At 55.9% G+C, this 57,671-nt stretch carries 37 protein-coding genes, 1 tRNA gene, 2 pseudogenes and 1 CRISPR repeat array; of the genes and pseudogenes, 18 read left to right on the top strand and 22 right to left on the bottom strand.

All coding sequences use genetic code 11. The annotated features are described in order from the left end of the window. The first annotated feature begins 499 nt into the window (after window positions 1–499). Both IQ273_RS00585 and IQ273_RS00580 read left to right on the top strand, forming a co-directional pair. Complete coding sequence (locus IQ273_RS00585; RefSeq protein WP_194021053.1) at window positions 500–769, top strand: GlsB/YeaQ/YmgE family stress response membrane protein; 270 nt, start codon at window positions 500–502, stop codon at window positions 767–769. Between the two features lie 267 nt (window positions 770–1,036). Beyond that, on the top strand, window positions 1,037–2,392 hold the full coding sequence (locus tag IQ273_RS00580; protein WP_194021052.1) for a hypothetical protein: 1,356 nt from the start codon (window positions 1,037–1,039) through the stop codon (window positions 2,390–2,392). Here the strand turns inward: IQ273_RS00580 and IQ273_RS00575 are convergent. The 5 genes from IQ273_RS00575 to IQ273_RS00555 form a co-directional block, all read right to left on the bottom strand. After that, window positions 2,389–4,212 carry a M3 family oligoendopeptidase gene (locus IQ273_RS00575; protein ID WP_194021051.1) on the bottom strand — a complete coding sequence of 608 codons (1,824 nt, stop codon included), beginning with the start codon at window positions 4,210–4,212 and terminating at the stop codon, window positions 2,389–2,391. The two genes, IQ273_RS00580 and IQ273_RS00575, sit on opposite strands and share 4 nt — an antisense overlap. Window positions 4,213–4,421: 209 nt before the next feature. After that, the gene (locus IQ273_RS00570; protein WP_194021049.1) at window positions 4,422–4,814 is read right to left on the bottom strand and encodes a hypothetical protein; all 393 of its coding nucleotides are present in this window, start codon (window positions 4,812–4,814) and stop codon (window positions 4,422–4,424) included. 60 nt (window positions 4,815–4,874) lie between these two features. Continuing rightward, window positions 4,875–6,590, bottom strand: a complete 1,716-nt coding sequence (locus tag IQ273_RS00565) for a SulP family inorganic anion transporter (protein WP_194021047.1) — start codon at window positions 6,588–6,590, stop codon at window positions 4,875–4,877. Window positions 6,591–6,651: 61 nt separating this feature from the next. Next, window positions 6,652–7,515 (bottom strand): universal stress protein, encoded by an 864-nt coding sequence (locus tag IQ273_RS00560; RefSeq protein WP_194021044.1) that lies wholly within the window; start codon window positions 7,513–7,515, stop codon window positions 6,652–6,654. A 7-nt stretch (window positions 7,516–7,522) separates the two neighbouring features. Then, window positions 7,523–9,037: a SulP family inorganic anion transporter gene (locus IQ273_RS00555; protein ID WP_194021042.1), complete on the bottom strand. Its 1,515-nt coding sequence runs from the start codon at window positions 9,035–9,037 to the stop codon at window positions 7,523–7,525. Between the two features lie 485 nt (window positions 9,038–9,522). On the opposite strand from IQ273_RS00555, the gene IQ273_RS35615 reads away from it, so the two are divergent. Together IQ273_RS35615 and IQ273_RS35610 are read left to right on the top strand one after the other, a co-directional pair. Then, the gene (locus IQ273_RS35615; protein ID WP_228052188.1) at window positions 9,523–9,789 is read left to right on the top strand and encodes a hypothetical protein; all 267 of its coding nucleotides are present in this window, start codon (window positions 9,523–9,525) and stop codon (window positions 9,787–9,789) included. Window positions 9,790–9,855: 66 nt separating this feature from the next. Continuing rightward, window positions 9,856–9,963 (top strand): annotated as a pseudogene (locus IQ273_RS35610) (DUF3179 domain-containing (seleno)protein); the annotation flags it as partial. A gap of 5 nt (window positions 9,964–9,968) precedes the next feature. Here the strand turns inward: IQ273_RS35610 and IQ273_RS00540 are convergent. Beyond that, complete coding sequence (locus IQ273_RS00540; protein WP_194021040.1) at window positions 9,969–10,811, bottom strand: DUF547 domain-containing protein; 843 nt, start codon at window positions 10,809–10,811, stop codon at window positions 9,969–9,971. A 326-nt stretch (window positions 10,812–11,137) separates the two neighbouring features. On the opposite strand from IQ273_RS00540, the gene IQ273_RS00535 reads away from it, so the two are divergent. Then, entirely contained in the window at window positions 11,138–11,332 is a 195-nt protein-coding gene (locus IQ273_RS00535) for a hypothetical protein (protein ID WP_194021038.1), read from the top strand. A gap of 265 nt (window positions 11,333–11,597) precedes the next feature. Next, a complete protein-coding gene (locus tag IQ273_RS00530) occupies window positions 11,598–12,311 on the top strand; it encodes a hypothetical protein (RefSeq protein WP_194021036.1) in 714 nt (237 codons plus the stop codon). A gap of 159 nt (window positions 12,312–12,470) precedes the next feature. Here the strand turns inward: IQ273_RS00530 and IQ273_RS00525 are convergent, their stop codons facing one another. Together IQ273_RS00525 and IQ273_RS00520 are read right to left on the bottom strand one after the other, a co-directional pair. Beyond that, on the bottom strand, window positions 12,471–13,835 hold the full coding sequence (locus tag IQ273_RS00525; RefSeq protein ID WP_194021034.1) for an IS4 family transposase: 1,365 nt from the start codon (window positions 13,833–13,835) through the stop codon (window positions 12,471–12,473). Between the two features lie 67 nt (window positions 13,836–13,902). Then, the gene (locus IQ273_RS00520; RefSeq protein WP_397196747.1) at window positions 13,903–15,030 is read right to left on the bottom strand and encodes a transposase; all 1,128 of its coding nucleotides are present in this window, start codon (window positions 15,028–15,030) and stop codon (window positions 13,903–13,905) included. A 221-nt stretch (window positions 15,031–15,251) separates the two neighbouring features. On the opposite strand from IQ273_RS00520, the pseudogene IQ273_RS00515 reads away from it, so the two are divergent. Next, window positions 15,252–15,677: pseudogene (locus IQ273_RS00515) on the top strand (tyrosine-type recombinase/integrase); the annotation flags it as partial. 316 nt (window positions 15,678–15,993) lie between these two features. On the opposite strand, the gene IQ273_RS00510 reads toward IQ273_RS00515, so the two are convergent. Further along, window positions 15,994–16,632 carry a MerR family transcriptional regulator gene (locus IQ273_RS00510; protein ID WP_194021030.1) on the bottom strand — a complete coding sequence of 213 codons (639 nt, stop codon included), beginning with the start codon at window positions 16,630–16,632 and terminating at the stop codon, window positions 15,994–15,996. Window positions 16,633–16,699: 67 nt separating this feature from the next. Between IQ273_RS00510 and cas12k the strand changes: the two genes are divergently transcribed. Beyond that, complete coding sequence (gene cas12k / locus IQ273_RS00505; protein ID WP_194021027.1) at window positions 16,700–18,556, top strand: type V CRISPR-associated protein Cas12k; 1,857 nt, start codon at window positions 16,700–16,702, stop codon at window positions 18,554–18,556. Window positions 18,557–19,455: 899 nt separating this feature from the next. Further along, window positions 19,456–19,861: a CRISPR direct-repeat array (repeat unit 37 nt; unit sequence GTCGCACTGGGCTTCTACAGCCCATGAGGATTGAAAC). 246 nt (window positions 19,862–20,107) lie between these two features. Here cas12k and IQ273_RS00500 read toward each other — a convergent pair. The 12 genes from IQ273_RS00500 to IQ273_RS00445 form a co-directional block, all read right to left on the bottom strand. After that, window positions 20,108–20,230, bottom strand: a tRNA-Ser gene (locus IQ273_RS00500). A 99-nt stretch (window positions 20,231–20,329) separates the two neighbouring features. Further along, a complete protein-coding gene (locus tag IQ273_RS00495; RefSeq protein WP_194021025.1) occupies window positions 20,330–23,515 on the bottom strand; it encodes a helicase HerA domain-containing protein in 3,186 nt (1,061 codons plus the stop codon). 11 nt (window positions 23,516–23,526) lie between these two features. Beyond that, on the bottom strand, window positions 23,527–24,585 hold the full coding sequence (locus IQ273_RS00490; protein WP_228052186.1) for a hypothetical protein: 1,059 nt from the start codon (window positions 24,583–24,585) through the stop codon (window positions 23,527–23,529). Next, window positions 24,582–25,817 (bottom strand): DUF559 domain-containing protein, encoded by a 1,236-nt coding sequence (locus tag IQ273_RS00485; RefSeq protein ID WP_194021023.1) that lies wholly within the window; start codon window positions 25,815–25,817, stop codon window positions 24,582–24,584. The genes IQ273_RS00490 and IQ273_RS00485 overlap by 4 nt, the downstream gene beginning before the upstream one ends. An 840-nt stretch (window positions 25,818–26,657) precedes the next feature. Next, on the bottom strand, window positions 26,658–28,793 hold the full coding sequence (locus IQ273_RS00480) for a S8 family serine peptidase (protein ID WP_194021022.1): 2,136 nt from the start codon (window positions 28,791–28,793) through the stop codon (window positions 26,658–26,660). 171 nt (window positions 28,794–28,964) lie between these two features. Continuing rightward, window positions 28,965–33,992, bottom strand: a complete 5,028-nt coding sequence (locus IQ273_RS00475; RefSeq protein WP_194021021.1) for a tetratricopeptide repeat protein — start codon at window positions 33,990–33,992, stop codon at window positions 28,965–28,967. A 290-nt stretch (window positions 33,993–34,282) separates the two neighbouring features. Next, window positions 34,283–34,981: a hypothetical protein gene (locus tag IQ273_RS00470; protein WP_194021020.1), complete on the bottom strand. Its 699-nt coding sequence runs from the start codon at window positions 34,979–34,981 to the stop codon at window positions 34,283–34,285. Next, window positions 34,965–37,334 carry a CHASE2 domain-containing protein gene (locus IQ273_RS00465; RefSeq protein WP_194021019.1) on the bottom strand — a complete coding sequence of 790 codons (2,370 nt, stop codon included), beginning with the start codon at window positions 37,332–37,334 and terminating at the stop codon, window positions 34,965–34,967. Before IQ273_RS00465 ends, IQ273_RS00470 begins: the two co-directional genes overlap by 17 nt. Beyond that, window positions 37,331–38,524, bottom strand: coding sequence for a DUF1822 family protein (locus IQ273_RS00460; RefSeq protein WP_228052185.1), 1,194 nt, complete (start codon window positions 38,522–38,524; stop codon window positions 37,331–37,333). The genes IQ273_RS00465 and IQ273_RS00460 overlap by 4 nt, the downstream gene beginning before the upstream one ends. A 4-nt stretch (window positions 38,525–38,528) precedes the next feature. Then, window positions 38,529–39,851, bottom strand: coding sequence for a hypothetical protein (locus IQ273_RS00455; RefSeq protein WP_228052184.1), 1,323 nt, complete (start codon window positions 39,849–39,851; stop codon window positions 38,529–38,531). Window positions 39,852–39,939: 88 nt separating this feature from the next. Then, complete coding sequence (locus IQ273_RS00450; RefSeq protein ID WP_194021018.1) at window positions 39,940–40,182, bottom strand: hypothetical protein; 243 nt, start codon at window positions 40,180–40,182, stop codon at window positions 39,940–39,942. A gap of 101 nt (window positions 40,183–40,283) precedes the next feature. Then, window positions 40,284–41,156, bottom strand: coding sequence for a calcium-binding protein (locus IQ273_RS00445; RefSeq protein ID WP_194021017.1), 873 nt, complete (start codon window positions 41,154–41,156; stop codon window positions 40,284–40,286). Between the two features lie 293 nt (window positions 41,157–41,449). On the opposite strand from IQ273_RS00445, the gene IQ273_RS00440 reads away from it, so the two are divergent. Beyond that, complete coding sequence (locus tag IQ273_RS00440; RefSeq protein ID WP_194021016.1) at window positions 41,450–42,031, top strand: hypothetical protein; 582 nt, start codon at window positions 41,450–41,452, stop codon at window positions 42,029–42,031. 75 nt (window positions 42,032–42,106) lie between these two features. Here IQ273_RS00440 and IQ273_RS00435 read toward each other — a convergent pair whose 3' ends face one another. Continuing rightward, window positions 42,107–44,911 carry a tetratricopeptide repeat protein gene (locus IQ273_RS00435; RefSeq protein ID WP_194021014.1) on the bottom strand — a complete coding sequence of 935 codons (2,805 nt, stop codon included), beginning with the start codon at window positions 44,909–44,911 and terminating at the stop codon, window positions 42,107–42,109. A 185-nt stretch (window positions 44,912–45,096) separates the two neighbouring features. Here IQ273_RS00435 and IQ273_RS00430 point away from each other — a divergent pair, with 185 nt between their 5' ends. The 9 genes from IQ273_RS00430 to IQ273_RS00390 all read left to right on the top strand — a co-directional run. Continuing rightward, entirely contained in the window at window positions 45,097–46,020 is a 924-nt protein-coding gene (locus tag IQ273_RS00430) for a serine protease (protein WP_194021012.1), read from the top strand. 116 nt (window positions 46,021–46,136) lie between these two features. After that, entirely contained in the window at window positions 46,137–49,295 is a 3,159-nt protein-coding gene (locus IQ273_RS00425; RefSeq protein WP_194021010.1) for a CHAT domain-containing protein, read from the top strand. 50 nt (window positions 49,296–49,345) lie between these two features. Further along, window positions 49,346–51,625 carry a caspase family protein gene (locus IQ273_RS00420; RefSeq protein ID WP_194021008.1) on the top strand — a complete coding sequence of 760 codons (2,280 nt, stop codon included), beginning with the start codon at window positions 49,346–49,348 and terminating at the stop codon, window positions 51,623–51,625. A gap of 164 nt (window positions 51,626–51,789) precedes the next feature. After that, on the top strand, window positions 51,790–52,713 hold the full coding sequence (locus IQ273_RS00415) for a tetratricopeptide repeat protein (RefSeq protein ID WP_194021006.1): 924 nt from the start codon (window positions 51,790–51,792) through the stop codon (window positions 52,711–52,713). Between the two features lie 102 nt (window positions 52,714–52,815). Next, window positions 52,816–53,103 (top strand): hypothetical protein, encoded by a 288-nt coding sequence (locus tag IQ273_RS00410; RefSeq protein ID WP_194021004.1) that lies wholly within the window; start codon window positions 52,816–52,818, stop codon window positions 53,101–53,103. A 175-nt stretch (window positions 53,104–53,278) separates the two neighbouring features. Further along, complete coding sequence (locus IQ273_RS00405) at window positions 53,279–53,554, top strand: hypothetical protein (RefSeq protein WP_194021001.1); 276 nt, start codon at window positions 53,279–53,281, stop codon at window positions 53,552–53,554. Window positions 53,555–53,589: 35 nt separating this feature from the next. Beyond that, window positions 53,590–54,624 (top strand): cyclic nucleotide-binding domain-containing protein, encoded by a 1,035-nt coding sequence (locus IQ273_RS00400; protein ID WP_194020999.1) that lies wholly within the window; start codon window positions 53,590–53,592, stop codon window positions 54,622–54,624. A 2-nt stretch (window positions 54,625–54,626) separates the two neighbouring features. After that, the gene (locus IQ273_RS00395) at window positions 54,627–56,105 is read left to right on the top strand and encodes an NHLP bacteriocin system secretion protein (RefSeq protein WP_194020997.1); all 1,479 of its coding nucleotides are present in this window, start codon (window positions 54,627–54,629) and stop codon (window positions 56,103–56,105) included. Continuing rightward, a partial coding sequence (locus tag IQ273_RS00390; protein ID WP_228052183.1) for a cysteine peptidase family C39 domain-containing protein occupies window positions 56,102–57,671 on the top strand: 1,570 nt, incomplete at its 3' end. The genes IQ273_RS00395 and IQ273_RS00390, both read left to right, overlap by 4 nt.

Raw genomic sequence — 57,671 nt, 5'->3', positions numbered from 1 at the left:
GATTTTGCCCTGAAGCCTAGTCCAGCGCAGGCCATCCCTCGCTTAAAACTGGCTAAGAACCCGAAAAAATCGTGTTCTCTACAAGGCGAACGTTTGAACGCTTCTTTAGCTTAAAGAGAATCCTCAGCCATGCCGCTCTGTCTTTTGGTAGAACCCAAGCTACTCAGAATCCTCCTCTCCCAGCTTTTGGCCTGGCTTAAAGCCTTGCTTGAGGACAATGAATGCTATTTACAGGCTTGAGTCGCAGTGATTTGGGCCATACCCGCTCGGCGGCTGAAACCAGCGATGGCCGCTTCAAACGCGGTCTTTGGCTATTGACAACCAGTGGCCATGAGAGCTGGATATACCTTTAGACAGGCAAAACTGTACCTTTAGATGGTCTCGCCAGCTAGTCTTGTTCCGCTAAAGTAATGTTGAAAAGAAAAAGGCAGCAGCCCGGCATCATAAAGTTCTTGATTGCTTTTGTTCTAACTGCCTTTTGAATATCTGGAGTTAATTTATGAATATTCTAGCTTGGATCGTATTGGGTCTGATTGCTGGTGCAATTGCTAAAGCCATCTACCCTGGCCATCAAAGTGGCAACATCTTGGGCACACTCATCTTAGGCGTTATTGGCGCGTTTGTCGGAGGTAGCATCTATACTTTGCTGACGACAGGAACATTAGCCCTTACGGCGACTGGGTTTAGCATCGGTGGCATTATTCTTTCTGTCGTAGGTGCAATCATCGCCCTATTCATCTACTACGCAGCCACCAAGCGGACTGCCTAGTCAGGACACTTGTTGCTAGCCAAACTGGATGAGCGCAAATAATCTAAACTTCGGAGCGCATTGTGGCGATCGCCCAATGTGTCCTCCGGTGAGACGTTGACATCCTATACAGTCTAGTAACTTGCCTTGCAAGTATAGTTTAGTAACTTGCCTTGCACGGGTGAGCTTACCTGATTACAATGATTAGGGCAACTCAATAGCAGTTGTCCTAAATTTTTTTTTGGAAGCAGAGTTTCCAGTGGTTTTGTTGTATCAATAGGGTTCTCTGTGAACGATCAGCTCAAGCGATCTGAAATTTTAAAGCAAGAATTATATGATTTTGTTCTCGATGCCGATGGTGCTTTGGCGACAGCTTTAGAAAGCTACAGCGCCGATCGCCTCAAGCATTGGTCAGCGACCAACCTACAGGGAATCAGTCGCTCAGAGCTAGCTATTGATATGTTTTTAACCGAGGGTCGGGCTGGTGACCAATCGGTTCTAGATATTTTTTTGCAAGACAAGACCAGTTTGCCCCAGGCTGATCAGACGTTGGTCAAGGGCTGGAAAAACACCTTCAACGGTCTGTTCAAGGTCCTCCAGGTTCCAGAAGAGGGCGCAACCGGACGCTACGAGTTAATGAATTGGCTAACTGAAAAGCGCTATTGGGTAGAGCCCAACGGGGCGCAGTTGGCAGAAGAGTTGTCTCGGCTCAGCCCAGGAGAAATTGTTGTTACTCGCCTGTTGCCAATTGCAGCCACCGATTGGACGTTTTCAGGTCCTCTCATGCTGCTGGGCAAGCTGGGCAAGCCTAAGCTAGCGGTCGCCATTGGCAACTTCAAAAATTGGTTTCCTCGCTACCTTTATGGCGATGCCCCAGAGCTTTTAGAAGAAGCTTGGGATTCTGTAGAGCGCTTTCACCACGATTTTGTTGATTTTTTTGGCGGCGATCGCGTCACGCTTTCGGGCTACGAGTTAAACAAAAAGCTGCAAGAATACCAAGACATCATCACCCAGCGGCGCTTAGAAGAAGCCGGTGTGGATGGCTCTAAGTCTCTACAGGAGATAGCCGCTCAATCCGGCGTTTCTGAGGAAGAGCTGGCGGAATCGGTAGAGTCGCTTGGGGCAGACGGCGACCAGGTCAGTCGTCTGCTCAAGAATAAGAAGGCGGTCAAGATGGCCATGCCGTCTATTAACCTGCCGGATGATCTGCGTCGGGCGGAAGCCGTGACGGTATTTGTTCACCCTCGCTGGGGACAGACATTTCTAAAAGACTACGGTCGCCTTATCCAGTTGTTTGAGGCAACCGATGACGAATCGGCAGCCAAGCTGGATCAAATGATCCAAAAATATCTCAAAGACGATGCCGTCAATGCCTACATCTGGCACTGCCTGGCCAAAGAAAATCCAGCGCCACTGATGGCGTCTCTAGAGCGAGTTCTCGACCGCTCAGATCTGACGGCAAACGATTTGGATGATGTTTTGGTTCAGGCTGACAAGCCCCTGGAACCAGAGCTGCCAGAGATTGCCAGTGTGCCTATCCACCTGCACAATCTCTTCCAGGAAGCCCTGCAAGAGGTGAACCAAAGTTCGTCAAAGAAAAAGTCAAAAAACAAGCGCAAGCAAAAGACAGGTTTCGCCGTTTAAGTGTTCAATGGGGCCAGGCTTTCTAACCGGCTGACGGCGCGATCGACAATATCCAAACTGGTCTGCCAAAACTGGGGTTGGCGAATATCTTGCTGGAGGTGGCGCTGCACTACCTCCTCTGCCGTCATGCTGCCGGTGTCGCGCAGCAGGGTGGTGTAGAGGTCGTTAAACGCACTGCCATAGTGCTCTTTTTGAGCGTAGATGCCCAGGCTAAACAAGTAGCCAAACAGGTACGGGTAGTTGTAAAACCCGAGTTCTGCGATCGAGAAGTGTAGCTTGCTGGCCCAAAACATCTCGTCGTAGCTCATCAGGCTGTCTTCGTACCAGTACTGCCAACTGTCGCGCATCATAGTTTTAAGCGTATCGGCAATAATGAACCCCTGCTTGCGAGCTTCAACTAGTTTTTGCTCAAAGGTAAACCGAGCGGGAATATTAAGCAAAAATGTGATGGCCGCCGCCCCTTCTTCCCAAGCAATTTTGAGCTTTTGCTCGGGCGTGCTGGCCTGCTCAAACAGGGCGTCGCGCACCAGGGTTTCGCCAAAAATACTGGCGGTTTCGGCCAGGGTCATGGGGTAGAAGGTTTTGTAGCGCGGCAAGTCTTGCATCACCCAGTTGTGCCAGGCATGGCCCAGTTCATGGGCCAGGGTCAGCACGTTGTTCATGCTGCCCTCAAAGGTCATAAAAATGCGCGGCTCTTTTGGTTCGGCAAAGCTGGCGCAGTAGGCCCCAGTAGCCCGATTAAGGGTGGGCTGAGCGTCAATCCAGCCTTTTTCAGCCATCATGATCGCAAAGTCGCCCATGGCCGGGTTGAACTGGCTAAAGGCTTTGGCCACTAAATCAACGGCCTCGGCAAAGGTAAACCCTTGGCTCTGACTGTCGGTTGGGGGTGGGGCAAACAAATCCCACGGAGCGGGCTGAATGTCGAGCACATTGCCCATCGCCGTTAAGGCTCGTTGGCCAATGGCTCGCCGCTGGTAGGTGGTATCCATCATGGCATCGAGGGTGGCGCGATCGATGCGGCTCTGGTGGCAGCTTTTGTCGAGGTAGTGCAGGGTGCGGTGGTGCGATCGCTGTTTGGTTTCTTCTAGCCGCCAGCCGTTGATAGCGTTAAGAATGGCTGCCACCGTGTCAGCTCGACTTTCCCAGGCGGCATTGACACCGTGCCATGCCTCAGAGCGAGTGGTGCGATCGGGGGAACTGAGTAAATTAAAGGCCTTAGCCAGCCCTACAGAATCGCCAGCGACGGAGCAGTGCAGCGTACCCGATAGCTCGGTGTAGAGATTGCCCCAGCCCTGTAGCCCATTCACAGCCAGACCGGTAATCAGCTTTTCTTCAGCCAGGCTGAGCAGTTGGTCATTGAGCTGGCGCTGGTGCTGCAGCGAGAAGCTCAGCTCTTCGAGTACCGGATCGGCGACTAGAGCCTGAATAAAATCGTCGTTAACCCGTAGCAGAAAAATATCTAAAGCTTTGGTCGCCTGGCTCATTTCAGCGCCAAGCTGTTGAAGGGTAGGTTTCCACCGGCTGGCGCTGGCATCGCGGGAGTCAACGCTGAGAATGGAGGAAATAAAGGTGCGCAGGTTGCCCAATTGCTTGGCGGTGGCGGTGCGCTGCTGGTGGGCAGATCTAACCTGGGCCAGCCAGCCCTCGAACTGATCTGGAGCGATCGGTTCCGCCGCCTCAATCTGCTGAGCGAAGGAACTACAAAGGACTGAAAGGGTATTGATTTCAGTTTTGAGGCGATCGACAGTGATAGCGATTTGAGGATCGTCGCTACCGGTGTAGAAGCAGCTATTATCCCAGGTTTGCTGCAGATTAGGCATGGGGCAGTAGGGCTAAAGATGTGACTTTAGCTTAGCCAATCTCTGAGAGTTTACCCGGTAACCTTTGGGGCGTTGCTGATTCAGGGGATGAACCGATGCCTGAAAGCTCTGAAATCTCGTTCAGAATTTCGCAAAATCATCCCGCTATTCAGCAACGCCGGGTTTCTCCCTACGTCTAGATTGTTTAGCTTCTGGAATGCGATCGCAGCTCAGACCAAAGTGCCACTATTCCTACCGTTAACGGGGCCAGCAGCGCCAGGGTGAGGGTAGGTGCGCTGGCTCATGCCCAGACAGGCCAGGGCAAAGAGCGCCGCGATCGCCCCCACCGCCACCCGTGGCCCTTGCTGGTCGATAAAGCGCCCCACAAACGGCAAAATTAGCGAGCCGCTAAGGGTGCCCAGCAGGTACAGCAGCGACACCAGCGATCGCGACAGCCCCAGATCCGCCATGATCGGATCGAGAAACACCGACACCCCAATAGTTTGCCCAGGGGTGGTCATTAGCTGACCTAGGGTGCCAGCAGCAAGTACCACCCAGCCGTAGTAGATCGGAGAAGCCGCGATCAGACGGCTGTGCTGAATCGGTTTTGGCTGAGGACTCACAGTAGGGTCTGTCCTGATGGGTCATATTTTGATAGGTAGCGCATGCGGCGATCGCTGGGGTTAAACCTCTACCTCAAGATCGCGAGGAACCACGAGGTCGGTGGTAGGAACTAGTTTTTGCTGCGAAATCGCCAGGCCTTTATTCAAGGCCAGCAGCCGATCGTCCATCCAGTGGTCTTCAGGAATAATCCCGGCAATTCCCAGCTTTTCTAGTCGGCTCTTAACTTTTTTATTCGCCCCGATCACCATCACCTCTCGGCCCGCCTCGATGGCTTCTTCAATGGCATTTTCAATCGCCAGCGCTGAGGTTACGCCTAAAATCGGCACTTCGCTGAGGTCAACAATCAGTACATCGTAGTTGGCGATCGCATTGTGCTCCCGCGAAATCGCCTTGGCGACTCCAAAAATCATCGGCCCGCTGAGGTGAAATAGCAGCACCCGATCATTGGCCGCATCTAAGGCCGCTTTTTCTGCTGCCGTCAGCACAATCTGGTCGTCGGCATCGGTGATGGTCTTTACCGACTGCGACTGTAGCTCATCCAAACGAGCGATGGTCAGAATGTTGGCAATAAAGACGCCGACGGCCACCGCCACCATCAGGTCAACAAACACCGTTAGCAGCACCACACTGTAGACAATGCCCGCCGCCTTCCAAGAGATCTTGTGGGCTCGCCGCAAAAAGCCCCAGTCAATAATATCGACCCCCACTTTCAGCACAATGCCCGCCAGCACCGCCAGGGGAATGCCCGAGGTCAGGGGCGCGGCCCACAGCACCACCACCAGCAAAATCAGCGCCCGGCTAATGCCTGAGAGTGCCGTGCGGCCTCCAGCCTGAATATTGACCACCGTCGCTGTCGTTGCCCCCGACCCAGCAATGCCGCCAAACAGGCCGGTGATCAGGTTGGCGACCCCCTGACCAATCAGCTCCTTGTTTGACTTGTGCTCGGTGCGGGTCAAACTGTCGGCGACCAGACAGGTCAGCAGGCAGTCAATAGAGCCCACCGTCGCTAGCACTATCGCGTTGACAAAGATCAGCCGTAGATTGTCGGTGGTAAAGGTCGGTATCTGGAGCTGAGGCAGGCCTGGGGTAATCTCGCCAATGGTGGCGATAGTGCGAATATCAATATTGCTTAGAAGCGTCAGCGAAACGATGGTGCCCGCTAGCAGCGCCCCTAGCTGGGGTGGAACCAGCTTTTTGAGCGAATTGGGATACAGAAACAGAATGGCGATCGTGAGTAGACCCAGGCCTGTTTCCCAGGGGCTGGCGCTGGCGACCAGGTTGGGCAGGTTTCTAATCACCCCAATGACGCCGCCTGCTGGCGTCTCTTGCCCTAAAAAGGGTGCGAGCTGCATAAAGATGAGAATGACGCCAATGCCAGTCATAAAGCCTGAAATGACGTTGTAGGGCAGCATTGTGATGTAGCGCCCTAGCTTCAGCAGGCCAAAGCCAATCTGAAACAAGCCCGCCAGCATCACCACCGTAAAGGCCATCGCCAGCCCGGTTTTCGGGTCGCTGGCGGTGGCGGTGGTGGCTGCAATCACAGCGGTGATAATGACGGTCATCGGACCGGTAGGTTCAGAAATTAGGCTGGGGGTGCCGCCAAACAGAGCTGCAAAGAAACCCACCAAGATAGCTCCCCATAACCCTGCCGAGGCTCCGGCACCCGAGGCAATACCAAAGGCCAGCGCCATGGGCAGGGCAACTACGGCGGCGGTAAGGCCGCCCAGCACATCCCCTCTGGTATTGCGAAAGTTGATGCGATTTGCGATCGCCATGGGCTGTGATCCTTGTTGTGCGTCAAAAAACTTGAACGGGCCAGACTTGAGCAAAGCAATGCTAGCGGTAGAGCAGCACCGGAATTTGGCAGCTGCGGAGTAGCTGTACCGTGGTGCTGCCGATCACCAGGTGGCGGATGCGGCGGTGGCCGTAGGCTCCCAGCAGCAGCAGGCTGATGTCGTGGTCGTCGATGTAGCGGGCGATCGCTTTCTCCGGCTCCCCTATTTGCAAACTTGCTGTCGGTGTTAGCCCCGCCCCTTGCAGCATCGCCTCGGCCTCGGCTAGGCACCGTTTTTTCTCAGCGTCTGAGTCTGACGAGGCCACGGTAAGCAGATGAATCTCCAGATTTCGCAGACTGGGAGCATCGGCGACGAACCGCAGTAGCTTTTGGCTGGTAGGGCTACCGTCGTAGGCCACCAGCAGCCGCTCCATCGGCACCACGGTGCTGGGGGTAATTAGGCAGGGCTTGTGGCCGCTGCGAACGATGCGATCGACGTTGGCCCCCAGGTGGCCAGAGGCAAAGTCGGCGGCTTCACCTCGCTTACCCATGACGATCAGGTCTACGTCAGCTTCGAGACTTTCCAAACAGTCGACCAAAAAGCCGGTCTTGTGAATCAGCTTGACGGTGGTGGCTCCGTGGGCGGCGATCGCGGCTTCGGCATTAGCCAAAATCAGCTTGGCTTTCTGGTGGTTGAGCTTGGCCCGCTCGTGCTCCACTTCTACCAGCTTTTTCAGCAGGTTTTCGGCGGCCCCTAGGCCAATGCTGCCGCTGAGGTCGCTGGCTTCGGCCGTGGCCTGACCCCGCGAGTCGGTGACGTAGAGCACGTCAACACTGGCCCCCATGCCCTGGGCAAACCAGGCGGCGTAGGGATAGCTGCTCTGGGCAAAGGCGGAGCCGTCAGTGCAAAGTAAAATTCGTTTCATAGTGTGATTAGTCCTGCACGGTGGCTTTAGTAGGGACGGCGTCGGGACGGCTGTGAACGGCCAGCTTATTGACCAGGGTGGCGCTGGCTTCATTGAGGCCAATCACCTCTACCTCGGCCCCAGCCCGGCGAAACTTGTTGACAACTTTGTCGAGCGCCGCGACGGCCCCCTGGTCCCACAGGTGGGCATGGGTGAGGTCGATGGTGATGCGATCGACAAATTCGTTGAAGTCAAAGGCCTCGAAGAATTCATCCCTTGAAACAAAGAAAATCTGGCCCGACACGCTGTAGATGCGGTGATTGCCGTTGTCTTCCAGCACCTTGTCCACAAACACCAGCTGGGCAATTTTGCGGGAGAAAAACACCGTGCTCATGACGATGCCCGTCGCCACCCCGAGGGCAAAGTTGCGGGTGAAAATCGTCACCAGCATGGTGGTCAGCATTACCGCCGTTTCGGTGCGGGGAAGTTTGGCCATATCGCGGAACGACGCCCAGCGGAAGGTGCCGATGGAAACCATGATCATCACCGCCACCAGGGCTGCCATAGGCATCTGCTGCACCCAGCGGCTCAGCACCAGAATGGCAAACAGCAGAAACAGGCCGGAGGCCAGGGTTGAGAGTCGTCCCCGTCCGCCCGACTGCACGTTGATCACCGACTGACCAATCATGCCGCAGCCGGCCATACCGCCAAAGCAGCCGGTAACAATATTGGCAATACCCTGACCCTTGGCTTCGCGGTTCTTGTCGCTGGAGGTGTCGGTGAGTTCGTCCACCAGCGATGCCGTTAGGAATGAGGCCAGCAGCCCCACCACAGCCATGGTCAGCGAGGTCGGCAGCACAATCAGCAGGGTTTCTGTGGTCCAGGGCACCTGGGGCAGGGCGAAGATGGGTAAGGCAGTGGGCAGCTCGCCCATGTCGCCGACGGTGGGCACGTCAATGCCGAGGGCGATCGCGGCCACCGTCATCACAAATAGCGCCACCAGGGGCGAAGGCAATACCTTGGTAAAGCGCGGCAGAATGTAGATGATCGCCAGAGACAGCGCCGTCATCACGTATACGGCCAAGGGTACATTCGTCAGCTGGGGCAGCTGCGCTAAGAAAATCAGCACCGCCAGGGCGTTGATATAGCCCACCATGACGGCGCGGGGCACGTAGCGCATCTGGCGACCCAGCCGCAGCACGCCAAAGATCACCTGGAATACGCCGCACAGCAGGGTCGCCACCAGCAGGTACTCCAGCCCGTAGTCGCGCACTAGGTCGATCATTAGCAGGGCCATCGCCCCAGTGGCGGCAGAAATTGAGGCGGGTCGCCCCCCCAGAAAGGCGGTGACCACAGCAATGATGAAGGAGGCATAGAGGCCGACCTTGGGGTCAACCCCAGCGATGATAGAGAACGCGATCGCCTCTGGAATCAGCGCCAGCCCCACCACCGCACCGGCCAGCAGGTCGGCTCTGGGGTTAGACCACCAATCTCGCTTCAGGGCGCGCAAGTTTAAAGGAAGATTGAAATTGGAGTTGTTCAAAGGGTCTCCTGAAGCCTGGAAAATTAAACTTAGTCGGGCTAGACAGAAAAATATCTGCCTAACTTTTCCAGCCCTAACCCAAAGCACTGTGGATTAGCTCACAGGTCAATTGGGGGTTAGTTGCAATGGTGTCGTGGGGCGATGGCCTGCGCGATGGTCAAAGACCAGTCCTCGGGGACCATCGCAACCGACTATCTCAAGTTTTGGCTAAATCTACGCTTGGGACTGACAAGAGCGATCGCCGCCTGCGGTCATCAAAGGCTGTTGAAGTGCTTAGAGCGATAGGTTCCCCGAGTTAGGGGGGACTGCCTACCAGCTGATTGCCTTGGGACTGACCGAGAAAGAGCGACATAGTTCGTGAGTAAATTTGCTTAATACTTTTTACCTGCTCCTATGTAACGACATATTGGTAGCTATGTCTAGGGGCAGACCCAAAAAGATAGTAAGTAGCAAATTTCGGCGTTGCTGATTCAGGAGATGAACCGATGTCTGAAAGCTCTGAAATCTCGTTCGGAATTTCGCAAAATCATCCCGCTATTCAGCAACGCCCAAATTTCTTCCCGAGAGCAGATCTGATTGACCGGTACAGCTACTGTCAACTGGGTATGACGCCCCAGCGGTTTTACGCCAAGTGGCAGATGAGCCAGGAAGACATGGCCGCGATCTGCCCCGGTCGGTCTCGACGGTGCGGGGCCGGTGGCGCAAAGGTCGCAGCTATCGCCGCCCTACTCCAATTGACCTGCGCCATCTGATGGATCTTTTGCTCGATAACTTTGACCAGATTCCGGCAGACCTGCGGCAGGCCCTCTGCGCCACCGCAGCGGGGCAGCACTACTTTTGGGGTGTCGGGCAAGCTATACCAAAGCCGCTTGGTGATGTGCGATCGCGCCGACGATAGCCGATGGGTGCTGAGGTGGAGAGTGGGAAGCAATTACTGATGGTTGAGAGACCAGTCGTAGTCGAGGTAGGTGAGCTGGTAGCTACCCGCCTTTAGGTAGGCCTGGTCGTCGGGGGGGAGGTATTGGCTGATGAAGTTGAGGGTAGCCCGCTGTTTGTCGCTACCGGTAAAGCCGTCGTCGGTGGCGTACTGGGGCTTCCAGTCATCGCCAAACCAGTCAAAAATAGCGGAAATAGCCACCTGATTGGCCGCCTGGTCGATCGCTAGCCCGTAGGGGCCATCGAGCCACTGCTGTACCTGATCGTCGAGCTGCTGATCGAGGGCGGCTCCGGTGTAGGGCTCTCGGCGCAGGGGTGGGCAACTGAGGGCGGCACAGACCAGAGCGGCATGGATACGGGGTTCGCCAAAATCTTTGCGCAGGATGTCGTGCTCGATCGCATCAAGGGTGAGCGGCTGGCCCATGACGGTGTGCTTTCTAAAATTCCAGACGCCAACGATGTCGCGAATGCTGTCCTTGAGCGGGTTTTGGTCGATGATCGACTGGAGCGTCAAGATGTTGTAGGCGTTGATTAAAAAGGCGATTTGGGTGGGCTCATCCCAGGCGGCGTAAGCCTCTGGCGACACCGCTGCCAGCTCGGCTACGACGGTCTTTAACCCCTCAGGATTGGCCTGGAGCGCGGCATAATCGACCAGGCCGCTGCTATTGACGTAGGTTTGCAGCAGGGTGCTGTAGTCGTCGTAGGTAAGAGGGGCCAAGGCCCCCGTCGCAGATACTGCCGCAGCGGAGGTCTCGGCTTGGGGGAGCGATGGGGCGCTACCGCAGCCCGCCAGTAGTGCGATCGCACCGAGCGCCATCCATACCTGAGGTCTAACCATAAGAAACCACTGCGAGAGGATACTGTTTAGTTATCACTGGTTGGGCCAGATTTATCTGACTATTCTCTAAGGCTTTGCTGAGGATTTGATGAGTAAAGAGCCGCTACTAGCTCGGTGGATCGTTTCGCCTGCCCCCGCCCGATCGCTTCCCGCCATAATTTGTTTGGCTTTCGCTCGGTGATGAACTAATTCTCAGGCGCTACCCCAGAAACTCTCAGTCTGTTCTCAGGTTGCAGCCTGCCGTTGTGAGCATGATTACGGTTACCCCCAGTCCAGCCTGGATTGGGTTTATATACCGCTAAGTGAACCGTTACGGGAGAAAAATTATGCGTGTTCAATACCTGGGTGCCTTGGCGATCGCGGGCTTAATCACCGTAGGCACCGCTGCCTGTGGTGCTAACCCTTGCGCTGGCAGCACAGAACAGGTTGACCCCTGTGCCGGAGCTGATCCCTGCGCCTCTGCCAATCCTTGCGCTGGAGCTGACCCCTGCGCTGGTGCCGATCCTTGTGCTGGTAGCTAAGGTTAATTGTTAATCCCAAACCGAAAATCTGACTATTGACAAGCTCTTTCTGTCTTTGAGAGCAGGACAGAAAGAGCTTTTTTGTAGAGAATTTTAGACTTTATTCAAAGATTTCATTTTTCTCAAAATGGGTATCAATGTAAGGTGGGACAAAGGGATGTTTAGTGCGGCGTATCAATAAGCACGCTATATAGAAGAGATAAAAGGCTCTGCAGCAACGCCCAGAGCCCGGTATCGTTACCGGTACGAATTCAAATCGGTAACGATGACTTCTACTATACGAGGGCGACGACACCAGGTAGCCGACTATCTAAAAGCGCAGGGGCGAGTGGCCCTGCGCGTGATAGCTGAAGCGACGGGGCTGAGCCGCAGCAGTGTCCATCGCCATCAGCAATCAATAGACCGTGCTGAGCAACACCCGGAGTTGAAGGGGTGGGACAGTGCAGTGGGATACCTGTGGTTGGTGCGCCTAGTGATTGCGGTGGTGTATCACTTTGGGATTAAGCAGGGGGGTGGTGCCGAGAGCCTACCGGCGTTTTTCAAAGCGATTCATGTCGATACTCATCTTGGTTGTTCGCCCACAGCGCTGCGACAATTGAAGCATTGGGTGGAGGCCGCTATTGTGGCCTATGGCAGCACCCAAGCCGAGCGATGCCAACCAACTGAGGGCCAGGGGGTTTGGCTGGGGGCCGATGAGACCTTCTTTGGGTTGCCCACTCTGGTGCTGATGGAGTTAGCCAGCGGGTTTATTTTCAGCGAAGTTGAAACCGAAGATCGCACCTACAGCACCTGGAAAGCGCCGTTACCGCCGGGATGGGAATCTGCCGGGTGGAGGTGTCATGCCTTGGTCGGTGACGAGGCCCGGGCGCTGATTAAATTGGCTACGACCGGTTTAGGCACGGTCAGCGTGGCGGATGTATTCCATTCGACTTGGAGACCGGCCAATGGCAACTGGCCACAGACCTTAGGGCGCGACTGAGCGCCCTACTGCCTACCCTCAACGCCCTAGCCGCAGACTATGGAGGAGCAGCAGCGGTGGCAGCGGTGGCGGCCTTTGAACACCAGATCCCAGCGTTAGCCCAAGGCGTTCACGCCTGGTGGCATTGGGTCTCTCAAGCGATTTCTGTCTAGGTGTTATTTAGTCGCCAGATAAAAGCTTAGCCGTCGAGACATGAGGGTGTTTCGGGTCATACTTGGGCGATGACTTCTTTTTCTTTTTCTTCTTCTTTTGCGGAGGGGCTTTGAGAAAGCGTTTGAGCTTGACCTTGGCGGCTAAGACCTGGAGGAAATCGGCTAACTCAACGACCGGCATTCCGGCAAAGCCTTGCCAGAGGTGAGGTGGAATGGCGATCATCATGCCCTGATAGGTGCCTTGCAATTCATTGACCACGTAGAAATCAGACAACGCCGCTTCAATTTTGCCCACCCCGTGCACACTGGCCAACGCCGCTTTGAGGGTGGCCAAAATGTTATACGCCATCAGGGCCAACGTAAAACTGAACAACGCCGCTTGGGGATAAGCTAGGGTTTTGATTTCCCCGTCAAAGTTTCGAGTCACCGACAAAAACAGCCCTTCGACTTGCCATCGTTCTCGGTAGAGTTGCACCACAAGGGTGGCCCCGGCATCAGGGGTGGGTAAGTTGGTCAAACAGACAATCTCATCGTTCCCGTGTCGAGTCGGTCGAGCTAAGCGCAAAACCGTGCGTCGCAGGGTCAACGTTTCCTCCCCCTGCTGAATCTCGATGGGCTGTTCCCACACCTCACCGGCTTCCCGTTGGCCCACCCGTTCCAGTGTCCCAAGGGCTTGCCACGGCAAATTCTGATGTTCACGGACAATGAACGCTGCTTGCCGCCCAGCGATGCCCATGAGAAACGCCAGAGTACACATGTTGCGGTCGGCGATCCAGAGTTGACCGGCTTCGACGGTGTCGATGACCTGCGAAAAGAGTCGTCGCTCCTGGGCATGACCATCCTCACACGGGAAAATATCGACCGCCAACCGTGAGACTGGGTCGAGCACGACTAAGGATTTACCCGGTAACGGGGCGGCAGACACTGTCTGGAGGACTTTTAATCGATGCTCGGTCGCTGCTAAGGCATTGCCATCCAACACTTGGGTCTCGTATCCCGCTAACAACGGCGGGGAACTGCCTCCCATCTGTTGAATCAACTGCCCGAGCTCGGCGGCGGTTTCCCGAAGCAGGGCCGCGCTCACCTGGGTCTCAACTCCGTTGAGTTTTTGGTACACCGCACTGCGATTTACATTTATCTCCGCCGCTTTGGCCTTGTACGCCGCATTCACGGAGGGCTGGATGCCGCACACGACCAAGCTCATCAAGTTGACCAGCGTGGAAAACAACAGTTCACGGGTGTACTGCACCTTCGCATGGGTTTCGAAAATCTCATCGAGCCGTTCAGGACGAAAGATGCGTTCCATCAAGGCGCGCATCATCACACTGACAGGACTTTGCTCGACAAAGGCGGTAAAGACTTCTCCTAGCATCGGGTTACCTCCCGCTACTAACCAGGACACCTCAACCCTAGCGCCTTTATTTTTCTACCCCACAGATTTAACACCTAGACAAGAATCGGGCTAACACCTGAAGGATTCCTAGGGCAACGGCATTGAGATTGACAAAGCGTTCCATCGCGTCCACTTTAGCCAGGATTTGACCTTGAACGGATTCAGGATAATCAGCCAGATTGAGATTCTTAGGCCAACTCGGAGCGGTGGTCATGGCTTTAAGCCAAAAGCGATAGGCAAAGCCCCCGAGCAGGTGAATCAGGGTGCGGAAGGTGAGTTCGATCTTAAAGCGCAAGCCATAGGCCGCAATTATCTCTGGTCCACTCAACGCCCCATCGGTGGAGAGCAGAATGAATTGCCGACCATTGGCGAGTTGGGTGAGCACAAAGCGCACCGTGGTCTCAGGACTATCCCAATGCAACTCAAAGCACTGGTAATAGACGGTGACGAACTGACCATAGAGCCACACCTTAGCCTGCTGGCAGTGCTCAATGGGGGCGAACAGGGTCTGGAGTTTCACCTTGCTGCCCCATTGCCGAGGCCGTCCAGGACCTTTCACCGTCGGCACCGCCGAAAACTGAGCATGGGCGACGGTAGAGCTCCGCACTCGGCTAATCAGATGCACCTGATGACGGCGAAACCGCGTCATCACGGGTTCGCAGGCAAAGTAAGCATCTAAGACGATATAGCTCCCGGCTTGGGCGTAGGCGGTACACAGGTCGGCCATCTTTGTCACCAAGGTGGTCTTCGGCTTAGTCTCAGTATCAGTGGCCTCGGGGGCAGCGGCGGTCAGGCCCTCGTGAACCTTCAGGATTATCGGGACGGCAAAGTAAGCTGAGCCCGCCCCTAGTAGGATGCTCAAGGCATTGAAGTAATGACCTCGAATCCACTCTGGCTTGCTGACGTCCTCTGATTCTTGATGGAGCCCTTTGACTCCAGGCATTTTGCGGCCTTCTTTGGCCACTTTAATCCCGTCGCCCACATAGACCCGTTGTCCCTGGATGCGATGGACATGAGCCTGCTCGCTCAGCCATCCCCCCCATCGCCTACACAGCCCCTCCGCGCTAAAAGCACTGGACTCAAACCAGTGCAACGCTTGGCCGTAGTACCCTTCTCCCAGGCCTATCGCATTCAAGTAACTGGTCACCGCTGGCGGCTGCGTGTTCAACAGCACGCCCCACACTAACAGGACAAACCATCGAAAATCGAAACGTGGCGTCACGACTAAAGGCCGGGCGCAAGGCCCCCAAGATTTGCTCTAGGCGTTGATAGAGCTCCATAATAAGTCTGGCTGTTGATAATCACTTCAGCCAGTCTCGGACATGACGGCCCTCCGGGGCGCAGGCGTGTCCGTTTTTCTTCACCTTCCCCACGGCCTGAGAACTTCGCACTGTCCAGATGAACTTAGATCAGCGAAAGTTTCAGGTGGTAGGCAAGGGCAACAAACGGCGGTGGTGTTTTTACAGTGACGACGCGGCTCGGGTTCTGGAGCGATACCTAAAATACGAGCGCCACTCGGGTTGTTCGGCCTTATTTACGGCCCAGCAGCCCTTCACAGGGGAAGTAAGCCGGATGAGCTATCGCACAGCTCACCAGGATTGGACGGATTTAATCGCCCAAAGCCCAGAACTAGAGGGCATTCGGATGCATGACCTACGGCACACCTTTGCCACTGAGCGAGTAGGACTGATGGGCATCGAAGAATTGAGGGCGCTAATGGGGCACCAGAACATTCAGACAACCTTGCGCTACCAAAAGGTGACATCGCAACGGGCCGAAACAGTCGCCCAAGCGGCGCTTGCTGCGTTAGCCGAAAGCTAATTAATAATCTACTGAAAGCATTGATAAATATATGTAGTCGTATAGTGTTTATCCCTACATGTTCCTGCTGATGCAGAGTATAAGCAATACTCTGCATCAAGAAAGTGAGGCCAAAAAGGGGCACCATCCAAAATCCATAGTAGATGGATCCAAACTGAGACAAAAATAAGCGCCTAGTGGATATTCAACGTCTTGCTCAAAAACTGTATCCAGCTTTTTGAGTAAAACCACCTCTTTAGCATTGGGGTGGATGGAAGAAGCTAGCGCCGCTTATAACGAGGAAATCTGAGAATGCTCCAAACTTTGAGGCTGGCTACTACTGGCTGTTGTCTTCTACCTCTGTAGACTTGCCTGGCTCAATCATGAGAGCTGTCTCTCCGAGGAATAGATGCTCTTTGCCTACCGCAGCGTCGGCATAGCTATGAGGCCGCGACGTGGCTGGCTTTTCCTGGATGGGTTTTGGCTGCACATCAGGTTTTAGCAAAGAGACCTTGATCCCAAATACCAGCAGTCTATCCTCAAGCCGCTTGAGCAAAATTTCTGGCCAAACGGGAATCACCGCCCTTCCATTGGCAACTGCATCAACTGCCTCTTGCTTTGCGAAGGGGCAGAGTTCCAAGCTCCCCTGGGCTTCTCTCTGCAAAAGCATGAAGCGCTTGGTAACACTGTACTGCTCAGGATGCTTGAAAACGTTTGGATCTGACGCTTTGAGAGTCGCTAGGTATTGACGGCAGACCTCATAAGTCAAACCTAGAGACATCAAATACTCCATCGTGGTCAGTTGCAATAGATCTGACAAAGAGTAGTACACCGTGCGTCCGGTGCCGGTGGCGTTGATGGTAGGCACCACTACATCTTTTTGCCGCCAATACTGAAGCTGCCGAGCAGTGCAGCGCGTGATCTGAGCTGCCTCGGCACTGGTAAAAAAGCGTTGGTCTATCAAAGATGAATCCATAGACACATCCTACCGGAAAGACAAAAACTGAAGTTACTCTATAATGACATGATGTTTTTATAGAGCTATGGCATATAAAACTGTCCGGTGCCGCTTGATCGCTTCAGCTGAGGCTCGGCAAGCCATTTGGACGTTAATGGCCGAACGTAATACCCCCTTGGTCAATGAAGTTCTTCACCGAGTGCCAGGATATCCTGATTTTGTAAGGTGGCAGCAGCGAGGCAAGTTGCCTAATGAAGTCGTTATAAAACTGGTTAATGGACTAAAAACTGATCCTAGATTTAGTAATCAGCCTGTCTGGTTCTACATCTCAGCGCAAAAGCAGGTCACTTACACCTTCAAAAGCTGGCTCAGCCTGCAACGTCGTAAGCAGTGGCGGCTAGAAGGCAAACGCCGCTGGCTCGGCATTCTACAACCCGACTCTACCCTGGCTGAACAAGCCGGATGCAGCCTTGAGAAATTGCAGAACACGGCAATCCGCATCCTTAAAACTGTCGAAGCGACTGACCCCTTCAAGCACCTATTTAAGGAGTATGGGCAGGCCAAAAAAGCACTTCGTCAAAATGCCTTGGCCTATTTGCTCAAGCGCGGTGCCAAGCTCGACCCTGCAATCGAAAACCTAGACACACTGGCCAAGCGCTACCGCAAAGCCGAAATTTCTATTCAGAGGCTAGAAACTCAGCTTCAGGCCAGCCTTCCGAAAGGACGCGATTTGACTGGCCATATCCAGACGGAAGCACTCATCCAGAGTATCCACACGCCCCCTCTAGATGATGAGAGCTACAGCACCTGGCACCAATCCCTCACCAGAGAACCCGCCACTTTTCCTTTCCCCATTATTTACGAAACCGGCAAAACGCTTGTCTGGTCGCGAGATGAGCAAGGCCGTTTGCTGGTCAGCTTTCAGGGCCAGGGCACAAGTCAGCATTGGTTTAAGGTGTACTGCGACAAACCTCACCTGCACTGGTTCGAGCGGTTTTTGGCAGATCAAGAAACTAAAAGTGCAGGAGGAGATCGCCATTCAGCGGGCTTGTTTACCCTGCGATCAGCTCGGCTGTCTTGGATTCCGTCCAAAAAGCATCAAGATGAGACTGAGCCATGGAACCGCTACCACCTCAACCTGTCTTGCACCGTAGACACCGCCCTGTGGACTCAAGAAGGCACCCAACTTGTGATGGCCGAGAAAGCCGCTAAAACCGCCACAAAACTGGCATCCATGCAGACTAAAGAATCGCTATCTAAAACCCAACAGGTCTACGTGGGACGGCTAGAATCCACCATTGAGCGGCTACCAACCCCTTACCCTCGCCCCAGCCGTCCCCTTTACCAACCTAGATCAGACATTCTGGTTGGGGTCAGCATGGGGCCAGAGAAGCCTGCCACCGTTGCTGTCATCAATGCCATAACCCAAGAGGTGCTGGTCTACCGATCTACCAAACAGTTGCTGGGCGAGCACTATCCGCTCCTACAGCGTGCCCGATCTGAACGGGTAAAAGTAGTTCACCAGGGGCACCGGCAGCGCCGCAAAGGCGGCAAGCGCATGTCCCCAGAGTCTGACCTAGGTAAGCATGTTGATCGGCTGCTGGCTAAGGCAATCGTTGAACTTGCCCAAGCCTATCAAGCAGGCAGCATTGTCCTACCAGACCTTGCCCACATTCGCGAAATTGTTGAAGCAGAGGTCAAACAACGAGCGGCAGAGAAGGTGCCCGATTTTGTAGATGGCCAAAGACAGTACGCCAAAGCCTACCGCACTCAAGTTCACCAGTGGAGCTACGGTCGTCTGCAAGACGCCATCGCCTCTAAGGCTGGACAGTGCCGGATCACCGTCGAAACGGCTCGGCAAGGATGTTCTGGTTCGCCCCAAGAAAAAGCCAAAGACCTTGGCCTGCTAGCTTATGAAAAGCGTTTAGCACTTTCTACTTAGCCCCAGTATCTATAGCCTGATGTGCTAGCTAAGTTAGTGTCGCCGTCCTGAAATTCCTAGCGAAAACCCCTATCAAGCCAGGGCAAACGCATATTAAATGAAAACTCTCAATCTACTGACTGATAAGGCTTTGAGCTTCTGGCACTTTGCTATCAAAGACTTGGGTAGTGTATGGCCAGAACGAGTTTCCTGGTTTACAGCGACTGTTTATTAAGAATGGAATCAATAGTTGATTTCAACGCAAACACTGTAGGCCCTATTGGAAAAGGGGTTGAGGCTCTTCAAAAAAGTATGCGTTTGCCATGCCTATCAAGCCCTACTGTACAAGAACTTATTCGTAGAGTAGGATACTTGTATTAAAAGCGCCGCAGGACATGCGAAAGTCTCTGTTCTGTGAAAAATGAGGGCTTGTTTGACTGCGAGATAGCAGCCTTACTTTCTGGCCCTGGCAGGCTGGCACTGGACTGCTAAAGTAAGATGCTTGTTAGAACGCTTGCTGCCCAAGGGTTTTGGACAGCGAGAAATCAAGGATCATATTTTTAGAGACCAGTGCTGGCTACTGACCACTCCGATGCTGCTGTTGTAAGTGAACGTCTGGAATCGGGCACCGTGCAACAGGATAGGGGCGCACCCAGCAAGAGAGGACGGACTTACTGTAGTGTTGGCTGCCAAAACAACTCCGACCGAGGAGTAATCCATGCACCCATATCGATATCTTAGCCTCCGCGAACCCCAAGCGCAGGACTTTTTCCTGGCAGGTTCGCGCAGCCTGAAGGCCTTACCCGCTGGCATTTCGATGCTGTACGCCGTGGTCTGGCCAGTTAATCAGGTCGTAAAAAGGCAGGTTCGCGATCGAAAGGGCCAAATGGCCCGCGAACCAAGAGTTTTGAGTGGGTGCTGTCGCACTGGGCTTCTACAGCCCATGAGGATTGAAACAACCAGCAGGAGTAAAGATCAAGCCAGCAACCTCTGTCGCACTGGGCTTCTACAGCCCATGAGGATTGAAACTTGGTCTTGCCCCCTAGCTGAGGTAGCGGGATGTAGGGTCGCACTGGGCTTCTACAGCCCATGAGGATTGAAACCTCGCTGGGCCTAGCCTGTGGAGCGGCGCTGAGGTTAGTCGCACTGGGCTTCTACAGCCCATGAGGATTGAAACAATTCCCTCGCGGCGAGCTATACACACTTTAGTTAAAGTCGCACTGGGCTTCTACAGCCCATGAGGATTGAAACGACTACCGCCGCGAGGGCGACCCAGGCGAAACCGAGCCGTCGCATTGGGCTTCCACAGCCCATAAGGATTTAATCAAAGTTCCAACCCATTGGCCCATTCTGAGGCAGTAATATCTACAGCTCTAAACAAACCATATAACCGTAATGGTTCAACCAAACTATCATTTAAGAGCATGGACTGAAACGAATCCCGCCATCTCGATTAGGCAAAGCACAGCTGAGAGACACTAATTCCGGAACGCCGACACTAATTCCGGAACGATGACAAATAATTCCGGAACGTGCAGCTACAAGGCGCTTCCGCAGTAGGTTTTAGAAGAATCGGGATGGCGGGATTCGAACCCACGGCCCCTTCGTCCCGAACGAAGTTCAGAAAATCTTCTAACCCTTTCTGCCCCTTGATTATAGCGGTTCTCAATAAACCGTCCTACCAATTTCCTACCGCAATCTGCTCAAAGGTTTGCTCGACAATGGGGATGAACCAGCTTTCGGGATTGCTCCCGAAAGCTGGTTCTAGGATCGCAGCGCGTGTCGGTTAGCGCTCTACTGATTTACAGAACTAGCCGCTAGGGCTTGCACCATTTCCAGCGGTACCTGTTCAGCCCGAACCAATGACAGGTTAGCCTTCAAGCTGGTGACCTCCCCAGCACGGATCGCGAAGAACTCGCCGACCTGTTGGTTGGCCAGCTTGCTGGTCACATCTGTCTTGGCCTCGCTGAGCATAGGCTTCAGCTTGTTGAGGGCGGTGTTTTCCTTCACCTTGCCGACAAACCAGGACGAGATTTGATCTCTACACTTGTAGTCCAGGTCGCCGGGGCTTTGGGTAGCAAGCAAAATACCCAGCCCGGCGGAGCGGGCTCGCTTGAGCAGGCTTTCCATCGGCTCTTTGGTGGAGGGTTTGCCCTGGGCGGGCAGGTACAGATCGGCCTCATCAAACAACACCACCGCCTGAAGCTGGCCCGAGGGATGCCGCTGGGCATAGCGGTTGAGGTTGAGCAAAAACTGCGATACCCAAAACAGAATGCTGGCGTTGTCGCCTAGGCTGCCCAGATTGATTACCGATAGCCGGGTCTTCTGGGGGTGAGACGGGGCCAACAGCTGCTCGGTGGAGAGTTGTTCACACTGAGGATTGAAGAGTTGCCCGGCCATCAGGCTGAGGGTCTGGAGGTCTTCCGCCAGCTTCTTGCAGTGCTTCGGGTCTAGCACCCCGATCGCATTCACCAACAATGGATCCTGCTCGGCAATGAAGGCAATTAGCCGGTCGATGCTCAGAGGGTTATCGGTTTGGAGGGTGCTGAGCACGGCGATCGCCTGCCCCAAAACCGCCATCCGGGTTTTATCCAGCCCCGCCGCTTTATAGCCCATAATGCCGCCCAGGGCGGCGGCGCAGTAGTTGGCAATTTGCTGCCGCTCAGCGCTGGGAAGTTGCCCCAGACCCGGCGGGGTAATGGCAATGCTCAGCGGTCGCCCGGCGTCGCCCAGGGTGCCAGGGGTGTAGACCGCAACATCAATGTGGTCGCGCAGCAGTTGCCGGTAGGCCATCAGCCGAGGATTGTCGGTGGGCTGTTCCCAAGCCTCGGGGTTGGCGTAGCTGCACAGATCGCCTTTGCGATCAAGCAGAATGGCGGGCACGCCCCGTAGCAGCAGTTGTTCGATCAAGGTCAGGGCCAGGGTGGTTTTGCCGCTGCCCGAGCCCCCCAGAAATGCGGCGTGGCGCACTAGCGCTTCCCGAGGTAGATCCACCAGAGTCGGCACTGCGGAGCGAGTTTGGCCCAGGGGGATGGCTGAGGCTGGCTCAGGTAAAGTCGGTTCAGCCTCAAGGTCGGGAATTGGTTTTGGCGCGTCTTCAGGAGCATTATCCCCAAGCTTTGTGGCGGTTGGCTGGGGCGTTGGTTGGGTTGGCTGAGGCTGGCCGCTGGATGCGGAACCGGCGGCAATTTTCAGGTTGGCCAAATTCAAGATGCGCTGGAGCGAGGGCAGCTGAGACAGGGGCTGTTCGACCTGGAGCCAGGCGGGGTACTCGGGGCGATCGCCGTACTGCTGCTCGAAGCTCTGAATCGCCAGCATGGTGCGCCAGTCAGAATCGGCCACCTGGGCGCGACGACCTCCCTGACTGAGAAACTCACCAATCTGCTGGGCGATTTTTGTTCGAGGATTGCTAGGGAATTCAGTGGTGCGTAGGGCGACGGGGATACGATCGCCAGCGTTTTGCTGAAGCTCCCGAATTTGTTTGGCTAGAGCACCACCCTTTGAAGACTTCTGACATAAACCCAGCCGTAAAGATTCCCTAGAGTTATTTGGCTCCAGGTGCAGATCTGCGGTCATGTACTCCCCATCGATCTGGGTAGTGAAGTGGCAACCATGGCTTAGTTCTTGCCCACAGCGCTCGATGCTGTTGCCAATGAGGTGAAGTAGGTCGCGATCATCGTCGGGAGGCTCAAAGCTCCCCGCCAGGTGATCATTCCAATGTTGACTCAGCTCATAGTCTGGCGAAGGCGGCGGATCAATTTTGGGTGGTGGCTCAGTAATATCTATGTCGGGTAATTGTCCTGTGGTGATGCTTTTTTCTCGCTGGCGGCGACACCATTCCAAGACATCGCGAGTTGTCTGACCCGCTAGCGTCTCAGCGATAGAGTCAGGGAAGGGATATAACGCTTCGTCACTGTTGACCGATATTTCTGCCAATTCGTAAAGATTTTGCAGTCGCCGCGAGAGAATTTGCCTGACTTCATCTTCTGAACGCCGGGCACTAAGGCTTACGGGGGTTGGATCTAGCTCTAGGCGATCAAGATGGGATTTTGGCAGGTGTTGTTTCAACAGATCGTAAAAGCTCTCTAGGCAGGAGAGCACGACGATGACGTTGGGAATCTCAGCTAGCGTAACGATAGTCTGAACAGCTCGCCGGAAACGCTGCCCAGCTTCATCCATACTGTGAATATCTTCAAGCTGGTCTAGGCAAACCACAAAGGCCCCGCCGGTAACCGCCTGAATCAACAAGGCAAAAGACCGTAGCATCCGCAGGGGATCATCATCGTGATCGCGGCCAACTACCCCACCTAAAACTCTACTGTCGTAGGGGGTTAAGGGTTCGCACCGTAATAGTTTAAGGACTTTAGCGCTGATAGCAGGCTGGCCGGGTTGCAGGTATAGCAGCGCCCGAATAACGTCGATATCAACCCCATTGAACTGTGGCAGGGCAATCACACGATCTGCGATTGGGTAGATTAAATCGATTAGCTCTTCCTGGGATAGATCGTCTTCTTTCAGGAGAGTAAGTTCATTAGGCGTAACGACGCCTGAGCTTTCGGCTAGGGCATTAGAAAACTCAATCAGTCCAGTTTTTGGCCCAAAGGGTTCGTAGTAGGGCTTATCGAAAGAATCGATGGTGTTTCTCAGCACATACCGAGCATAGTTCGACACCGCAGAGGTCATCTGCATGTAGCTAAAGAAGCCCTTCTGTTGTTCGTGGGTTTGATTGCGAAAAAACCGCATCAAATGAGTTTTACCCGCCCCCGACTCTCCCAACAGCAATAGGATGCGGCCTGAATCGCTAGCGGCAGAACTATCGGCTCGATTCAGCAACCGTTCGTAGGCTAAGCGAGCTTCTGGATGAATGGTGTCAACGTCGTATAGGTCGGGCTGCCAGATTTGGTGCTGGTGGGTGACGGCATGAAAAACATCAAGCCCCTGGTGAGAACAAAAGGCGTCAAATCTCGGATCAGTAGTCATAGATATTGGCTTTAGTCAAGACGAATAAAATGGAACGTACTGTTTAGGTGATTAATTTCAGAGGCCGATACATCTTTGGCATCCAAGGCATAGGCTAGGTCAGCCCGACTTAGATCGAGTCTTCGCTGCTGATTAGCGTTTACCAAACGCTGTTTGAAGCCTTCTAGACTGAGCTTTAGGTCTGGGTGCTGTTGCTGTAAGGTTGCCCAGACCCGCGAGATAAATACTTTGGAGTCTCCTAACCGGCCATCTTGAGTTGCTTTAGCCGCATTGAGGGTAAGCTCAGCAAACTCCTCATCCGATAAGGTGGCCAGGTCATTCTTGTTAGAGGTATCAGGTTTTTGGGGTACCGGCTCTGTGCTGGTCAGGGCTTGACGCAAAATCGCGGTGCGCAGTTCATCAGGAGTGGTGCGCTTGGCTTGAGCGACCCTGGCCACCAGCTGTGATAGCGCCTTGTCCCAGGGCAGGGGTTTGGGGGCTTGAAGCAAATCATTCAGCAGTGCGGCCATGACAGTGCCCTGGTTAAATGCGTGCTGTTGCAGGTCGGGGAGCTGGGTCTGGAGCTTTTCAGCAGTTTTGGGGTTACACAGGTGCTGCCACAGTAGGGCATTGCGAGCCTGGGTGAGGGTGCTGAAGGGAGCAATGGACAGGTCAAAGCCCTGCTGGAGGATGGCCGCTCGCAGTCCATCTGCCTCCGCTAGCCGTCTACGGGTCTCGGTTGAAAGGGCGGGGAGGTTGAGGGCGTGGGCAATCCAGTCGGTGTTCTTCAGGGTTTTCCACTGGAGTCTGGGGGGCAGGGTCTTGAGTCTGAGGCCGTTAAGGATGTGCTGACGCCCGCGACCGCTCAGTTGGTGGCGGGACGAGCTGACAGGCTGGGTGTAGTCTTGCTCGCTGAGGTTGGTGAGGGTGGTTTCGATTTGCTCTGTATAGGCGGTGTTCGATAGCTCGCTGCCAGCGATCGCCTTGAGGGCAACTTTCAACTCGCTGATGGTCATACCGTTGGTATCGGCGAAAAGTAGGCGGCTCAAGAGCAAGTCTGATAGGGGAATGGGTCGCAGTGAAAGCATCATGCCTCCGAAGGGTGGGGGTTTAGGGGGGAGTGAGTGGCGATGGCCTGGTCAATGGCATCGAGAATGCCTTCGAGGTCACTGACCACGTCTTCTGAGAGGAAGCGCAGCACCAGAAACCCCTGCTGCTGCAAAAGCCGATCTTTGCGGCGATCGCGGCGGTAGTTATCGAGGGACTGGAAGTGATAGTGGCCATCTAATTCGATCACAATTTTGGCCGCTGCATCGAGAAAGTCCACCTCCATAGGGCGACCGCCAAAGTCTATATCTAACCGCGCATTCACCTGAAATCGCCCCATGGTCGTCGGTTTGGCCTCTAGATACTGAAACAAAAACCACTCCGCCTGACTGCGATAAACCTCTGCTGCCTCTGCTGTCGCGGGCTGGTGAGCCTGATTAAGGAGAGTCAGTGCGGCATCCAAGGCTTCTGGCGTAGTGCCGTGGGTTTCGGCTAGGTGAAGCAGGGGCTGAAGCTGCTCGTCGTCTAGGCCGTGAGTGCTCAACCACTGCCTAATGTTGCCCGGTTCGGGAGAGGGGACATCGATCAGGCCACCGCGCAACATTGCCTTAGCTCTCGATTCGGGCAGCTCATTCAGTAAGCCTTGACCCTGATCTGCGGTTAGCGCCAGAGCCACCGGAATCTGTGGCACCGCCTCTACCAACTGGGCAAGGGCGGTGAGGGCAGCCTCGCCCCAGTTATCCTCGGGCAGCAGCACCAATAGCCCCGGCACCACAGACTGCGGAAATAGCCGCGATACAGCAGCAAAGCTTGCCAACACCGTAGACGAGTCCTCAGACGCCAAATGCTTGGTTTGTGGCTCTAGGCCTGGGGAGTCAGGGAGCCAGGTGAGGATGGCTCGGAGCTGGTCGGCATCCTCTGAAAGGGGCGCTAGCTGCTGCCAAAACAGCTGACGCTGGTAGTCGCTGGTACTGGCTAAGAAGGCGGTTAGTTCCGCTTCGGGGCGATGGGTCAGAGCGGCAAGGCTTTGCAGAATCCGCGATCGCAGGTTGTCGTGTTGGGCAATTGCGGTGAGCCAGGTTTCTAGGAGGGCAGCAATTGAAGTGTAAACTCCCACACCCGTCTGGCGATGGGTCTGATCTGACCACAGGAGCCACAACTGACGAGCGGCAATGACTTTTCCCCGCAGAACAGACAGCGTCGGGATGGCCTGGCACCGCTGGGACTGGTGTAGGGCTAACCGGGCGATCGCGGTTGATTGCTGCTCAAAGGTCAAAATTTAGAAACGCCGTTTCACTAAAGGCCGGATTTCCCTGAGCGCCAGTGGCCAACACTGGGGCAGCAAACCGCGTATAGCCATCACCCTTAGACGACCCGACAGTACGTCCTAACCCGGCTGCCAATGGCTATGGTAGCCAAAATTTAAAAGGCTTCTCCCAAATTAGCTCTGCTTAGCCAAAGCTCAATCGATGTGTGAAGGTATATTTTCAATCGTCCTTCCAACGGCAGCAATGAGAGGTTGCCGCTTACGATTCGACTCTGGTGTCGGTTCTAGCGCCAGTACCGTCCTCAGCCTTCACCAACGTGAAACGGGTTATCCCATCAGCGATTACTCAGCTGTGATGCAAGAGCGACACTCCCATCGCTTTCAAACGAACATCTCTCCATTGATCTTGGGAGTAAGCAGGTGCTGGGTAGAGATGGATCAAACACAGTGGTGTGGTGAGGATGTCGTGGTATCACCCTTGATCAAATGGAAAGAGCTACAAAAGCGTGACATAGAACGTCAGCTTGGGAAGCTGATATATTTCCTTGATATACAAGGCTTTCAGGCAAAGGTTTTCAGGCCTATACCAATCTTATACCAGATTTATGGCTAGCTAGGATGCGCGCCCTGCGCTCGACTGTAGGTCAAAATAGAGAGCCTAGCGGCATAGAGCACTTCCAAACCCCACCGCCAAATTCATTAGCAGCGAGAACAGATCTACTCAGGAGATCGGAAGAGAGTAGATGCGCCAGCATAATTGCTGGCGCATCTATAGGTTGGCTACCCTTTGGGGCTATGGTGATTGCCTTGCCTTTGAAGAAGTTGTCTGTCAAGGCAGACTTCAGAAGTTCATCGCCTTGCCTTCGCTTGTCTTACAGCCGCAGCGGCGTTTACTAACCCCCTGCCAAAATAATACTGATCGGGCGAGACGGGGTCTGGGAAGTTGAAAATCCCTGTGGGCCGCAACACTTGGCTATCGAGCACGGTACCAAAGCCGACTTGAGCCTGGAGCCGATACTGATTGGCCTCAGATTGGGTGAGCTTCAACCCGTCATAGCTGGCTGTTGTGCCCAGAACTTCGGTGACCTGAGTGCGACTTAGCCTAGGGTTGGCGGCTAGCATCAGTGCTACGACCCCGGAGGTTGCCGGGGCAGAAAACGAGGTGCCCTGCACCTGCACAAAGCGACCCAGTTCATCGACACCCATGCCCCAGGGGTGCTTCGGTTGTTCTATCCCCTGCCAAAAGCCGGGCACCCAGGTGCCGCCTGTGGTTAAGATGCCGTGCATGGCTACTTGGCTTGTGTCGCCACCGGGGGCCACCACCGTGAGCCCGCCGCCGTAGCTGCTGTAGGGGGTGCGATCGCCGTTAATTGTCGTGGCCCCCACAGCGATCACGCCGGGGACAGCCGCCGGGAAGCTGACGCCATCCAAGCTCTCGTTACCCGCAGAGGCAATGATCACGAGATCGGGGTTGGCGTCGAGCACCGCCATGATCTGGTCGGTCAGCTCGCGGTCAGGCAACAACCCACCCAGGCTGAGGTTGATTACATTCGCGCCGCGATCGGCGGCGTACCCAATGGCTTCGACCAGCGATGCGATGGTGATTTCGCCCCCCAGACCAAACACTCGCACTGGCAAAATCTGAGCCTGGGGCGCAACGCCGATAATGCCCCGCTCTGTACCGGGGTTAGCGGCGACCACCCCGCTCGACCAGGTGCCGTGAAACTCGGCCATAGTGTCACCCTGAATCCACTGGCGAATGATGGTGGCCACCTGTCGGGGCAAAAACTCAGGCCTGGCTTGTTGGATGAAGTGGGTCAGATCGCTGTAGTGCTGAAGCAGGGCGCGATCGCCCAGTAAGAAGGTGTTCTGCAAATCCTCTCGCAGCAGATCTAGTTCTGCCGGGCTGATGCGGGTATCGGGGTCGCCCTGGATGCAGGCGTCAGCGTCGCACACCACGTCCTGGCTAGAGAAATCCCAACCGTGAATTTCGTTGGGTAGGCGGTTGGGCTGGGTATCGGGCACGGTGTAGAGGCTCTGCTGCAAGTCAGGGTGATCCCACTGGATCAGGCTATCGATGACGGCTACCACTACGCCTTCGCCCTGGGTGCCTTCCTGCCACGCCTGGGGCACCTGTAAATCGGTACGGACCTGGTGGGGGCCGCGAAAGGCAGTGCTGTCGAGGTGCCAGTGGAGGGGAAACAGGTCAGTGGCTACAGGCCAGTCTTTGGGGCCGGGCAGTCGCGCCAGCCAGTCATCCACGCGGGTCGCAGCACCTGAGGATGCGGCCATGGTATCGAGGGATTGGGGCACGCTGCGGTAGGATGCCGTTTGCACAAAGTTGGGCGTGGCTGACTGCACCCCGGCTACGCCGTTGAGTTGGTTGGCTAGGTTCAACACCCGTAGCCCATCGCCTTGGCGGGCGCTGACCAGGTAGCGGTTTGAGCTAAAGCGCAGGGGACGAATAATCTCCAGCCCCTGGCGGTTGAGGGTGAGCTGCACCTGGCTCTGGGGGGTGCCCGGCTCAAAGCTGACAATGATTTGGTTGGGCAGCAGAATGGTGTCGTCTTGGTTGGCGCGACTGAGCACGGGCACGGTGGCTTCGATGTAGGGCTGCTGTAGCCTTTCTTCAACGGCGGCTACTAGCTCGGCTTCCAGATTGGGTAGCTCAATGACAGCGTAGCGACTGCCTAAGGGACGTACCGAAACCTCTAAGGCAGGTGCAGGTTCTAGGTTGCGGGTGCCGCTGGGCTTCCCCAGCAGGGCTTGCTGCAATTGCTGGTACGGAGTAGTGACACTGCGAGTACCGCTGGGTTGGGGGGTGAGTAGGACGGCGATGCGATCGCGCCGTTGCACTAATGGAATGCGCTGGCCATAGAAGGTGTAGTAGAGGTCGTCGCCGCTGGGCTGGGCCAAGGCTGGGGCCAGCAATGGGGAAAGCCCCAGCAGCAGGCCAGCGAGAAAAAGGCACAACAGTTTTTTCATGGAGGTTCGCTCATAGGATGGGTCTAGCCAGACCTATCTCTAGCGACGATGAGCTTATTCACTCACCGAGCCCATTCGTCGGGCATGGGGTGCCAGTTGCCCGAGAACAAGAATGAGGCCCAGAGTGCCATACTTTGGCTAGGGGTTTATCTGGCTCTACCAAGGCCCGGTCTATAAGCCATTGCCAATCAAGATGAAGGGTGCCCAGTGATAGGGATGCTGAAACCCGGTGTCTGAGATGGGTTGACTGGGCCGCGATTCCAATTCGATGGTGGCGCGGCTAGCAGCAAGGCGAGTTTCGCTATCTTCGTCGTAGAGCAAACTGAGTTGGGCCTGGCGTAGGGCTTCCGCTTTGGTCAGTTCGCCAGAGGCCAGCAGTTCGTAGAAGCGCTGCATCAGCAGGCTGGTGCTGCTGTCGTTAACGGCCCAGAGGGAAGCGATGACGGTTTTGGCCCGGCCTGTTTTGAGGAAGTAGGAGCTAATTCCGGCAATTTCGGTGCCGTCTCCGGCTTCGGCACCTAAAGCGGTTTGGCAGGCGGAGAGCACCACCATGTGCAGGTTGCTCAGGCGTCCGCTCATATCGTCAATGTCGGTCACCCGTAGTTTTTGCCCATCCCCCAGGAGAATAAACGAGTCCTCTTTACGACCGGGCACAAAGGCGGCATGGCTGGCAATGTGCAGGACGCGATGGTTCAGCACGTTATCTTTCAACTGATCTAGGGTAAAGGCTTCATTTAGATATATTTGACCGGGATAAATGCCGATGGTGTCGGTGGCATCGCTGAGGATGATGTTATCCAGCTCAGGCTCAACTGCAGGTAGAGGGGTGAAGCCAGAGATAGGCTGGCTCAGCCCTAACCCCAGCACATGGGACTCGTCAAGGCCGGTAAGGCGGTCTTCAGTGTCGGTGAGTGCTGGTGAGATGACGGTGGAAAGGGTGTAGCGTTCAATTAGAAACTGCTCCCCATCGAACAGGGCCGCCATAGGAATGTAGCGAGTGATGCGGTCATTGACGAAAATCAGCTTTTGGATGTTGTTCCTCTGTAGTTCGGCTTCCAGGGGTTCCACGATCCAACCGTAGAGTTGCTGGCTGGCAGCCTGCAGCTCGGCCAAGTTTCCCCCAGAGGTGAGCAACTCACCAAAGCGCTGCACAGTCCTGGCCAGTTCCCCCTGTGAAACCTCGACCTGGACGGTACCGACGGCGCTGCCAGCAGCCCACAGCAGCCACAGTTTGTCTTCGGTGATGAAGGGATAAATCAGCACCGAGTTGGGGTTAGCGGCCAGTAAATCTTGAGCCGCTCCACTGAGGTTGTCAGGATCTTGGAACAGTGGGTCGTCATAGCGGTTGTCCCGCACGGTGGCTTCAAAGGCTCTCACCTGTTGGTTATAGGCCTGGATCAGCTGATCCTGCTGATCCAATAGACCACCGAGCTGATTGCAGTTAGTCTGCTGGCATTCATAAAGTCTCTGGCCAAAGGCGATCAGGCTGAAGTGGGCCTCAATGACAGGTTCCTCTAAGTTGGTATAAGCCAGTTTGCTACCCGTCCAAGTGGCACGGGTAGTATGGGTAAACTCCCGCAGTTCTTCCAGTTTTAACAAGTCGAGCACCTGCTGGGCTTCAGGAATACGTCCCTGTTCCAGCAGCAGGTCGGCCAGGTCGCGGTAGGTGTCAGCAACACTGTCGGTGTAGGACTGCTGCAAATCACGGGACAACTCCCGCAAACTACCGCGAATGCCCTCCCGCAGGTTGACGGCTTGTTTATAAAACACGATGGCCAATTCGGGCTGAGTTGCTTTCAACACCTGCCCTAGGTTAGCCAGGGTCTCCGCCTCTTTGGCCAGTTCCCCGGTTTCCTGGTGAATCGCCATGGCCTGCTGCAAAATTTCCACGGCTTTCGAGATTTCTCCCCGGCTGCCATAGGCCAGACCCAGATGGGTCAGGGTATTGCCCTTATCGAAGCGAACTCCGATTTGGCGCTGGGTCTTCAACGCTTGCTCCAGCAGCTCAATTGTGTCGTCAAATCGCCCATTCAGCTGGTGAAGTCGGCCAATCGCGACCAACCCCCGAGCTTCGTTAGCGACATCCCCCATGTCTTGAGCTAGTCGCAGGGCCTTTTGCAAGTGTTCTAAGGCCAGTTCATACTGGCTTTGAGCCTGGTAAATCTTACCTAGCCAGCTCAGGGCAGACATTTCTGCGGCTTTTTCTCCAACTTCCTGGCTGATCTGGAGAGCCTCCTGATAGTAAGTCAGGGCCTGGTCATACTGCCCTAATTGAACATAGATTTGCCCCAAACCTGCCAAGGCAGAAACCTGGTTAGGGCCACCTCCCAACTCCTGACGAATGCTGGCCGCATGCTGTTGTACTTCTAGAGCTTTAGCGTAGTCTGCTTGAGTGGCATAGAGAGCCGCAATGTTGCCTAAAGCAGAGGCTTCGGCAGTGCGATCGCCCGTGGTTCTGGTAATATCTAGAGCCTGATAGAGGTACTCTAGAGCTTTTTCATTATGGCCCTGCTCATGGTGAATCAGAGCCATGTTGTTCAGGTTTGTGTTGTCCGCTTCGCCCAGTTGCTGGCGAATATCCAACGACGTTTGATAAAGGTCTAAGGCTTCTGTCAGCTTGCCTTGATCTTTATAAACACCGCCAATGTGAGCTAGCAGAGATGCTTCTGTAGAGGGATCGCCAATATCTTGAGTGATCGCTAAGCCTGTTTGAAACAGTTCCAGCGCCTCGGGATAGCGCCCCTGCTGTTCATAAACCATGCCTAAGTTGTTCAATGCCGTGGCTTCTTGGGAACGGCTATTAATGTCTCTAGCAGTCTGCAAAGATTGCTGATAGACCTCGATTGCTTGGGTGTACTCTCCGATACTGGCATAAACTGTTCCCAAATTGTTTAAGGCTGTCATCTCATTGTGGCGATCGCTAATGCCTCGATGAAACTCCAAAACCTGCTGATAGACTTCGATGGCCTCGGAATAACGACCCAGCCCGTGGTAGACCAGCGCCAGATTGTTCAGAGTGACTGAATTGCGATGCTGGAAAATACTCAGGCAATTTTGCTGCCCCCGTACCCCCAAGCTGGCTGCACTTTCCCCACACAGGCGTTCAACCGCTTCTAGCCCCTCAGCTTGCAACTGCTGAATCGCCGATTGGTCAATCTCCCAAGCTTGTTGTAACGGCTCCAGGGCCTGCAAATATTGACCCCGAGTAGCATGGATTGCACCAATATTGTTGAAGACGACATTTCCTATACTGGGGTTGTCCAATTCCTGAGCCAGCAACCCAGCCTGCTGGTAATACTCCAATGCCACATCATACTGTCGAGTATCATCATAAATTTTGCCTATGGCCAGCAGCAGGGAAAGTTCCAATTCTTCAGCCTGAGGGAGTTTATCGTGGGCAATTTTCAGGGCCTGCTGCCCTATTAATAGCGCCTGTTCATATTGATCCAGACGTGCGTATTCCTGAGCAACTGAAAGTAGTTGTCGTACTTGAAAATCGAAATTTCCAAGTTGTTCTGCAATGGCCGCACTGGTTCCAGAGGCCTGAATAGATTCTGTAGATTGAGCAGCATTGGAATGAGCTATTCCTAAATTATTTAGAGCCACCATCTTACGTTCTAAAAACGCTGTTTCTGGCAAACGCTCTCGATAGGTCTCTAAGAGGTCTAATGTTCGTTGAGAAGCCACTACTTCTTCGACATAGTTATTCTGATAGCCATAACTCCAAGCTAGATTCAAGTAGCTACCGATGATGCCCTCGATTGCATTCTGCTCTTGCTGAATATCTTCCAGTTCTAATGCAATGATTCGGGCTGCTTGAAACAGTTCAATACTTTGTTGGTAAACTAACCGACTTTCCTCATAGGCTTCGGTATCCCGTAAAGCATTTCCCTGTTGGATGAGGGTATGGCCTAGGCCAAACAGAGCATGAGCTTCCTTGAGGCGGTCGGAAATCTGCTGGGCAATGGTCAACCCCTGCCGATAGGCGGCCTCTGCTTCAACGGTTTTTTCCTGAAAGTAATAGACTTGCCCCATGCTATTCAGCACATCGGCCTCGTACCAACGATTCTCTTCTGAGCGGTATAACTCTAGCGCCTGCTGATAGGCCGCCAGCGCCTGGGGATATTGCTCAAGACTCTGATAGGTAATGCCCAGCCAGTGCAAACTGTGAGCTTGCTGGTCGTAATCTTCCGCCTGCTCAAAGGCGTTGGCCGACTGTTGATAGGCTTCTACGGCCTGTGCGTCCTGGTCTTGTTCGGTATAAAGCCTGCCGATTCTAAAGGACGTGGAACCAATCCTCAAAGGCTGTCCTAGGGTCTGGTATAGCGACAATGCCTGCTGATAGGCTTCTAGGGCTAGTGCCTCCTTTGATCGCTGCTGATACAACTGCCCTTTGGACAATAACGTTCCCGCTTCCACTGCCAAATTGCTAATGGCGCGGCCAAGGGTAAGCGATTGCTCAAAAAAGCTCAGGGCTTGATCGAATTCCTCGGCTCTTAAAGCTCCCAGCCCCGCCCATTGCAGCGTCAGGGCCTGGTAGTACTTTCGCCTTAGATCCAGTTCTGGTGAAGATGAGGGCTGCTCCAGGTAGGCCAGCGCCTGTTGAAACTGCTCTCGGGCGGCGGCGATGTTGCCCTGCGCCATATAGACTGCACCCAGATTGAGCCGACTCACGTTCAAGGGAAACTTATCCTCTAAAGTTGAACCCAGCTCCAGGGCTTGCTGATAGCTAGCCTCAGCTTCCTCTAGTTGGCCTAGGTTGCGTTGGGCCACTCCCGCAATATTTAAGGCCCAGACTTCTCCCCAATCGTTTTGGTGAGTACGGGCGATCTCCAGGGCTTGTTGAGCCAGGTCTAAAGCTTCGTCATGGCGATTCTGCCAGAGGTAGACTTCTGCGATCGCGGTCAGACTTGCCACCTCACCCCGGTAACGCTCCGGCCTATCCCCTAGCGCCCGGTACTCAGCCAGAGCCACCTGAAGCACCTCCAGAGCCTCGGCAAATTTGCCTCGATAGTACAAAGCCTGCCCCTCTTGAAGCAGCCGACCCGGTTCAATATTCTGGCTGGCAGACAGCAAGTTAGCCCTGATCTGGCCTGGCGCTTGAGGGGGAAGTTCTTCTGAAAATCCCGCTGCCGACGTGATTGGCACCATCAATGCCGTCAGTACCACTAGACCAAGCCACTTTGTTGAATATCGCATTGTGAGCAGTTGGAGATAGTTAAGGTGTCATCAGCATATATCTCTGGCTAGAAGAGACTGATTCACTTTGGGGCAAATTTTTAGCGGACTCTCGCTGCCTGAGCGGCAGTAACTCTAGATCCCCTTGCGCCGTTGCACCAGTGGCATGCGCTGACCGTAGAAGGCGTAGTGGAGGCCGTCACGGCTGGTAGGGGTTTGCCCCACGATATCTTTACAATCCGTTCAAGGTGCAGGGACAAAGCTTAAAGTGCCTCAGGCCACCGACGAATAGCCATCACAACCTCTCTGCCTCAAGGGGCCTCAGGCTGTTCATCGGAACAAAACATCTCGACCACCTCAACCTGCCGCTGTTGCATCTCGGGCGAAGGCTCAGCCACCGCAAACAATGCTTGCAGCGCATCAGAGGCTAGCCCCCGATCGGCGAAGAAATTGGCTCGGGCCAAGGCGCTAGTTTCAACATCGGCATTCTCAGCCGCTAGAGAATCCTCCAGGGTTTCTAGCTCGGTAGCAATTTGGGCATAGGTGTCATCGTCCATCACTTCAAAAGGCGTAAAAATCCCAGTGGCCAACAACGGGCTAGAAAAGGCCAGCTCATAGGAGCCAGGGGCCAGCGGTGCTTCTGAATAAAGGACGCGATGTACCCCGTCCGGTGCGGCTGCTTCTACCGTTTCTTCCCAAAAGGGCGCTTGGGCAGGTTGTCGCAGGGCAATAGTTTTCAGCCCTGTCCAGACAAAAGCCGGGTTGCGGTTCCAGACGAGTTGATGATCGGCGATGGTGATTTCGCACTGACCGGGCACCCTGGGGCCACCATTATCCCCAGCGCGGCGGTCTTCGGCTTCGCGGCGAAAAAAGTCCCACATTGATGCCAAACCCGGCGGGTCAGGGGTTTGGGCTTGGGCTAACCCAGCCCTGGCTAGACTGACGCTGCCGATCGCCACTAACCCAACTACTGCCAAGCCGAACCGAGAGAGTTTATGCAGACTGACCATGGTGTCTCCTTAAAACGGGTAAAAGATACAAACCGGTCGTGATAGACGGCAGGAACCAGGGCAGCAGGATTAAACCGCTAACGTAGAGCTGCAGGCACAGCAGCCCGTAGCCTGCCGTAGCCCCGACAAAAATGCCCAGCGATCGCACCGGGTAGCGTCCCATACGATGCCCTAACCCCAGAGCGATCGCCTTGCCCCCCACAGCTGCCACCAGCACCATCCATAGATCAGGTACCGGCATTACCAGGTGCCCGGTCAAAAAATGGTGGGCCATATAGGCGTGGGCTTCCCCGCCGCTGAGAATGCCGACGCCATCCCCACGCCAGTAGGCTACCGCTGCAGGCAAGGCCCAGCTATCCTCTTCTACCTCGTCATAGCCACCGGCCATAATGATCACCACCTGCCCTTGCAGGCTGGGTAAATCTAGCGCTTGCAGCGCCTGATCAGGGTTTTGCAACAGTTGCCAGGCGGGAATGGTTTGATACACCTGGGCTGGAGGAATCGAAAAATCGAGGATGGGGTGCAGCCAGCGCTGATAAAACCAGCGGGAGAGATTGGTCACAATGCTAAGGTTGGCCCGAGGGGAGATCGGTGGCTCGCCTCCGTAGGCCGCTTCCCAATGACTTTCGACCAAAGACTGAAGCGGCTTTTGGCTCTGCAAATCGGGATAGGGCAGATTTGGGGCTGGGTTTTGGCTGAGGTGGTGGGCGATCGCCAGCTGGTAGCTAAAGGGCAAAGGCCGCTCCGACCATCCCCGCAGCTGCACATGCCACCAGGGCACGCGAATATCGCCCTCCAGGCTCCAGTTGTTGACGGCCACCTCGGGATGCACCGTCAGCCATTCTCCCGGATCGTTGCGCTTGGTTGCTAAGGCAAACCACTGCTGGTCTTGCTCAACCCCCTGCTCTAGGGCCTGCCGGAGCAAAGCATCGTTTTCAGTGGGGCGATCGAGCAGATAGTCGATGCCCACCACCTCGGCGTCTAAGTCGCCCAGCTGAGTGACCAGATCGGCCAGTAGGGTGCGATCAATAGGCGAAGGTCTGAGAATTCGCCGCTCTTGCAGGGTGCGATCGTCGATCCGCACCAGCACAATGGGGCTGGGGCTGGGGCCGAGTTGGGCCGTGACATCGCGGTAAACCGCCTGGGCCAGCACCCGCTGGCTGAGCAGCCAGTCTTGCACCGGGGGCAGCAGGCTCACCACCGCTAGCGCCCCCACTGCGGCCATTTCCCAGGGGGTGGGTCGCCAGCGCCGTAGGGTTTTGCGCCATCCCGCAGGCTGAAGCTGGTAGGGCACCGACTCAGGATGGCGAAACAGCGAGGGTACCAGGTAAGCCGAGGGGTGGGTGAGGTTTTGCTCTAGCTTGAGGAACTGGCAGGTGCCTTGCAGAGCCTCCTGCACCGTTTGGTAACGAGCCAGCCGCTGCACCAGCTGCACCAAAAACACCTGGGCCACCTCGTTGTGGATTGGCTCACGCATCACCGCCACCTGGCTCAGGCCTAGGCTGATTAGCCCCTGGGCAATGTCGAGGCCGCTGCACGAATTAAACAGGGCAAATTGCAGCCCCCGCTGCTGGGCCTGGCGGAGGTAGGGGCTGAGTTCTTTGATGGCAATGGCAGTGTGTGGCGCAATGGAAATCTGCCCATCCAGCAGCGCGGCCTCGTTGCTGTGGCCAGCAAAAAACAGCACGTCCCAGCCTTGAGGAGCGGCGATCGCCTCACAGATGCGCTGCTTTAGGGCAGCAGCATTTTCCCCCGGCTGCCAGCCGACGTAATGAACGTCTAGAAGCAACTTTTGACTACTGAGGGCACGTCGCTCATCCGAAAAATCGAGGCCCGTGTCATCGCCCAAAATGGCTAGCACCCTGGCTTTGCCCCGCCGGAACCCTTTACGATCGACGGTGGCAGATTGGATGGTGGCGGGCGATCGCACCATTTGTACCTGGGGGCCAAACTCCCATGTTTCCCAGGGGAGACGGGCCAGCTCCAGGGGGGTGCAGGTCAAGAACAGCTCTCGGTTTTCTGCAGGCACCTGGGCCATGCGCCGCAGCTCTTCCCGCAGGTCATAGAGATCGCTGTGCTTGAGCCAGGTGTGAAACTCCGACAGCAGCCGCGCCTCGGCCTGCACTAGCTGACTGTGCCAATCTACCGCCAGGGCCGCCACCTGCCCCACGGCCCCAGGCCGCCCCCGCAGCGACTGCTTGTAGTAGCCCAGGTAGGCCCGTCGCCAGGCCTCGTACAGCCCCGACAGCTGAGCTGGAAACGTCAGGCTGGCAGTCAACCGCTGCCCCTTGCCCCAGGCCAGCTCAAACAGGCAGCTCTGGTCGATTTTGTGAATCGTGAGTCGGTAAGTCATGATTGGGACATCTCAGGCTGAAACACAAACGGAGGCCAGTTGAGAGTGTTACCGTTGGGCAGCTCGACGGTGGCGGTAAAGGCTTCATTCCAGGTACCGATCGCCTGAGCGTAGAGAAAGCCGTTTTCGTTACCCTGAGCCAGGGTTTGCTCCGCCAGAACGGTGGTGGCATCGCGCACAGTCAACCGCGTGCCGGGAGGCAGGGTTTCGCCGGGTACCGGGCCCAGAAACAGAAAGAGCGTCCACTCTGGCGGCTGGGCGGTTGGCATTGTCCAGGTCAGTGCGTAAAGGCGGAAGGGGAATCCGGTGCTTTGCAGGTCGGTGTAGGCCCCTCGCGCTGTGGGAGGAATTGTGACCCCTGCGGGCTGCAACTCCCGCAGAATATCTTCCAGTTGCTCAGCCGGTTCTCTGAGGTTTGCAACGCGACCGGAGCGAATGGCACTGGCCAGATCCAGGGGCGGTAGCAGCATCCAGGTCAATCCATCGATTGCGGCATTGAGCTGATTTTGTAGCCAGCGACCGACGTTGATGGAAGCGCGCTGGGAAACCGGTTGGACGCGGGAGGAAACGGGTGCGATCGCAGCCTGGCTCAACTGCACCGGGTTGAGGCAGGTGAGGTACAGCAAAATATCGTTGGGAGTGCTGTCGAAGGCGGTAACGGGTAAGCGGTAGGTGCCGTTGTTTCGAGCGATTAGCATTCCCTGTTGCTGGAGGGCGAGCAGGCGATCGCGCCGCAGCCCGGCCAAAATGGTCACTTGGTCAACTTCTTCCTGCACCTCGGCCAAAATATAGAGGTGGGCAAAGTCAGTCTCGTCCTGCACCGTAGCGGCTGGAATAGCTACCTCGTCGTCGCTGAGGCTGCCCTGGGCCACCAGGCAGAGACGATAGTCGCCCACTCGACCGTTGATGCCGGGGGTAGGGGGCTGGTGGCGATCGTAGTAAAGGGCCAAATCTAGGGCACCGGCCTCTAGCCACTGCCGCAATCCCTGAAGCGCCATGGCTCGCAAAAACGTTGACCACTGCTGTGCCCCATCAGGCACCTGTTGGCCCACTTGCGCCGCCCAGCTTACGGCCTCGGTCGAGAGCGTGATGGTGGTGGCCCGCAGCGGGTCAAACTCAAAATCGATGGGGTCTGGGGAATCACTCATGGCGTTTAGGTTAGCGGGTGAATGGAAGGTGGGGAAAGTCATGGTCTTACTCCGAATCGGGCATGAATTGATGAATGGTGGCGCAGAGCTGCTGGGCAAATAGACTGGTGGGGCCAGAGCGGTTAGGGCTTTGGGCAGCGGCGGCGTCTTCGGCCAGTAGGCCGTCGATATGCTCAGCCAAAATAGCCTCTAGGGTGTGATCGAGCTGATGGAGCTGCTCGGGTGAGCTGTAATCAAAGGCCTCCTGCCGCACCTGTTCATACAGGGTAGGGAGCAGCCGATGGCGCACATCGGCGCGCAGGCGCTGGAGGTCTAGCAGCCGTCGGGCACGGGCAAAGTTGCCCAGGCCCAGCTCAGTCGCCAGAGCGCCAATGGTTTGCCCCAGACAGTAATAGCGATTTAACCCCTTAACGTAGACGTCATCTTGAGGGGTTTTCTTCTGGCTGAGCCGGTGAATATTGGCGGCGATGACCTGGGCGATCGCCCCTTCTAAACCCTGCTTAACCGCCTGACGAAACGCTTCTAAAAATTCCTCTTGCTCATCCGGCACGGGGGTCGAGTCGGGCACTTGATCCCAGTCGGGAACTTCGGCCTGGTAGGGGCCACCTGAGCCACCTCGCACATGGATGCGGTACTGGCGCAGCTGTTCGGCCAACTGTTTGAGCTGCTCAAGGGTCGCGTTCATTTCCCGCAGCTGCTCGGGCGTAGGAGGGTGGCAACGGCGGGGGCTACCGGCCTGGCGCTGACGAATGCGATCGCGACAGTACACCCGTTGATAGCGCTCTAATAGGTCTACCGCGGCCTTCACCTCGTACTCACTGCACAGATGAAAAGTGCGCAAGATTTTCTCCACTTGCTCCAGGCTGGTGTCGTTCAAAATGGCCCAGGGGCTGGCCCGGTAAAGCCCTTTTTCGAGCAGCAGCTGGTTTAGCTCCGGGTGGTTGCAGGTCAGCTGATTGCTCCAGGTGCTCAGGGCAGCTTTGGCCGGATCGTAGCTTTCTAAAATTTGCTGGGTAAAGGGGCGATAGGTCGAGGGCGATCGCCCGTCGTCATCGAGCACCAGCGCTAGCAGCTCGGCGGTGGTGAAGCCATAGGTTTGGCCAAACTGTTGCGCCAGGCGATCGCAGGCATCTCGAATTTGGTGGCTGACAAAGCAGCGCAGACTGAGCAACGCCAGATCGGCCTGGGCGGCCTTTGAATGCCAGCGATCGAGCAAAGCTTTCTGAAAATCGGTCATTTGCGTATCGGCGCGGTTCACCGAGTCGGCAAACGCCTGCTGAAGCCACTCCTGTACCTGGGTAAGCAGGTGCGCCTGATACTCACCTGAACTGGTGATGCGAATGAGTTGCCAGTATCGAAATATTGTCATAATTCCGGGGGCTGGGTTGCGACTAGTTTTGCATTGAACAACCAAAGATCCAACGCGCTGTCTTTACCTATGGCTGGGCCAGAGGAACTTATTCATCTCCGGCTAGCAGCGACTCAACGATCACCGTCATCGCTCCCAAACAGAGCATTAGCGCTACCCCCCGCCAGAGCAGAGCGGGCACAATCGCCGCAATGGCCTCCACGAGAAAGCCCACGCCCAACACAGAGGCCACTAAACAGGTCACCGTGCCGCTAGCGACACTCAGCAAAAAGTACTTCAGCAGGTGGCCATAGAGCGCCAGCATGCAGTGGTTAGCGTGGGGCTGTCTCATCGTGAGTTCTCCCGATAGGTAAGTAAGGGGCGAGCGGGCGCACAGTGTTAGCCAAAGCCTTAGCCTATCCATGCGCCACTAGCGTAAATCTTTGGGGTCAATTAGGCGGCCACAAAATCTAGAGCTGGAACTACGTTAGTCGTACCAGCCACCACACCAATCAGATCGCTGCCTGCGAAAATTAGCGTGTCTAGAGTATTGGTAGAGGTAAACGGCTGAAATGACAACGAGTAATTGCTAGCGCTACCAAAAACCTGAATTAGATCGCCCTCAAAAGGGTTGAAGTCATCAATAATGGCGTAGCCTGACTCTAAATAATAGGAGCCAAGAGCATCTCCTAGTACGAAGAGATCACTACCTTCACCGCCAACCAAAATATCGACCTCGTCGCTGGTAAAGCCATAACCACTTAGGAGATCATTACCCAATCCGCCAATTAAGGTATCGCTACCCGACCCGCCAAACAGCAGATCATTTCCACTATCGCCAAAGATGAAATCATCACCGCCAGCGCCAGCGAGAATATTGTCTTGACCATCGCCAAAAATCACATCGGCCTGGCTAGTGCCAATCACATCAGTAAAGTTGACAACAGTTCTAGAAAGGCTATCAACGCCAGGAATGCCGTTAATGGTCAAGCTATTGAGGGCCAAATCCACCACAACGGATACGGGAGAATTAAGCGGTGTTGAGGCATCAATGAGATTAAATTGATCCGCAGGCGCGACGATCGCTTCAATAGAAGACATCTGATCAGTGCCAGCCAAACCTTTGTTGACGACTCCAGTTGCTTCTAAGGAAATCGGCGTGTTTAACGAGCTGTAGTCCACAACATCAAAGCCAGCACCGCCATCGATAGTGTCAAATCCAGTGCTGCCAAAAATATAGTCGTCTCCGGCTCCAGCATAAACGTTGCTGTTGTCTGGAGAAACGAAGATTGTATCGCCAAAGTCGCTGCCAAAAATAACAGTCATAGTGAAAACTCCTAGCTACAAATAACGGCCCAATTGCGGCGCGTTACTCATAGCTATGTCTGGCGTCAGAGAGCTTATTCACGGGAGAGGGCGATAAATTAGAATTACCCTCCACCCGGTTTGCGAGAGTTAGGCGTTGACCCTGACGACATTGAGCTGTGACGCCTAAGGCTAACGCTGGCATAGGCAGGCGCTGAATCTTTGAACCAGTGAATAAGTTTCTGAGACTGAGCCATAGGTAAGGTCAGAGAGACCCAAGGGCCTCTTTGCCATTACCTCAGAGGACTTTCACCATGACTGTTATATCCACTGCGCTTCGACCAACCCAGCGTCTGCGACGGATCGCGGCCTTGATTGGGCTGTGCAGTTTAGCGGCGGCGGTGCCCTCTCTAACGCCCAATCCTCAACGCATCAGTTTTCCCCCAATCGCTGCCTCTCTTGACGGCATCGCCACGCTACCCACACTGCGGTTGCCGGTCTCCTTACCCACTGGCACCCATGTCACGCCGCCCATCGGTAGTGGCTACAGCCAGCTCACGGTCAAAAACGGCAACCCTGTCGATGCGGTTTTCAAGCTCGTGGATGTCAACTCGGGTCAGACCCTGCGATTTATGTACGTGCAGGCCAACGACAATCTCACAGTCGATGATTTAGGGACCTGCACCTGCGATCTGCGCTTCGCTACCGGCATTGACTGGGATGTTGAGCAACAGCAGTTTCGCCGCAGCATGGCCCTCTCCGCCTTTAGCGACCCCGCCGAGTTCGCCATTACGATCGAAGACGATATAGAGTACTGGAGCACCCTCGAAGTCACCCTGCACCCAGTCCCAGAGGGCAAAGCCCAGACAGAAGCCCTAAGCGAAGATGAGTTTTAGAAGCAAGGGCTCAGAGCTGAGAAAAGCCATTGTTGATCTGTCACACGTTACTGAGCAATGGGTTGTAGCTGCTGGCTACAGCCCATTGCCGATCAAAATAAAGGGTGCCCAGTAGTAGGGATGGTTAAGGGTGCTGTTGGATGGTTCTGAACCGGCGGTAATCAGCTCAAAGTCGGCGCGGATGTCTTCACCTAGGAGAGCCAGGTCGCCTTCAATTAAAGCCTGCTGGGCACGGCGTAGCGCTTCCGTTGGGCTGTAGCCGTTTTGCAAAGCGGTGTAAAACGCATTCATTAACACCTGAGTACTGCCATCGTTGACGTACCAGAGCGATGCAATCGCCGCCCTGGCCCCCGTGCGCTGGATCTGATAGCCAAAGCCCAAAATTTCTTCGCCCTGCCCCAGTTCGCCGCTGACTGCTGTCTGACAGGCGCTGAGCACTACCAGGTCAACACCGGGTAGCGACCAATTGGCAATTTCTTGCAGGTTAACGCGATCGCCATTGCCAAACAAAATAAACGACTCATGGGGACTGCCCACCACAAACTCGGCATGGGTCGCGAAGTGAACAATGGAGTGATTCTCCAGTTGAGATTCGACGGCGACTCTGCTGAAGTCTTGGTTGAAATAGGCCTTGGTAGCGGGAATGTCGGTGGCGATGCGCTCGACCTCTATGCCCGCATGGGGCAAGCCGTTATAGTCCAAAAGTTTGTCGCCCACTTTGACTTGGTGGTTCCCTTCTGAAAATGCTCCGGCCAGTACCGAGAGGTCAGCCGATTGCGATCGCCCCCAGTCGGTCAACGAAGCCGCCGTAATCAGGTTGACGTTAAACCGCTGCGCCAACCACTGTTCGCCGTCGTGCAGCGCCGCCAGGGGAAAGTAGCGCAGCTGACCATCGGCGGCATAGAGAATGGTTTGGGTCTCACCCAAGTAGGGGGCTAAAGGCCGAATCAGCAAGTCGTAAAGCTGCTGGGCCGACTGTTCTACTTCTGGCTTCCGGCCAGTGATATCGGTGCGAAAGGTGGCAATCAATTGATTGAGCTGCACGCGATCGATGGCAACCGTTTCGCGCGTCAAGCCTTCGGGGGTGACCAGCACCAGCTCTAGGCGGTCTCCCAAAATGAGCGGGTATAGCAGAACGGCATTGTCTAACTGCTTGAGGTCATTTTGGAGCCGCACCAAAGTTTCAGGGTTGAGGTTTTGCCCGCGCGCGTTGCGCTGGAGCTGCTGGGTAAAGGCTTGCACCTCAGGACGATTAAGAAAAGCATCAAAGCCCTGCCCGGCTTCTACCATCTCCATATAAATAGCCAAAAGCTGCTGTTCGGCCTCCCACAGGTCAAGCCCCTCGGCAGTCTGGGCATTGCCTCGCATATCGCGCAGGTACTCGTCAATTTCTTGCACCCGCAGCAGTTCTAAAACCTGCTGGGCTTCTAGCACGCGATCTTGCTCTAGCAGCAAGCGCACCAGTTCTCGGTAACTCTCTGAAATAGACTCTGTGTATGACGATTGGAGGTCTTCTGGTAGCTCTTGGAGATCCGCACGAATGCTTTCGCGGAGGTTGACGGAGGCTTTGTAGAATGCGATCGCCAGCTCAGGCTGTTCTTGTGCGGCTAGCAATGCTCCAAAGTATCTCAGTAAAGCGCTCTGTCCGGAACGATCTTCAATCGCTTGGTACAGCGGTAGGGCTTGCTCGTAGTAGGCGATCGCCCCTCGGTGGTCACTCAAAAACCAGTAGGCAAGCCCCACACCCGTCAGTGCATTGGCCTGCCCCTGTCGGTCTTCGATGGCTTGGTATAACGGTAGGGCTTGTTCAAGATAGTCGATCGCTCCTCGATGGTCGCTTAATGCTCCGTAGGCAATACCTAGATTGGCTAGCACCTTGGCTTGCCCTTGCCGGTCTTCGAGGGATTGGAACAGCGGCAGGGCTCGCTCATAGTAGGCGATCGCCCCTCGATAGTCGTTCAACGATCCGTAGGTATTCCCTAAATTATTCAGCACCTTGGCTTGACCCCGCTGGTCTTCAATCGCTTGGTAAAGCGGCAGGGCTTGCTCATAGTAGGCGATCGCCCCTCGATAGTCGCTCAACGACCTGTAGGCAATCCCCAAATTAGTCAGTACATTGGCTTGCCCGTAACGGTTTTCGAGAGCTTGGAACAGCGGTAGGGCTTGCTCGTAGTAGGCGATCGCCTTCCAGTAATCACTCAATGATTGGTAGGCAACTCCCAAATTCATCAGCACACTGGCTTGCCCCTGCAGGTCTTCGAGAGCTTGGAACACCGGCAGGGCTTGCTCGTAGTAAGCGATCGCCTTCCGGTAATCACTCAATGATTGGTAGGCAGCCCCCAAATTCATTAGCACAACACTAGCTGGTCCCTCATGGTTCTCTATAGTTTGGAACAGCGGCAGGGCTTGCTCGTAGTAGGCGATCGCCCCTCGATAATCGCTCAATGACCAGTGGGCAAAACCCAGATTCGTTAGCACACTGACTTGCCCCTGTAGGTCTTCAAGGGCTTGGAACAGCGGTAGGGCTTGCTCGTAGTAGGCGATCGCCTCCCGGTTGTCGCTTAGTGACAAGTGGATAAACCCCAAACCCGTCAATGCATCGGCTTGCCCCTGAATGTCTTCGATGTCTTGATAGAGGGCTAGTGCAGCTTCCCAGGACTGCAATGCATCTCGAAACTGGCTTTGCTCAACCTGGTGAACGCCCTGTTGGAATAGCGCATCGGCTTCGGCTTTGCGGTCTTCAGTTGCCCCAGCCTGAGCTACCGTGGCCTCTGCCTCAGCCGGGTGTAGATTTTGCACCTCTACCGATAGACCAGGCCTTTGCCCAGCAGCCAGCACCGCCGCCGCGAACAACCAAACCCACATTGCGGAATGACGCATAAGCAACCCTCTGACGGGAACGACACCAGCATATATGGCTGAGTGAAGTGAACTTATCCAGTTAGCCAGTTCAGTAAGGCCTTCAGCAGTATCGGCAACTTTAGGGCCGCCAAGTGAATCAGTGCGGTACCTCCAGACATAGATACGTCTAGGAACCTAATTCGCCTCTTTTGGAGTTGACCCCCATGCACCTCTTTTTCTCTTTCGGTACTGCCGCCTTCGGCCTGGTACTGGGCTTGACCAGCTACCTACCCGAGGCACTACGCCCATCGTCGTCTCTGGTGGCCAGAGAGCTAACTGTAGGCCCGATTCTAGCGGATGCGGGCAGCGCGCCCTCAGAGCTGGGGCTCGATCTAGAGGTCAGCGAGCCGATCATTCCCGCAGGGCTGACTATCTCCAGCAACCCTGCCGAGGGCAGCCGCGCTGTGATTGGTGAAGACAAGCGGGTACCGGTGACTAGTCAGGCTTACCCCTGGTCGGCGGTGGGGCGAATTTCTGGCCTCGCCGCCGATGGCAGCGCTTATATTTGCACCGGCTCTCTGGTGGCCGAAGACATTGTGCTCACCAGCGCCCACTGCATCATTGATTCAGAGACTGGAGAGCTAGCTCGCAATATTCAATTTAAGCCCAACCTGATTGATGGTCAGGTGGCGAGCCCAGACGATATCGCCAATGTAGAACCTCTGTTGCTAGGTACCGACTTTGCTGACGGGCGCAAACCCAACCCGGACGACTGGGCCTTGGTCACCCTCGACCAGCCCTTGGGGCAAAAGTACGGCACTCTGGGGATGGCCCCCCTCTCTACTGAGGCCCTGGCCGAGCAGCCCTTTGCCGAAAACCTGGTCATGATGGGCTACTCTGGCGATTTCCCAGTCTATAACCCTGGCGAAACAGCCAGCGCCCACGTGGGATGCAGCATTGTGGGTGAAGAGCAAGAGGTGGTGCTGCACCTCTGCGATACCTATGGCGGCTCGTCGGGCGGGCCAATTTTGACCCTGATGAATGACGAAATTCGCATTGTGGCGCTGAACTCTGGCGAAGTGACCAACTCAGAGACCGGAGAGGGACTGGTGAACGTCGCGGTGAAGGTTCCACGCATTCTCAACTAGCTCAGGGCGATGGGCGATTAAGCGGTGACTTCAACGCCGCTAGCGTTGATTTGTCGAGGTGAATCAGTTCACGTCCGGCAGCGATATAGGCTGTTAGCACGTAAAAGGTAATTTTTATGAACCAGCGACGACAGCACCAGGTTCAGGCCGGGTTCGGGCTACAACCTCTGGCTCGACTGGCTGTTAGCGGTCTGGTGATGGCCGGGCTGGCTGGGACTGCCGGGGTGGGGCAGGCGGTCGTGGCTAGAGAGTTGGATGCGAAGGCGCATAAGCTCCCCGCTCAGCCATCTATCGGGCTGGCTCAGGCTCCAGCAGAGCCCCTGGCTGAAGCCGATGCACTCAATCAACAGATTGTTGAGCTGTATCAACAGGGGCGATACGCCGAAGCAATTCCTTTAGCAGAACAAGTTTTACAACTTCTAGAAACGGCCTTAGGCAAGACCCATCCCGCTGTTGCTGCTAGCCTCAACAATTTGGCATTCTTCTACAAAGCCCAGGGCAACTACAGTGCCGCAGCACCGTTCTATGAGCGATCGCTCTCGATTTTTGAAACAGCTTTAGGCGAGAGCCATCCTTTTGTTGCCGATAGCTTGAACAATTTGGCAGAACTTTACCGAGCCCAGGGCAACTACAGTGCGGCAGCACCGCTCTATGAGCGATCGCTCTCGATTCGAGAAACGGCCTTAGGCGAGAGCCATCCCGATGTCGCCCAAAGCTTAAATAATTTGGCACTCTTCTACTATGACCAGGGCAACTACAGTGCCGCAGAACCCCTCTTACTGCGCGCCCTCAACATTAATGAAACGGCCTTAGGTGAGAGCCACCCTGCTGTCGCCACCAGCCTGAATAATTTAGCAGAACTCTACCAAGCTCAGGGCAACTACAGTGCCGCAGAACAGCTCTTTGAGCGATCGCTTTCGATTTCGGAAACGGCCTTAGGCGAGACCCATCCCGATGTTGCCGATAGCCTCAATGGCTTGGCAACCCTCTACCAATCCCAGGGCAACTACAGTGCTGCAGCATCGCTCTTTGAGCGATCGCTTTCGATTTCGGAAACGGTCTTAGGCGAGACCCATCCCGATGTTGCCGATAGCCTCAATGGCTTGGCAACCCTCTACCAATCCCAGGGCAACTACAGTGCCGCAGAACCGCTTTTTGAGCGATCGCTCTCGATTCAAGAAACAGCTTTAGGCGAGAGCCATCCTAATGTCGCCACTAGCCTCAATAACTTGGCACTCCTCTACCAAGATCAGGGTAGCTACAGTGCCGCAGTACTGCTCTTTGAGCGATCGCTCTCGATCTATGAAACGGCCTTAGGTGAGAGCCATCCTAATGTCGCCACCAGCCTCAACAATTTAGCCAGTATTTACCAAGATCAGGGCAACTACAATGCCGCAGAACTGCTCTTTGAGCGATCGCTCTCGATTTTTGAAACAGCCTTAGGCAAAACTCATCCCTATGTCGCCACTAGCTTGAATAATTTGGCAATCCTCTACTCTACCCAGGGCAATACATCTCAAAGCATTGCGGTTCTAAATCGTGGCGTTGCCATTGAAGAAACCAACCTGGCCCTCAACCTGGCCATTGGCTCTGAGGCGCGCAAGCAAGCCTACATCGCTACCCTATCCGGCACCACTAACAGAGCACTCTCCCTGCATCTTCAGGGTGCGCCGCAAAACCTCGCGGCAGGGCGTCTGGCTCTGACCACGGTGCTGCGGCGCAAGGGGCGCATTCTCGATGCCGTCACCGATACCCAGCAGTTGCTGCGGCAAAACCTCAGCCCTGAGCTAGCTCCCCTGCTCGATCGCTACACAGCCGCCCAAAGCCAGCTGGCCACCCGCCTCTATGGCGGCCTGGGCAATCAAGAGCCCGCTGCCTATCGAGTCGAAATCGATGCCCTGCGCCAGCAGGTTGACGCCTTAGAAACCGATCTTTCGCGCCGCAGTGCCGAATTCCGCACGGCCACCGAGCCGGTCGAAATTGAGGCCATCCAGGCTCTCATTCCCGCCGATGCGGCGTTGGTCGAACTGGTGCGCTATTTCCCCTTTGACCCGACTGGAGCGGGAAGCTGGGGCAGCCCCAGCTACGCCGCCTACATTCTTCATTCCACAGGCGACCCCCAATGGGTCGAGCTGGGCGAAGCCGCCACCATTGACGAGGTCGCCGTTGCCTTTCTCAACGCCACCCGCACGCCCACTTCTCTCACTCAGGCTCGCGCCCTCGATGAGCAGCTCATGGCCCCCATTCGACCCCTGCTGGGCAATGCCACCCACCTGCTGCTCTCCCCCGATGGTCAGCTCAACCTGGTGCCCTTTGCGGCCCTGGTGGATGAGCAAGACCGCTACCTGGCCGAGACCTACACCCTCACCCACCTGACCACAGGCCGCGACCTGCGGCGGCTGCAAATCCCTATCGCTAGCCGCCAGCCTCCGGTCATCTTGGCCAACCCCAACTACGACACCGCCGCTGCGGAGGGTGCCACTTTAGCGGCGGGTACCTCTGCCTCCCCTCGCCCCCAGGCAGAGGGGTCGGGGACGAGGGCCACCGACCAGCGCTCCACCGACATCGCCGACCTGCGCTTTGGCCCCCTGCCCGGTACCGAGCGCGAGGTCAACGCCATTGCCCCCCTGCTATCCAACCCCATCATGCTCACCGAGACCGAGGCTAGCGAAAGTGCCCTCAAGCAGGTGCAGGGGCCGAGCATCCTGCACTTGGCCACCCACGGCTTCTTTCTTGAGGATGTTGAGTTTATACCCCCGGTTGACAGTCGCGGCGAGATTAATATCGTCTCTGCATCGCCGCTCAGCAGTAGCCCTTTGCCCGCTGCCAATCGCCCCACCAGCCGCGAGAATCCGCTGCTGCGATCGGGGCTGGCCCTGGCCGGGTTCAATACCCGAGACAGTGTCGGTGAAGACGGTGTTTTTACCGCGTTAGAAGCCGCGAGTTTGGACCTGCGCGGCACTCGCCTGGTGGTGCTCAGCGCCTGCGAAACTGGTGTGGGAGATGTTGCGAACGGTGAAGGCGTTTATGGCCTGCGCCGTGCCTTTGTCATGGCCGGGGCCGAAAGCCAGCTGATGAGCCTATGGAAAGTTGATGACCAGGCTACTGCCGATCTGATGGAGCGCTACTACCAGCACCTACTCCAGGGCGAAGGTCGCAGCGTTGCCCTGCGCCAGGTCCAGCTCGCGCTGCTAGCAGACCCTGCCTATGCTCATCCCTACTACTGGGCGGCCTTCCTCTTCTCGGGTGATTGGCAACCCATTGAGGCGTTGTAGACCCCCAACCCTAAAGCCAACTGCGTTCGTTCTTTATTCATTCTTTTCCCATGGCAAACCTCAAACGCCGACACTTTCTGCAAGCTGCTGGTTCTACCCTGGCGGCGATCGGTCTGAGCCAGATGAATGTGCGGCGGCAGGGCGATCGCTACGCCCACGCCCTGGCTCAGCCGACTAGCCGCAAACTGGCCCTGCTAGTCGGCGTTAATCAGTACCCCGCTGGGGTCACTCCCCTGCGGGGCTGCCTCACCGATGTACGCATGCAAAAAGAGCTGCTGGTGCACCGCTTTGGCTTTGATCCAGCCAATATTCTCACCCTAGAAAACCAGGCCGCTACCCGCCAAAACCTGCTAGACGCCTTTGAGACTCACTTAATTGACCAGGCCCAACCGGGGGATGTGGTGGTGTTTCACTTCTCAGGCCACGGTTCTCTGGTACGCGACCCCGACCCGATCGCGATCGCCAACGGGGTCGAGGGCTACAACGGCAGCCTGCTGCCTTACGATGCTCGGTTGAATGTGACCGACAACCAGGTCAACGACATCATGGGCAAAACCCTGTTTTTGCTGATGGCAAACCTCAAAACCGACCAGGTGACGGTCATGCTCGACAGCTGCCACTCCGGCGGCGGTACTCGAGGCGATCTGATCATGCGGGCTGTTGAGTCACAGGTAGCCCTGGGCGATGCAGAACCTAGCAATGCCGAACTGGCGGTGCAAGAGCGCTGGCTGGCGGAGCTAGGCTGGTCGCCTGCGGAGCTAAAGGCCCAGCGTAGCCGGGGCATTGCTAAGGGGGTGGCGCTGGGGTCGGCCCAGGCCAACCAACTGGCGGCAGATGCCTCCTTTGGTGAGGGTGCAGGACAGTTTTATGCTGGGGCGTTTACCTATGCGCTGACCCGCTACCTGTGGCAGCAGCCCGGCAACCCGCCGCTCGATCGCGTATTTGTCGACCTGGCCCGCAGCACGCGGGATGTAGCCAACAGCGCTCGCATTGTGCAATCGCCCATCTACGAGGTGGAGCCAGGGCGCAACTTTGGTCAAGAACCGCTCTTTTTTAGCCGTCCCCAGTCCCCGGCAGCAGAGGCCGTGGTTGTGGGCACTGAGGCTAGTGGCGAGGTCAAGTTTTGGCTGGGGGGCGTATCGTCCCAGAGTTTGGCGGCTTTTGAGAGCGGGGCTATTTTCTCGGTCGTGGATGGCAATGGCCATGAAATCGGTCAGGTTGAGCAAACCCGGCGGGTGGGGCTAGAGGGCTACGGTACTCTGGCGGATAGCACTCGGGAGCAGATCGCAGCGGGGCAACTGCTGCGTGAACGGGTGCGGGGAGTGCCAACCGATTTGACTCTGCGAGTGGGTCTGGATGCTTCTTTGGGGGCAGATGTGGAGACGGCGCGACCGCAGCTAGCTACCTTTAACCGCATTCAGCCCGTCGCGGTGGATGGCAGCCAAAGCCCCCACTATCTGCTGGGGCGCATGACAGAGCAGGGGCTGGCGATCGCCACCGCCGACGCCGTGCGTGACGTGGGCGAGGTGGGCAGCATTGGCCTGTTTACACCAGGGTTAGTGGCCATTCGTGCCAGCTTTGGCGAGCCTGGGGAACCTATTGCCGCCGCCATCCAGCGACTTAACCCTACGCTCAAGCTGCTGCTAGCTGGGCAGGTGCTGCGATCGGTGCTCAACAGCGACACCTCTAACCTCAATGTCGCGGTGGTAGTACAGCCGGTGGATAGCGATCTGGCCGTAGGTCGCAGTGTTAGCCGAGGTAGTCAAGGGGGCGTGGTGACCCAAAGGCTAGATGATGCCGTCCAAATGCTGCAATCGGGCAGTGAAATCGTGGTGACGGTCGCTAATGGCGAACCTCGCAACCTCTACGTCGCCATTTTGGCCATTGGCAGCTCAGGGAGCATGGCGGTGCTACACCCCACCGATTGGGATTCGCCAGAAAGTGAACCACTGCTAGAGCCAGGGCAGCAGCTCACCATTCCCCATCAGGAGCTAGGGCGCGACTCTAACCGTGACTATTGTGCTAATCCCAGCGAAGCCTTTCACCTATGTCTGAGCAGCTCGGGCTATGCCGAAATTTTGACCCTGGTGAGCACCAGCCCCCTGCGCGATGCCCTGCGCGGTCTTCGGCAAATTGCCGCTGCCAACAACACCCGCAGCGGTGAACCCATTGGCCTGCAAGATAATGATCCCGTCAATGTGATAGACACCCTACTGGGTGATATTGATCGCACTACTCGCGGCGAGATCACCGTGCGCGGTGGTGTGCGCGGGGTAGACACTACCCAACTAGCGGCTCTGTCTACCCTAATTCAGGTGGTAGAAAACTGAGCGCTCGGCGGGGACGATCCGCGTAGTGTAAAGCCTACGGCATCTTAGAAACGGGCTTCGACTCGGAACGAGTATCCGTACCAGAATCGCCAAACACTAGACCCTGAATAGGTTTGGCCCCTCCAGACATAGGTAAAAGGTAGACGAGTTCAACCCTACCTACCATGATCAGCCCCCGCTTTTTGATCGATTACCTGGCGCAGAGCTGCCCGGTAGTTTTGATGCAAATGCTCCCCGCAGTACAGACCATCGAACAGCGCTATCACCTCTCTTGGCTGCGGTCTGTGCCCGCCTGGCTCGAAACCGGCAAAACCCAGAGTGCCCTGGGCCACCTCTACTGCCAACTGGGCGAATGGGACAGGGCCGCCGGGGCCTATTTGCGATCGCTCAATGCCTTTAGCCACGCCGAGGATGCCGTAGCTCTGGGCCACACCCTCACTCACCTCAGCGTGGTGTTTGCCCAACGCCAGCAGTACCGCTGGGCCTACGACTATGCTGCCCAGGCCGTACAGCAGCTGCACAACACCGCAGACGACGCGGGCTATGCTGCCGCCCTCCACACCCTGGGCATGGGCTACTACTACCGTCGCCGCTATCGCCTAGCCCTTAAAACCCTCGAAAAAGCCCTCGCCCTGCGCTACGAACTGGGCGACAAACTGGGCGAAGCCATTACCCTGGGCTGCATGGGGCGTGTCTATGCGGTGCGAGGCGATCACTGGTGCGCCTTGGCCTGTTACGAGTCGGCCCTCGACGGCTATCGCCAGCACCAGACTCTGCTCGAAGGCAACAGCTACGAAATCATGATTCGCAGGCGCATTGCCCAATTAGCTAAATGTGCGGGTCATACGGATTTAGCGATCGCTCATTTTGAAGCTGCTCTGATGCTCTGCCAGAAGTGCGATCGCGCCCTGGCCGCCGAGATTTTAGCCGATCTCGCCAGCCTGCACGAAGGTTTACAGCAAAACAAAACGGCACTGCGTTATCACCAGCAGGCGCGACAGTTGCAGCAGGCTGCAAAGCCCAAAGTCAGCGAAAATATTGCCCCTACTTCAATGCCCTCACAGTTCCCAGGCGAAGGTTATTACTAAAGTGAATAAGCTTACCTCCGCGAGACATAGGTAAGAACAGGAAGGCAAACAAACCTACCTTCCTAACTCGAAAAAACTAACTTCTCAAAAGGAGAAACTTCCATGTCTGACATGATCAAGCTCAACGACATCATCACCGAAGCCGAAGAGGCCGCTAACCTGGCCATTTCTGAACTCACCGAAGGCGAACTCGACGATTGCAGTGGGGGCGTCAGCGGCCTAGGCGATATCAGCAGCCTGTTTAAAGGAGCGAGCAGCTTCTTCGAGCAGTCGGGTATCAAGATGGATCAGGTGAGCTTTGCTGGCCCTAACGGTGCTGGCAGCATTAGCTCTCTCACTGGCTTTGATACCGCCTCTGGTAACTCCGATGTGATTGGCTTCGGGCTGTAATCAAGCCCAAGTTCAAACGAGTGGTTTAAGCATTTAATCCGCTAAAACCACTCGCCCAACTATCGAACGGGGCTTCTATGCAGAGATGTGGCCTTACCATGTCTCTGCATGTCTCCTAAGTTTTAATGAGCCAAGTTCGATCCATTTTTTGCCTTAGATACAGGATTTTTAAGCCATGAAAGAGCATGATTTAGATCTCGCCCCTGTTGAGCTAACCCTGACAGAATTAGACGAGGTTTCTGGCGGACTAGATATTTTTATTTCGGGTTCGATGTTCGATCAAAGCGAAAGCCTTTTGGGCCAGACCGGAGGCTGTGGTTGCCCAGGATCTACGCTGGCGCAAACGTCTAATACTTCCTCAGGCACTTTCCAATTTGCCGGGCTGGGCTTTGAGTCGGTGGATCAAATTTTTGCTGTGTTTGCCGGGCTGTCGCGCCTGTTTGGGCGATAGCAGGTTTTGAGTCATTAACGAATCAGGATATTGCGATGACAACGCCCCTACTTCGAGAATTTAACCAGCAAGATGTGGATTGGCTGGTGCAGACCGGCACGCTGCGATCGCTTCAGGCAGGCGATCGCCTCCACACCTCTCATCAGCCTCTTAACCACCTGTGGATTGTGGTCAATGGTCAGCTATCAGTGGTGTTAGAGACCCCATCAGATGAGACTGGCAAAGCTACCCCCAAAGAAATCCTGCGATTACCCAGTGGGGAGCTGACTGGCGCACTGCCTACCGTAACGACCTACCTCTCTCAATCCACCCTATTTGCCCTCACCGATGCCACCGTTCTGGCGCTTCCCCTAGCTGTTCTCAGCCAAAAACTAGCAGACGATGCCGACTTCGCCGCCCCGTTCTACCGGGTGGTAGCCCTGACCCTGCGGCACCAGCTCACCCAGTGGGCGGCGCAGATGGGCTACAGCGTAGCTCTGCTCGGCCAGCTTCAGCTCAAAGAAGCGGCGACGGTGTTTGCCGAACTGGCCGACAGCGATCTGGACTGGCTGATGGCGGTGGGTCAGGTCGAATCGGTTAAGCCTGGTACGCCTTTATTGCGCTGCGGCTATCCGGTCGATGCCCTGCATTTATTGCTAGAAGGGGCGGTGGGCCTGAGCGCTGCTGAGCAGCCGCCCAACCTGGTCGTGACCGCCCTCATGCCAGACCCAGAGAGAGCCGAGACCGAATTTGCCCGGCTGTCGCGGGGTGACTTGATCGGTGAAACCCTGCTATTGGATTCGGCTCCGGCGGCGGTGGGGGCGATCGCCCTGCGCGAGTCTACTCTGCTGAGCATCCCTCGCTGGCGGCTACTGGCCAAGCTGCTCTACGATCGCCCCTTTGCCGCCCGCCTCTACCGACTGTTGGCACTGCTGCTGGCCAGCAAACAGCAGCTCATTCTGCAAAAGCTGGGTGTTTTAGCTCCTAATACCGATCTTGATAGCCAACTTTTGGAGCGGGTGACCCTGGCTGAGGCTCGCTTTGAGTGGCTGGTGCAGCGTTTGCAGGCTCAATCTACCCCCGGAGTTTGACCATGGTACCGGTAAAACATAGCAACCTATTTCGCCCCCAGGCGCTGGAGCGCAGCGCCTCTCCCGAACAGCTCGATCAGCTGGTGCAGGTAGTTAGCCCCAAGCGCTGGCTGGCGCTGACGGCCCTGGGTCTGTTAGTCAGTGCTGGGGCCGCCTGGAGCCTGTTGGGCCAAATTCCCTTAACCGTTACTGGGCAGGGGGTGCTGGTCTACCCCAGCGATGTAGTGACGGCCCAATCCCCCGGTGCTGGCCCCCTGCGCTCGATCGAGGTGAAGCCGGGGGACTGGGTGAAGGCAGGCGATATTCTAGCGGTTTTAGACCAGTCAGAGCTAGAGACTCAGCTGCGGCTGGCCCAGGAGAAGCTGACTCAGCTACAAATTCAAGACCAGACAGCCCAGCGGTTGAACAGCGATCGCAGCAGTCTAGACGAGGGGGCGATCGCCCAGCAGCGGCGAGCCTTGGCGCAAGATTTGCGATCGCAGCAGTCCCTCACCCCCACCCTGCAAGCCCGCGCCGAAGAATCGCTGCGCCAGGAGCGCCGAGCCCTTCAGCAGCGGCTTACAACTCTGCAATCTCGCCTGCCCATCTATCAAACCCGTTGGGAAAATTGGCAGCGTTTGGCCGACGAGGGAGCCATGTCCCAAGAAGAAGTGCTGAGCGTACAGCTGGAATACCAGGAGCTACAGAACGAAGTCAACGATGTTGAAACCCAGCTCGAAACCCTAGATCTGCGCGACACCGAAGCCCAGCGCGACTACCTCGACAACCTCAGCCGCATCACCGACCTCCAGGCCCAACTCCAAGATCTTGACGCCCGCGCCGCCGCCCAAGCCGAGCAAGACAGCACTACCACGGCCCAGCGCCAAAAAGAGATCAAAGATACCGAACGCACTATTGCCCAACTCACCGAACAGCTCAGCCGCAACCAGACCATCACCAGCGACCACGACGGCCAGGTGATTGAGGTCATGGCCCAGCCCGGTCAGCGCCTTGACCCTGGCATGCCTGTAGCGATGATCGCCGCCCAGGATGACGACACCCCCCTCACCAGCGTGGCCTTTCTACCCGTCAGCGAAGGCAAAAAAATCAGCGTCGGCATGACCCTTCAAGCCACCCCCACCACCGTCAAACGCGAAGAGTACGGCGGCATCCTAGGCACCGTTGACGAAGTATCGAGCTTTCCCGTCACCCAGGCCGGAGCCGCCCGCCTGGTCGGCCACCCCGACATTCTGCCCGGCATCATAGGCGACGGGCCGCACATCGCCGTCTTCGCCACTCTGCAACCCGACTACAACCCCAACAACCCCAGCCAACTGCGCTGGTCGGCCTCGCCCCAGGGTCCCAACCAACCTATGACCCCCGGCATGACCACCACCGTGCGCATCACTGTCGAAAAGCGCCGCCCCATTTCCTATGTGCTACCAATTCTCAAGCAGTGGGCCGGGTTTGGGGATGAAGCCGTAAAAGGAGGAGAGTCATGAAACATCTGATTGCCAAGCTCAAAGACCGCTTCCGCCGCCCCGACCTGCGACGCACACCCACCCTGCTGCAAATGGAAGCGGTGGAATGCGGTGCTGCCTCCCTGGGGATTATCCTGGGCTACCACGGGCGGATTGTCTCGCTGGCTGACCTGCGGCAGGCCTGCGGCGTTTCGCGCGATGGCAGCAAAGCATCGAACGTGCTGAATGCGGCGCGGCTGTACGACCTCAACGGCAAAGGCTTTAAGGTTTCTCTGGAGGCTGTGCAGCAGCTAGAGCGGCCCTACATCGTGTTTTGGAATTTCAACCACTTCTTAGTAGTAGAAGGATTCCATCGCCAAAAGGTGTACCTGAATGACCCGGCCACTGGCCCCCGCACGGTTTCCCTCGACGAATTTAGCGAGGGGTTTACTGGGGTGGTGCTGACCTTTACTCCGGATGCTGAGTTTCAAACTGGCGGGCAAAAGCGGGATTTGGTGCGATCGCTCCGTTTTCGCCTGCGCGGCTCCTTCCGCGCCTTGGCCTTTTGTCTACTGGCGGGGCTGCTGCTGGTGCTGCCGGGTCTAGCCATGCCCGCTTTTTCTCAGGTCTTTGTCGATCAGGTGTTGATCCAGGGCCGCAGTAGCTGGCTGCGACCGCTGCTGCTGGGGATGCTTATCACGTCCGTCCTCACCGGATTATTAACACGGCTCCAGCTGCAAATCCTGCGGCGGCTGCGAATTAAGCTGGCCATGGGTATGTCGAGCGGCTTCTTGTGGCACATTCTGCACCTGCCGGTGAGCTTCTACGACCAGCGGTTTGCCGGGGAAATCAGCAACCGCATCAAGCTCAACGATCGCCTCGCCAGCCTGCTCTCCGGTGAACTGGCCACCACCGCCATTTCCTGCGTAATGGTGGTTTTCTATGGCCTGGTGATGTGGCAGTACGACTGGGTGCTCACCCTAATTGGCATTGGCTCAGTGGCGGTGAACCTGATTGCTCTGCGCTGGGTCGCCCGCCAGCGGTCGGACACGAATATGCGCCTGATGCAGGAGCAGGGTAAGGTCAGCGGGGTTGCGATCGCTGGTCTGCAAAGCATTGAAACCCTCAAAGCCTCGGGCCTAGAGTCCGACTTCTTCAACCGCTGGGCCGGGTACTACGCCAAATCTCTCAACGCCCGCCAGGAGATGGATCGCATCAACCAGCGCCTCGGTATGCTCCCCGCTTTTCTCTCCGGTCTCAGCGCCATGCTGCTGCTCACCATCGGCGGCTTCCGCGTCATCGACGGTGCCCTCAGCATCGGTATGCTCGTCGCCTTTCAGTCGCTCATTCAGCAATTCATGCAGCCCGTCAACCAGTTGCTCAAGCTCGCAGGCGACTTCCAAGAACTCGGCGGCACCCTTGATCGCCTTGACGACGTACTCCAGAATCCGGTTGATCCGCTGCTGCCAAGTGGGAGTAGGGGAGATGGGGGAGATGGAGAAGTTAGAGAAATAGCAGGTAGTAGTAATGTGCGTTCTCGCAATGCAAAGTTCCAGATTCCAACTCCAACTTCCCTACCTTCCGCACCTTCCGCACCTTCCCCACCCC

The organism is Nodosilinea sp. LEGE 07298 (genome assembly GCF_015207265.1).
GTDB lineage: Bacteria > Cyanobacteriota > Cyanobacteriia > Phormidesmidales > Phormidesmidaceae > Nodosilinea.
Note: the sequence above shows the minus strand (reverse complement) of the source record. Positions and strands in the feature narration are given on the sequence as shown.

Excerpts from the sequence above, each read along its gene's own strand:
- IQ273_RS00575 (WP_194021051.1), bottom strand. The coding sequence starts at position 4,212 with ATGCCTAATCTGCAGCAAACCTGGGATAATAGCTGCTTCTACACCGGT.
- IQ273_RS00470 (WP_194021020.1), bottom strand. The coding sequence starts at position 34,981 with ATGGTCAGTCTGCATAAACTCTCTCGGTTCGGCTTGGCAGTAGTTGGG.
- IQ273_RS00480 (WP_194021022.1), bottom strand. The coding sequence starts at position 28,793 with ATGAAAAAACTGTTGTGCCTTTTTCTCGCTGGCCTGCTGCTGGGGCTT.
- IQ273_RS00405 (WP_194021001.1), top strand. The coding sequence starts at position 53,279 with ATGAAAGAGCATGATTTAGATCTCGCCCCTGTTGAGCTAACCCTGACA.
- IQ273_RS00540 (WP_194021040.1), bottom strand. The coding sequence starts at position 10,811 with ATGGTTAGACCTCAGGTATGGATGGCGCTCGGTGCGATCGCACTACTG.
- IQ273_RS00560 (WP_194021044.1), bottom strand. The coding sequence starts at position 7,515 with ATGAAACGAATTTTACTTTGCACTGACGGCTCCGCCTTTGCCCAGAGC.
- cas12k (WP_194021027.1), top strand. The coding sequence starts at position 16,700 with ATGGCATATAAAACTGTCCGGTGCCGCTTGATCGCTTCAGCTGAGGCT.
- IQ273_RS00535 (WP_194021038.1), top strand. The coding sequence starts at position 11,138 with ATGCGTGTTCAATACCTGGGTGCCTTGGCGATCGCGGGCTTAATCACC.
- IQ273_RS00420 (WP_194021008.1), top strand. The coding sequence starts at position 49,346 with ATGGCAAACCTCAAACGCCGACACTTTCTGCAAGCTGCTGGTTCTACC.
- IQ273_RS00415 (WP_194021006.1), top strand. The coding sequence starts at position 51,790 with ATGATCAGCCCCCGCTTTTTGATCGATTACCTGGCGCAGAGCTGCCCG.
- IQ273_RS00510 (WP_194021030.1), bottom strand. The coding sequence starts at position 16,632 with ATGGATTCATCTTTGATAGACCAACGCTTTTTTACCAGTGCCGAGGCA.
- IQ273_RS00530 (WP_194021036.1), top strand. The coding sequence starts at position 11,598 with ATGACTTCTACTATACGAGGGCGACGACACCAGGTAGCCGACTATCTA.
- IQ273_RS00435 (WP_194021014.1), bottom strand. The coding sequence starts at position 44,911 with ATGCGTCATTCCGCAATGTGGGTTTGGTTGTTCGCGGCGGCGGTGCTG.
- IQ273_RS00475 (WP_194021021.1), bottom strand. The coding sequence starts at position 33,992 with ATGCGATATTCAACAAAGTGGCTTGGTCTAGTGGTACTGACGGCATTG.
- IQ273_RS00525 (WP_194021034.1), bottom strand. The coding sequence starts at position 13,835 with ATGCTAGGAGAAGTCTTTACCGCCTTTGTCGAGCAAAGTCCTGTCAGT.
- IQ273_RS00455 (WP_228052184.1), bottom strand. The coding sequence starts at position 39,851 with ATGACAATATTTCGATACTGGCAACTCATTCGCATCACCAGTTCAGGT.
- IQ273_RS00445 (WP_194021017.1), bottom strand. The coding sequence starts at position 41,156 with ATGACTGTTATTTTTGGCAGCGACTTTGGCGATACAATCTTCGTTTCT.
- IQ273_RS00410 (WP_194021004.1), top strand. The coding sequence starts at position 52,816 with ATGTCTGACATGATCAAGCTCAACGACATCATCACCGAAGCCGAAGAG.
- IQ273_RS00490 (WP_228052186.1), bottom strand. The coding sequence starts at position 24,585 with ATGATGCTTTCACTGCGACCCATTCCCCTATCAGACTTGCTCTTGAGC.
- IQ273_RS00565 (WP_194021047.1), bottom strand. The coding sequence starts at position 6,590 with ATGGCGATCGCAAATCGCATCAACTTTCGCAATACCAGAGGGGATGTG.
- IQ273_RS00460 (WP_228052185.1), bottom strand. The coding sequence starts at position 38,524 with ATGACTTTCCCCACCTTCCATTCACCCGCTAACCTAAACGCCATGAGT.
- IQ273_RS00465 (WP_194021019.1), bottom strand. The coding sequence starts at position 37,334 with ATGACTTACCGACTCACGATTCACAAAATCGACCAGAGCTGCCTGTTT.
- IQ273_RS00450 (WP_194021018.1), bottom strand. The coding sequence starts at position 40,182 with ATGAGACAGCCCCACGCTAACCACTGCATGCTGGCGCTCTATGGCCAC.
- IQ273_RS00585 (WP_194021053.1), top strand. The coding sequence starts at position 500 with ATGAATATTCTAGCTTGGATCGTATTGGGTCTGATTGCTGGTGCAATT.
- IQ273_RS00430 (WP_194021012.1), top strand. The coding sequence starts at position 45,097 with ATGCACCTCTTTTTCTCTTTCGGTACTGCCGCCTTCGGCCTGGTACTG.
- IQ273_RS35615 (WP_228052188.1), top strand. The coding sequence starts at position 9,523 with ATGTCTGAAAGCTCTGAAATCTCGTTCGGAATTTCGCAAAATCATCCC.
- IQ273_RS00440 (WP_194021016.1), top strand. The coding sequence starts at position 41,450 with ATGACTGTTATATCCACTGCGCTTCGACCAACCCAGCGTCTGCGACGG.
- IQ273_RS00400 (WP_194020999.1), top strand. The coding sequence starts at position 53,590 with ATGACAACGCCCCTACTTCGAGAATTTAACCAGCAAGATGTGGATTGG.
- IQ273_RS00425 (WP_194021010.1), top strand. The coding sequence starts at position 46,137 with ATGAACCAGCGACGACAGCACCAGGTTCAGGCCGGGTTCGGGCTACAA.
- IQ273_RS00495 (WP_194021025.1), bottom strand. The coding sequence starts at position 23,515 with ATGACTACTGATCCGAGATTTGACGCCTTTTGTTCTCACCAGGGGCTT.
- IQ273_RS00395 (WP_194020997.1), top strand. The coding sequence starts at position 54,627 with ATGGTACCGGTAAAACATAGCAACCTATTTCGCCCCCAGGCGCTGGAG.